We start from the raw sequence: 53,159 nt of genomic DNA on the forward strand, positions 1-53,159 counted from the left end.
CCGCCACCCAGGCGGCGGGCGAAGGGGTCACCCCCTCGCGCTCCCCCAGCCGGTCGCATCCGCGACCGGGGCCGCCGACAGAGGGCGGCCAATACGTCGGCCGCTGCGCGGCCGCCCTCATTCCAGCTATCGCATTTTCTTGCCGTGAAGCCTTCGGCAGCATACGTTCGCTCCACCTCCGCGCAAGTGCTTTCGCGGCATATCCTCGCTCGCTGCGCTCGCTCCGGTATTCCACGGTCACTTGCACTCCGGCTGCGCTCTCTGCGCGGCACATTCGTGCCTTCACGGCAAAAAAACGTGAGGGGTAGTTGGTAGTCCGAGACACCAGGAGGTTCATCATGGCACGCACGATCAAGACCCAGAAGACCGCAGAGCAGCGCCGCGCCGAGGCCGACGCCCTGCACGAGTCCATCGCTCAGCAGGTGGAGCAGCTGCGCGACTCCGACGCCTGGCAGCGATTCCTCGACTTCGCCCGAGCGTTTCACTCGTACAGCCTGAACAATGTGCTGTTGATCCTCTCGCAGATGCCGACCGCGACCCGCGTTGCCGGGTTCCGCAAGTGGCAGCAGCTCGGCCGCCAGGTGCGCAAGGGCGAGCGCAGCCTGAAAATCTTCGGGTTCCGCGAGCGTAAGGCCAAGGCCGACGAAGAGAACGAAGACGGCACGCTCGACCAGCTCGACACAGGCGAGCGCGTCGTGCGCTACTTCCCGATGCTCAGTGTGTTCGACATGAGCCAGACCGACCCGACCGAGGAATGGATCGACCCGAACCCCGCGCAGCGGCTCGACGGAAACGACGAGGCCGGAATCTATGCCGCCACCGCCGACTACCTCACCGCCCAGGGCTGGACAGTCACCCGCGAGACGATCCCAGGCGAAACCAACGGATACACCACGACAGACGGCACCAAGCGCGTTGTCGTAGACGCAGCGCTCAGCGATGCCCAGGCCGCTAAGACGATCCTGCACGAGGCCGCGCACGTCATCCTGCACAGCTCGGAGGATCACGCCGAGTACGTCGCGCACCGAGGCTTGAAAGAGTGCGAGGCCGAGAGCGTCGCCTACATCGTCGCCGGGATCATCGGCCTAGACACGAGCGCCTACAGTGTCGGCTACGTCGCAGGATGGATCGGAGACGACACCGACACCATCAAGCAGACCGCCGCGAACGTGCTGCGCGCCGCGCACACCATCGCAGACGCGATCACTGAGGCCGACGAAGAGCAGGAAGCCCAGGCCGCCTAAATAGGCCTATAAGACCTATAAGGGATGCCCGAGCAGCCCGCCGCCAGCCAGGCGGCGGGCGAGGGGATGCCCCCTCGCGCTCCCCCACCAGATCGACGGCCGCAAGCGGCCGCAGAACTTGAACGCTTCGCGTTTCTTGCCGTGAAGCCTGGCGGCACACTACATTCGCTCCACCTGCGCGCAAGTGCTTTCGCGGCATATCCTCGCTCGCTGCGCTCGCTCCGGTATTCCACGGTCACTTGCACTCCGGCATCGCTCATTACGAAGGCGTAAACGCCTTCACGGCAAAAAACGAGAGAGGGAGACACCATGCAGAGCATCACCACCATCACCACCATCGTTCCCATCGTGGACGACACCGAGATTCCGCGACAGCTTCGCAAGCTCGCAGAGCGCGACGAAGACCTGATGAGCTACGCCCGCAGCGGCTACCGGCTCGCAAGCACCGTGGCGATCACCGGCCCGGAGTTCGTCACGTTCGTGGACACGCTCACCCGCGACCCCGAGCACAACTAAATAGACCGATAAGACCTACAGGAGGTAGCACCATGTTCAAGTTCCGCTCGCAGCTCACAGTCGCCCAATGGGCGACGATCCGCGACCTATGCCTGCACGAGCAGCCGCGCCCAGCGGTGCAGCGGCAGGCGTTCGCCAGCATTGAAATCATCGTCATCGAGGACGACCTGACCGTGGAGAGCATCACCGTGCACCCGGACGGCCGCGCCGAGAAGTCGGTACTCAACGGCATCGGTGAGGGCTGGACAGAAAGGGAGCTCGATCAGTCCGAAATGGAGTGGATCGAAGCCTAGACACCATTAGACCTATTAGGTACAATAGACCTATAAACCCCATAACCCCGAAACCGAACCGAGAGGTTGCACTCATGACCATCACCGCCGAGCACCTGACCATCACTCTCGAAGACGGCCGCGAGCTGACCGGCCGAACCCCCGTCGAGCTGGCGCACAAGTGGGCCGAGGCCGAGCACGGCGAAGAGTGGCAGCAGCTCAGCGCCGCAAAGCAGAGCATCGAAATCACCGCTGCGTTCGATGCGCTCAACAGGGCAGCGCAGGAGTACAGCGAATGAGTGCCCGCCGCCCGCGGCCATGCGGCCGCGGGCACCAGGCGGCAGCGCCGGGGCGCTGCACCGGCCGCATCCGCGACCGGGGCCGCCGACAGAGGGCGGCCATGCGTCGGCCGCTGCGCGGCCGCCCATCTTTCAAATCGTATTTTGCCGTGAAGCCTGCGGCATTCTACGTTCGCTCCACCTACACGCAAGTGCTTTCGCGGCATATCCTCGCGTCTCTCGCTGGCGCTCGGCCGCTCCGGTATTCCACGATCACTTGCCCTCCGGCTGCGCTCGCTACGAAGGCACATGGTGCCTTCACGGCAAAAAACGTGGGGGGAGTGTCAGAGGGAACCGAGGCACTGGGCAGGAAAGGAACCGATCATGAGCTTTACAGTCACCGTCTACAGCAAGCCGAGCTGCGTGCAGTGCAACGCGACCTATCGGGCGCTCGATAACAAGGGCATCAACTACCAGGTGATCGACGTGACCGCCGACGATGCGGCCGCCGAGTACGTCAAGGGGCTGGGCTACATGCAGGCACCCGTCGTCGTCACCGATGACGAGCACTGGTCAGGCTTTCGACCCGACAAGATCGAAGCGCTCTCGCAGCGACTCACTGACACCGCGGAATAGACCCATAAGACCCATAAGGGGGAAATATCATGCTGACCAAAGAAGAGCGCGCCGCGTGGATCGCGAAGCGCGAGGCCGAGCACCAGAAGATCAAAGACCGCATCCGTGCAGCCGGGATCAAGTACCCGCTGGGCTGGGATGAAATGGGATCGAGTGAGAAAGATATGTGGGAAGACCGCATGATCCGCTCTATCGACCGGCTCGAAGGGAAGAGCAAGTGAGGGCGGGCGCGCTGCGCACGATCCTTGCAGGCGCGCTGCGCACGATCCTTGCAGGCGTGCTCGCAATCGGAAGCGCCACCGGCCTACAGAGCTGCACCGAGACGAGCGCAGCCGACGCCGAGCTGCTGCCCGCTGAGAGCGCACAAGTGATCGCCGTAGTGGACGGCGACACCATCGACGTGCAGACGGCCGGGGGAGAGGCGCGCGTGCGCCTCATCGGCCTCGATACACCCGAAATCAACCGTGACGGCGGGCAGGATGACTGCTACGCGCAAGAGGCGCGCGACGAGCTGAACACAATGGTCTACGGGCAGGCGGTCGAGCTGCGCGCCGATCCTACTCAGGATGACACCGACCGCTACGGGCGACTGCTGCGCCACGTCTACATCGACGGGCAGAGCGCAGCCGTCGTGCTGCTCGAAGCAGGAGCCGCGCACGAGTACACCTACGATGCGCCCTACGTCGGCCAGGCCGAGCACCGCGACGCAGAGCGCGCAGCGCAGGCCGACGCGCTGGGAATGTGGGGGAGCTGCACCGGATAATCTGCGAAACCATAGACACGACTAGACCTATTAGGTACAATAGACCTATAAACCCCATAACCCCGAAACCGAACCGAGAGGAAAGATCATGACCACCTTCATCAGCTTCACCGGGAACCTGGCAAAGGCACCCGAGCTGCGCACCGACAAGAACGGCCGCCCCTACACCTTCGCTCGCGTCATCCGCACGGATCGCGTGAACAAGGGCGGTGAGTTCGAGGACGGCGGCACCGAGGGCTACGACGTTGCAGTCTGGGGAGCCGACGCCGAAGCGCTGTGCGACCTCGCTGAGCGTTGCGGGAACGTGCGCGTGAACGTCGCGGGCGAAGAGCTGCTGGACACCTACACGAACGACGAGGGCAACACCCGCACCGTTCGCAAGGTGCTCGATGCGGAAGTGACCGTGAGCCTTCGCGGCCAGACCGTCACCGTCGAGCGCCGGAACTAGACCGCCGAGATAGTGGGCTGCCAAGGTGCAGCCCACTATCTGCCCCCAATAGGGGTATTAGTACCATTAGACCTGAAAGAAGGGCACCATGATTCTTGCGTATTGCAACCAGAAGGGCGGAGTGGGGAAGTCCACCACCGTCTACCACCACGCCCGCGCCGCGATCCTCGCAGGACAGAGCGTGCTGGTGATCGACGCCGACCCGCAGGGGAACATCACCAGCGTTCTCACCGAAGACATGCAAGAGGGCGACGTCGGAGTGGCAGACGCGCTCAGTAGCCGCAGCGAAGACACGCTGGCCGACGTGCTCGTGCCCGGTATCTGGGAAGGCCTTACAGTCGCGCCGACCGTGGGCGACAACCTGGCCGACGTGCGAAACGAACTCGTTATCTCATCGGAGCCGGGCCGCGAATCGCGGCTGCGCGCGCAGCTCGCCGCGATCCAGGCCGAATATGACCTGGTGCTCATCGACTGTGGCCCCGCTATCGACCCGCTGACGATCAGCGCACTCACGGCCGCCGAGGCAGTCGTGATCGTCTCACAGTCGAAGCTGTGGAGCGTCAACGGCCTCGCGAAGCTCATGACCACCGTGGGCCAGGTGCGCGAGCACTATAACCCGCAGCTCACGGTCGCCGGTCTGGTGCTCAACGCCCACGAGGCGCACACACTCGCAGGTGGCTACTGGGCCGACGAGCTGACGGCGGCCGCCGAGGCCGCACAGCTCCCGATTCTTACCCCACCCGTGCCGAAGCGGCAGGCAATCGCAGATGCCACCGAGACGGCCCGCGGCTTGGACGAAGGCGACGCGCAGTCGCGCGACCTCGCCGTGATCTACGCCGCACACATCGACCAGCTCATGAAGGGAACTGCTCATGTCTAAGAAACCCGAACGCCGACGCTCACAACTCGGCGGCCTGTCGCCCGTAGCGCCGATGAGCGGCCGCGTTGAGACGGCACAGCCGGCCCCTGAGAGAACAGCACCCGCAGCGGCCGCGCCCGCTGCGCCAGAGCGCACCGTGACGGCCGCCAGCTCGAAGCCTGGCACCCGCACGAAGATGGGCTATTACGCGGCCCCGGAGGATAGCGAACGCATCCGGGCAGCGTTCATTGCAGCGAGGAACGCAGGGCGGCCGTATCGGTCACTCTCTGACTTCCAGCTTGAGGCAATTCTCGACAAGGTAGTTCAGCTCGAAGCCGAGCTGAACGGCGGCCGACCGTTCGAGGGCGCACCCGCGCACAGCCTGTCACCCGGCCGCCCGATGGAGTAGGGGAGTAACCACAATGGCAATCAACGAGGAACAGCGGCAGCTCGAAATCGCCGCCGAGGTCGAAGAGCTGGCGCGTGCGCTCGCGCACTCAACCCGTGACGTACCGCACCCGCGCGACTCATACCGGCTGCTCGGTGAGCTGGGCGCGACTATCGACCACCTGGCGCAGGTGATCGACCAGCTCGGCAAGTGGCACAGCCGCACCGAGGACGGCACACACTACGACGGCGAAGACGGCGACGGCACCGGCAGCGCCCGTGCGGCCGCTGACGAGATGACCACCGCAGCAAACATGCTCAGACTGGCATCGAGTCACGTTCATCGGGCACACGGCCATAACGGCGTCGTGCGTTGGTATCAGGAGCCGCAGGAGAACTGATGAGCGCGCTACAGATCATCTACTATGTCGGGATCGTCGTAGGCATCGCCATGTTCGTTGCATCATGGCTGATCCGCCGTAAGCAGATCACCGAAGGCCCGCTGGCCCGAGCTGAGAAACCGTTGATGCTCGGGGGAGCGGCCGTTGGCCGCACCGTTCCTGAAGCGGTCATCCGGGCCATCAATATAGATTCTCTTGCCCAGATTCAGTTGCGGGTGATGGCCGCCGGGGCGGCCGCTCCGGATATTGACGAAGACGACTTGCGTGATCTTCCTGACCTAGGATCGGCCTTCAATGACGACAACGTATGGCGGTTTCACCTTGCCGCTCTTGAACATGACAATCGTTTGATCCGCTGATATCAGATCGCTCGATCCAGGTCAGGGCCGACGCCTCCTTATTGCCACGCGAAGCCGGTCCACGAGTGGTAGCGTCACCCAGATAACGGTCGCCACTGTGAGCGGTGTGGTGATGAGGAGTTGCACCGGTATCGCCAGGGCGTGGAGTTTCGGACTCAAAAGGTATGCCGAGAGAACGGCGGGTGGATAGAGGGCGATCCAGACCGCAAGAGCCGTATGCCATCGGGGAGCTTTTCTTTCGCCGGCACGCATCGTGTCGGCGAAACCTTCGAGTCCTTCTATCGTCAGCGGTATGGGGTTTCCCTGGGTGAGTTCGTCTGCCGTGTCGAGATGTCCGAGACGTTCTTCACTCTCCTCCCAAGCGATGAGCTGATAGGCCGAGCTGAAACCCAATTCAACGATTACCGTCGTTACGGACTTCTGTTGAGTGTCGCGCACACTCGATGTGATGTAGCCGGGAAATCGCGCGGCCCGTCGACAGAGCTCGTCAGCCCAGTCACGAAGTTCTGATTCGCGGCCGGGAGAGGCGCGTCGAGAGATGATGACGAGTACGGGAAGAGTTTTTGAGTCCATGATGCCGAATCAAGGATAGCATAACTCAGCTATTGGTCGAGACCCGAAACCAGGAGATCGGTCGACTGCGCTCAAACCGTGAGTCCTTCGGTGTGCCATAACGCATCGTCGACACTGGTGTCCGGGCTCAGGAGACAAGATGGAGCAGGACGCATGAGTTGCTAGATATGCCGTTGGGGGGAATCGTGCGACGGGCGCACTCGTATCCACCACGGACAGGGCTTAAGTGCTGTTTGTAACCGGCCAGTTGTGGGCGCGAGCTCGAGCCATGGGGCCGGGTCAGTGCAGATCTGCAATGGCGCGACACTCGCGTACTACAGGGAAGGTTAGACCTGGCAGCCTAACCGGGGCACAGGCGAAGATGCCGACTGGATATTCGGTGTATCACTCTGAGGACTAATCCCCCCCTACGTGTCAGGGTTGAGTGAGTCCACCGGTTTATAGCAAGTCCGCCTCGTGGGGCGAGTTGAAGGATCACCAATCTGATGAGTTTGAGTTCCCCGGTCGCGGTCGTCGCGGCCGATGATGGAGTCGTGAGCGCACCCTCGATCCCGGACGGGCCGACGCGTCGGCGTTCGTTCTCGCCGGGCCAGAAGTTGCAGTACCTGTCCGAGTACGAGGTCGCGTGCGAGACGGGTGAGGGCGCGGGATACCTGCGCCGACATGGCCTGTACTCGTCGCTGATCTCGGAGTGGCGCCTCACCAGGGGGCAGGAATCCTTCACATGGTTCTTGCCCCCTCATCTGTTTAATGCCGCTGATACACCCGGGCAGCTTTATGCGCGGCTAGCGGCAGCCAACGGTAAATGGGGCTACTGTTATGTAGCCGCATTTTGTGCTACCCTTTAGTTATGGGAGTTCAGTTCACGAGTAGCGCCGACAAGCACGGCATTCCGCGCGAAGATTCGCTCTACGCGATCATGCACGCGGAGGTATCGGCCGAAGTTGATGGGGAGCCGGGCGAAGTCACGATGGTCTATGTCGGGCACCCGCACGGTCAGACTGATCGCTACATCGAAGTTATCGCCGCGCACCGTCCACCGCGAACCATTGTGATCTTTCATGCGATGCCACTGAGTGATCTGTTCCGACACCTACTCAACGAAGGGAAGTAGCACCATGAGCACCAACTACGAAAAGCTGGCGGCGCGCGCCGAGCGCGGCGACTTCAAGGTAAAGCCTGGCACCGTGCGCCGAGGATCGGAGGCGACCGCCGAGGCGCAGCGTAGTCTCATTGAGGCCACGGGCGCGACGAGTGTGGACGAGCTGACCCGCATTGTGCTCGGGCGGCCGAGCGTCGGCGCGAAGGCCGGAGCATCGCCCGTGGTGCGTGCCCGCGTGCCGCAGGCGCTCAAGGATCGCGTGACCGCAATTGCCGAGCGCGAGCACCGCAAGGAATCTGACGTGGTGCGCGAAGCCCTCGCCGCCTACGTCGAGGTGCGGGCTGTGCGCTGATATGGACGAGGGTAAGCCGCTGCCGTGGGGCACACGTCGCGGTCCGTTCGGGCTGGTCGTAGACGGCCCGAGCTACCCGAAGTGACACTGCCCGTAAACGACCGTTTGTGACCTGACAGGTTTTGAGATCATGCTCTGTTCCGCAAGCGGTGACTCAAACCAAGTACGAAAACTGGCTCTTCATAATCCGGGGTGTAGGAGGGGTTGAATCCACCGGATTCCAGTAGGTACCGGGCGATGTAGTTGGTCAGGTTTCGGAAGCCCAGGGCGGAGCCGCCCAGGTGCTCGAGCCGGCCGTTGATGGCTTCGGTGGGGCCGTTGGAACTGCCGGGGCGGTCGAAAGTAGGCCAAGATATCCGCTGCCCGCTTCTTCAGCGTCCGGCCCAGGGCGGCGAGTTCGGTTTCCGGTAGGAGGCGACCATGGGGCTGAGAGAACGCCCAGGTAGCCTCGACCTCCACATGTTCACTCCCGTTAAAGACGTCCTGGATGAGAGAGTGCTCCCGATTGGTGAGCAGGTCAGCCCCGGTCAGCAGACTCCTTCTCGCCTTGTTGAGGGGCGTCCTTCTGGTCTCGGCAACGCTCGAAGGCGTCTCCGGCGAGGCGGACTACCTGGAACGGATCCATCACCGCGGTGGCCTCGGGCAGTTGAGTATTTGAGGTCCTGAGAGCCACACGTTATTGCCTTTCAGAGCCACCTGTATGCCACCGGAGTCGAAAGGCGAGATGATCAAAGGCAGTCCACGCTTCGACCACCGCCCCGACCTGACCAGCCTCGTCGTGGGAGATTGAAGTTCTTGAGCATCCACGCGGCACTGCCGGCAGCTAGGCTCGAGCTCGTGCATCCAAACGGTCTCCGAATACTTCGGTGACGGCTTGCACCACGGGGACGTCCACGGACCGATCCTGGGCTACCTGACGGGCTTGCGCCAAGTCCTTGTGCCAAGGCCGTAGCTGGGGCGCCACATCGGCCTTCTCGTAAGCGCGGGCCGTCTCGAGTAGGAAATCGGGATTCCGGACAGACCAGCAGTCTGCGGTGCCGCCTGAGAGGACCTCCATTAATGCCTCACGCTCGATACTTGCCGTACTGGCCAGGTCCAGTGCCTCCTGGAGCACTGCCTGGGTGCCGAAGAAGACGATCTGGTTGGCGAGTTTCACGAGTTGTCCTGCGCCCAGCGGCCCGACCGGAGTGACTGTTCCCAGGAGTGCCAGCCAGGGCAGGACACGTTCCATGGATGCTGTCGGCCCTCCGGCCATGAGGGCCAGTTGACCCTCCCGGGCGGCGTCGGCACCCCCGCTCACCGGAACGTCCAGCATCTCGATACCGCGATTCAGGAGCGGATCAGCCAATCGGGCTACCGCGTCGGGGCCGACTGTCGACATCAGCACGACTGTCCGGAGACGGGCGACACCAGCCTTTGGGCTACTGCCACTAGGTGGGGTGGCGACAATGTGGGCTATGACGTCGGCACACTGCCCCGCGCTCCCTACCAGAATCAGGACCGCGTCCGACGACTCCACCACCTCCTGGACCGACTCCACGACGTCAAGATCCAAGGCAGAGCCGCGGACACTCGACCGGGCGTCGTACCCGACCACCCGGAATCCACAGGTCTGCAGTCGGCGGGCGACCGGCAAACCCAGATTTCCTAAACCGATGACGCCAACGGAGGGAAGAACCTCGACGTTTTTAGACATTACTTCCTCACCTCTCCGTGGCTCGTTCGACTCGGCTTTTCTGGGCGTTCTCTGTCCCACCGTCCCTGCCATCGTCCTTCGAAAATTTGTTGGAATCGGTCATGGCGCCATCACCGGTGTCAGTCATATTGTCGGTGCCTTTCGGATCATCGGCGCCGCTGAGGCTGCTGCCAGTTCCGCCGTCATTGATCGAGTGGTCCGCCGGGGACTTACCCTTCCTGCCCTTCCAGGACCGTAGCAGCGGAACGCCCAAGGTGAGCAGGCTCATGATCAGCAATATCATCGGCACTGGGTGGAGGACCCAGTCGTAATTTCCTCCGTTGATGATCGTCGCGCGTCGGAATCCGGTCTCAGCAAGCGGGCCGACGATCAGGCCGATGACCAGCGGGGCTTGAGGGAAGCCGCCCTTGATCATGAAGTAGCCCAGAACGCCCGCTCCCACAGTTACCATGGCATCAACCAGGCTCGATATCATGCCCGTGCAGGTCACTACCGCGCTCGGCGCCGGGTACTCGACGTCTCCGGGCATGGCGCATTGGGACGAGAACAAGTACTCCCTGAGCCGGCGGGTCGCCCGCTTCCTCACGGAACACGCCTGGACAGAGGATCCGCCCTCCCGGCTCCGTCACTTCGTCACGAACGTGCGCACCTTCGAGAGCGACGTCCCGGGCGAGGTCGTCGTCGATTCTGCGGTGCTTCTTTTCCGCAGTCGCGGCGACGTGCACGAGCCCGCGGTGATCTCGGCCGGCCGCGAAGACGTTCTGCGACGTGTCGGCGGCGGGTTGCAGCTCGCACGCCGAACCATCACGGTCGACGAGTCGGTCTTGCGCACACAGAATCTGGCGATCTTCCTATGAAACTCGAATGGGAAGGCGAAGAGGACGACCGCATCGCGGCCATCGCAGCAGCAGACGAACGTCAGCGGCTCGAAGACCAGCGGGTAGGGGCTCCGATCTCGATCGCCAATGAGTTCTCGGAGATCCGGGTATCTCGCGTGGAGACACGCAACGGCTCCCGGCTCCTGATCGAGTCGCCGCGATCCGGGCAGTGGGTCGCTCTCGATCCGCTCGAGCTCGAGGCGCTGACCTGGCAGACTACGGCGACGTTCTCCGCCATGATCGCCCAACCGTTCGCACCGATGTTCCCTGAGATAACGCCTGAAGAAGCAGGAGAGGAGTGACACATGCCTGTCGTGAAAGCGGATCTCGGGCTCTGTCAGGGCTACGCCAACTGCATCATGGCCGCGGGAGACTATTTCGATCTCGATGACGACGGCGTCGTGATCCTGCTCAGAACAGAGGTCGACGAGGCCGACCGGAAACGGGTCACCGAGGCGGCGAACAGCTGCCCGGTTTCCGCGCTCCGGGTGGAAGACGAATGACGACAGCGATTGTCGGTGCGTCGATCGCGGGGGTACGGGCCGCGCAGGCGCTTCGGGCAGAGGGGTATCGCGGAGACGTTGTGCTCATCGGCTCCGAGCCCGTGCTGCCCTACGACAAGCCGCCGCTGTCGAAGGGATACCTCGTCGGTGCAGGTGCAGCCGAGGTCACGCTCCTCACGGCGGCGGAGGCGCTCGAGCTTAACATCGACCTTCGTCTCGGTGTGCCGGCGGTAGGTCTGGACCGTGCGTTGTCGGAGCTCCGGCTGGCGAATGGACGGCGGGTCGGCTTCGATGACCTCGTGGTGGCGACCGGCGTCCGCGCGCGGCCGTCGCCGTGGGGTGAAGGCGAGGGAATCCATGTGCTGCGGACACTCGACGACGCAGACCGGCTGCGCGCCGAGCTAGTTCCCGATCGCAGGATCATCGTCATCGGAGCGGGCTTCATCGGCGCCGAGGTCGCCGCGACCGCTCTTGGGCTCGGAGTCGATGTCACCCTGGTCTCGGCGACACGCGACCTGATGTCACGCCGGCTCGGTGACGAGATTGGCGCCCTCTTCTCGCAGAAGCACTCCCGGCATGGCGTACATGCGGTTCTCGGACGGACGGTCGCGCAGATCGACGGTGCGAAGGGAGACTTCCGCGTGCTCCTGGATGACGGTTCCGAGCTCCACGGTGATGTCGTCGTCATCGGCATCGGGGCAGTGCCGAACGTCGAATGGCTCGAGGACTCAGGGCTCGAGATCGACGACGGTCTCGTCTGCGACGAATTCCTCACGGCACTCGGCGCCCCGGAAATCCATGCGATCGGCGATGTTGCGCGGTGGCGGCATCCGGTTCGCGGCGATCTCACCCGTCTTGAGCACTGGACGAATGCGGTCGACCAGGCGCGCTGTGTCGCGCACAACATCGCTCATCCCGACGACCGACGCTCATATCTGCCTGTCGAGTATGTCTGGAGTGACCAGTTCAACTGGAAGCTGCACATCGTCGGTCGCACGACGGCAGTCAACCCCGAGATGGTGACGGACCCTCGAACACCCGACCGGATCGCGTCTCTGTACTCTCAGAATGGTCTGTCATTCGACGGGGCAGTGGTACTGAATTGGCCCCGCGCTCTCGTCGAAGTCCGCCGGTCCATCGCAGCGGGATCGTCGCTTTCCGACGTTCGTGTACGACTGGGCCGGCTGCTCGAATCGGCGTCCGGATAGACCTGGACGGGATCGCCTTGCCCTTGATGGCGGCCCTGAGGGCCGGCAGGAATGATACAGTTTCTGTTGTGCAGAGAAATAGAGCAGCCGACGGAGTCGATGCGGCTCCGCAATACCCGATCGAGTCGGTCGACAATGCCCTGAAACTCCTGCTCCTGCTCGGTGAGAAGAACGAACTTCGACTGACGGACGCCAGCAAGCACCTGGGTGTCGCGACCTCAACGGCGCATCGCATCCTCGCGATGCTTCAATGGCGAGGATTCGTGCGGCAAGACCCGCGAACGAAGACATACGGGCCAGGGCCGTCGTTGACCACGATCGCCTTCTCGGTGCTGAGAAAGATGGACATCCCGCAGATCGTGCAACCGATCCTCGAGGAACTCAGCCACCAAGCCGGCGAGACGGTTCACCTCGGCACGCTCGACGGCAACTCCACTCGCTTTCTCGCAGTCTCGGAACCGACGACGGCGGTGCGAGTCGCTTCACGGTTGGGCAAGGAGATGCCGGCCCATTGCACCTCCACGGGAAAGGTTCTCCTGGCGCAGCTCCCGCGAGAACAATTGGACCGTCTCTACCCCGACGAGCAACTCTCACAGGTGACTCCGCAGTCGATCCGTACCAAGACCGAGCTCCTCGCACAACTGGATCTTGTCGCGAAGCAGGGCTATGCAACGAACCGGGAGGAGAGCGAGGAGGGCGTGGCCTCGGTGGCCGTGGCCGTTCCCTCGGCGAGCGGGCTGCGGTTGGCGATCAACGCATCTGCCCCGGTGTTCCGCTTGCCTCCCCGCAAGGTGAAGACCCTCGTCGCACTCCTCGATGAGGCAGCCGTACGTCTGGCCGACCTGACCTCCTGAAGGCTCGTCGTCTCTTTCCCCTGCGACCTGGTGCAGGGGTCGTTCGGCGCGTTCTGAAGAGAGCTCGAGCCATGCTGGACTGTTGGCGCCGCGCATGCTATTGTGTCTTCTAGTTAGGAACAAGTTCTGCTCAGCAGATAAATATGCGAAGAGGATGATCAATGGAGATCGTACTGGTGCACGGCGGATGGGTAGGCGGCTGGGCGTGGGACGGCGTCATTGCCTAACAGGCCTGGGGAAGCTATGGATTCGATTTCACGCCCAGACGACGTCGCGCCGATCTCGTACACCGAACTGGCGCCGTCGGGTGCGCCTGCTCGGTGGATCGTCCTCGTGCACGGGGGTGGTGCCTCGAACGAGTACTATCTCGAGACGCCCGACGGCCGACAGGGCTGGGCGGCACGATTCGTATCGCTTGGCTACGGTGTGCTGGTGGTGGACTGGCTGGGGTTGTCCTATGAGGCGGCCCAACACGTCGATGATCGTGCGGCGTCTGCGCGGCTGGACTATGAGAGCGTGTGCCGAGGGATGGGCGTGTTCCTCTCTGGTCTCGGCCGGAACGTCGTGCTGGTCGTGCACTCGATGGCAGGTCCGATTGGCTTCCGCCTCCTAGAGACGCATGGCGATCTCATCGACGGGCTCGTAGCCGTCGCTCCGGGCCCGCCTGGAAATATACAGGCGGTGCCCGAGATCGTGAGGGAGTCCGACCAGGAGGTCTCCATCCGTGGAGCGGCCATCGACTGGACCATCCCGAAGATGGGTTTCTGGGAACCCACAAGCGCCTTCGTGAACGACAAGGCCATCGGACCCAGCCGGCGGTTCCCCCGCGAGTGCATCGAGGTGTTCCGCCGCACCCTTCGGCCGATCCCGGCCCGGATGCTTTATCAGCGTCAGAACATCGGTGGGAGCCAAATGAGGATCGGGCCGACCGACGCGTTCACGAACAAGCCGATTCTCGTCTTCACGGGTGGAGCCGATACCGACCACCCCTCGCAGCTGGATCAGGACATCGTGGCCTGGCTCACCGATCAGGGCGCCGCCGTCACCTTCTGGTCGTCCGAACTGCCTCTTCTCGCTGGGAACGGCCACACGCTGATGGTCGAAGACAATAGCGACGAGATCGCTGACGAGATCGCGCGGTGGATCACGGCGCTCTGACTCGCCACCGTATCGTCCCGGCCATTATTTCAGCCGACCCGACGTCCCCAACAGCGGAGGAGAACGCCAGTCGTTTCCTTCGTGTCACTCGAGGGAACGCTGTGCCAGCTCGTTGCCGACTACGACTTGGTCGATCGGGCCCTTGCTCGAACTCCTCATTTCATACGTCTGGCGATGGACTCAAGGGAGATGTTCGCCGACGGCCGCGTGCAACTCCAGGTCATCGGTGGACAGCTGAGGCGTCTGCCACGACGCATCGAGACGATCGGTTCGCAGCTCGAACGGAACGTTCGGGCTGAGCATAAGGATGTTCCGAGACCTCCAGGAACGCGGATGGATCGGTTCGTTGGTCGGGGAGCTGACGACCACCCTGGTTGGCGTGGCGCTTATCGTCGCTGCGGTGCTACTTTCGGTCTCGGGGGGTGGCCCCCAGCTCGCCCCGACGTCGCACTCCTACCGTTCCTAGGGGCGGGGTGGTCGGCCTCGCGGGCAGGCTCCTCGTGCTGAGGCCGCTGCGCACCTCCTTGATGCGCACCACGCTGATCGCCGGATCCTGGCAAACTATCCCGCGACGCGAATTCGCAGGGGGTGTCGGCGCGACTTTCGATCGACGTACAGTGCCGTCCGTTAACAAACGATCGGTTCGTGCGACCGAACTGTCGAACGCCTGTGCATCGCTGCGGCGAGTTCCTCATGGCGCAGTACCTGGGTTTCGCTTCCGGAAGAAGATTTCACGAACCCCAGCGACACGGTGTTGCGGTGACGTTCGACGAAAGAGAAGAAGGATGGCCCGGCGAATCCCAATCGCGCGAAGTCTCGCCTTCGAAATGACAGAAGCGCTCCTGTGCTCGCGCGTCGGTTACTTCGCACCTTCTAGGTGTGACGTTATCAATTAGGGTGATGACGACCGGTGACGGGTACCGGTACCTGCTGAACTCTGTCGTGTCCGGTGACGGCGACCGCGACGCCTCGTCTGTGTTGACGCGGTATTACGCGGAGGCCGGGACTCCTGGCTCGATGTAGCGCCGAGGGGGTCGCTACTGGTCGGTTCCGACGTTGTGTTCAACCCAGTCGCGCAGATGCTTCAACGGGGCGGCTGCGCTGTGTCCGAGGTCAGTAAGTTCGTACTCCACGCGAGCGGGAACCTCGGGGTAGACGGTGCGAGTGAGCAGGCCGTGGTCTTCGAGACGCTTGAGGGTCTGGGACAGCACCTTGGGGCTGACGCCTTCCAAGCGTCGTTTGAGTTGCCCGTTGCGTTGCGGCCCGTCTTCGAGCGCACCGATGGCCAGGGCGCTCCACTTGTTGGCGAGCAGGTCGAGCATGTCGCGGCACGGACACATGGCCGCGTACACGTCGTTCCGGTCGCACTCATCCACGGTCTGACTCATACGTTCATGGTATCCGATGGGTACTAGGTTGCCTTGACGGTAACCAGTAGGTCTGGGGAACCATAATTGGCATGACGGCTACGACTGCGATCGGATACGAGAAGAACCTCCCCGCCACCGACCCCGAGGCGCTGACCGCCCGCGAGGTCGAGGTGCCCGAACTTGGACCGCATGACTTGTTGGTCGAGGTCGAGGCGGTCTCGGTGAACCCGGTCGATGTGAAACTGCGGGAAGGCGCTCCTGCGAACGGGTTCAAGGTGCTCGGCTTCGACGCCGCCGGTACGGTGCGCGAGGTCGGCTCAGCGGTGACGCTGTTCGCTCCGGGTGACGAGGTGTACTACGCGGGCAGCATCGACCGGCCAGGTACGAACCAGCGCCTGCATGTTGTGGATGAGCGGATTACGGGGCGCAAGCCGCAGGTGCTGTCGTTTGCCGACGCTGCTGCGCTGCCGCTGACGGCGATCACCGCCTGGGAGACCCTGTTCGAGCGGCTCGCCCTTACCGAGGACTCGACCGGCACCCTGCTGGTGATCGGCGCGACCGGCGGAGTCGGATCGATCATGCTGGCACTGGCCGACGCGCTCCTGCCGAACGTCACCGTGATCGCCACCGCCTCCGACGATGAACGCTCCGCCTGGGTGCGCAACCTGGGCGCGGAGCATGTGGTGAACCACCGCGACGACCTGGCTGAGCAGGTGCTCGCCGTCGCGCAGGATGGCGTGGACTGGCTGTTCACCGCGCATTCCGCGGGGCAGATCGAAACCTATGCGCGGATCGTTCGAGCGTTCGGGCATATTGTCGCCATTGACGACGGTCCGCGCGACGTGTTCCCGCTCAAGGGCAAGAGCATCGCTTGGCACTGGGAACTGATGTTCACCCGCCCGCTCAGGCAGACCCCGGACATGATTGAACAGCACCAGCTCCTGAACACTGTCGCTGACCTTGTAGATCAGGGCCGCATCCGCACCACGGCCACAACGACACTCGCGCCGATCTCACCGACCACACTCCGCGAGGCGCACGAGTTGGTCGAGAACGGCCGCACAGTCGGCAAGGTCACCGTCCACAGATGGGAGTAGACTGAAACCGCGCGCACGCGCATGTTCACAGGCGAGTGCGTTTGCAGAACCTCGGCTGGCCCGAAGCTGAGAGCAAATCCTGCCAACACCGGGGCGAGTGCCAGCAGCAGGACTCCGCCGATGAGGCCGCCGAATCCGGAGGCCAGCAGGGATATCGTCAAGGCTTGACCGGCTTTTCCCTTAAGCGCCATTGGGTAGCCGTCCAGCAGGGTCGCTGCTGAGGATGGTGTACCGGGGATACGCAGCAGAATCGCCGGAATGGAGCCGGCATACACAGCACCTGAGTAGATCCCCAAGAGGAAGCACACCCCGGGAAGCGGATCCAGCGCAAAGGTGAAAGGCAGGAGGACTGCGATGGTCATCGTTGCCGTGAGACCAGGGATGGCTCCTACCGCAATGCCGCCGACCACCCCTACGAGCATGAACAGCAAGGGCTGCCATGATAGGACTGCTTCGAGTCCAATCAGCAGATCGTTCATGAGATCAGCCTTTCCAGGAATCCACGGGGGAGAGATACTCCGAAAACGTTGTAGAACATCAGGAACAGCACCGTGCTGAATCCCACGGGTATGACCACGAGTAGTGGGATTTTTCGGATACCCATGAGTAGGAGGGCCAGTGCCAGGAACAACACGGTGGATGTGATGTAGCCGAGACTGTCCATCACCGACACATAGACGAGGAGTAAGGCCACGGCTCCGATTGGTTGGGTCCCCGGAAAGTAGTCCAGTGACTATGCGAGTACTCGTGTCCGACAATGGACACAGGAGGAATCACAGAAACAATGGCACGCAGACACACACCAGACCAGGTCATCGCTAAAGTCCGTCAAGGACAAAAGATGCTCAACGACGGACACCCGATGATCGAGGTCATCAAGGAACTTCAGATCACCGAAGCTACTTGGTACCGCTGGATCAACCAGTACGGGTCCGAGAAAAACGCTGAAGCCAGCAAACGTACCAAGGAGCTAGAGAAGGAAAACGCGCGCCTCAAGAAGCTGCTCGCTGATCAGATGCTCGCCAACGACATCCTTACTGAGGTTGCCAAGGGAAAATTCTAAGCCCCGAACCACGCCGCCGTGCTGTACGGATGGCGATGGAAAAATTCGGGGCGTCCGAACGCTTCGCTTGCCACGTTCTGGGCCAGAACCGCTCGGCACTACGTAAGAAAAAAACACCGATGAGCTTTGACGAAGCGCAGCTACGAGCCGACTTGAGGGCTGTCGCGTCTAAGCATCCAACGTGGGGGTGGCGCAAAGCCCGCTGGCACTTGCTGGCCACCGAACGATGGAATGACACTGTCTTGAACAGCAAGCGCATCCGACGATTATGGCGAGAAGAAGGCTTGGTCTGTAAGCCCAAGCGTCGAAAGAAGCGGCGCACCGGCCCAGACGCTGGGGAACAGAAGCGGTTGACCGCCGAGTACCCGATGCATGTACTGAGCTTTGATTTCCAGTCGGATGTCACTTCTTGTGGCCGTCATATCCGGTTCTTCAATGTCATTGATGAGTACACGCGGACCGCTTTGGCGATCATTCCCCGCAGGTCTTTTAAAGCTGCTGATGTGGTGGCTGTTTTGGAGGACATCATTGCTGAAACTGGGATCCAGCCAACGTTTGTGCGGTGTGATAACGGGCCTGAGTTCACTGCTGACGCGCTGGTGGATTGGTGCAACACTGTGGGGGTGTCCACTGCGTTTATCGATCCGGGCTCACCTTGGCAGAACGGTTTTATCGAGTCGTTCAATGCGCAGTTCCGGCGTGAACAGCTTTCCGGGGAAATTATGGACACTATGGTGGAAGCGAAGTATTTGGCTGATGAATGGAAAGACATTTACAATCATGAGCGTCCCCATGGGTCTTTGGATGGGTTGACGCCGTCCCGGTTTTGGGATGAGTGGGTTAGAGAGAATCAGTTAGCTATCGCATAGCTGCTGGACTGCTTAAAGGGACCCAACCAAGATGTTCTGGAGAGTAGAATAAGCTTATGGAAAAAAGAGACCTAGGAGGCGCGCCAACCTTTGGATCACTCCCGCAGTATCCTTTGGAGTCCGTGGACAACGCTCTCAAAGTTGTGTACCTACTAGGCAACCACGATGAAGTGCGTCTATCTGAGGTAGCCGAATTGTTAGGTGTAGCGTCATCAACCGCGCATCGCCTCCTAGCTGCATTGCAGTACAGGGGTTTTTCTATACAGAACCCTCTGAATAAGACCTATAAGCCCGGTCCTGCTCTTTCTCAAATCTCGTATTCGATACTTCAACGTTTCGATGTTCGTACCGAGGTCCGTCCGCTATTGATACAGATTCAGCGGGAGTTCAGAGAGACCGTTCATCTCGCGGTACGCGAGGGAACAAACGTTCGCTATATTGATGGATTGGAAAGCCCTCAAACTGTTCGTGTTGTGAGTCGTGTTGGACAATTATTGCCAGCAAACTGCAGTTCATCAGGAAAAGCATTGCTTGCGGAGCTGGATATATCAGAGTTGCATGGGTTATTTCGAAGTGCATCCCTGGAGACTGTAAACGAGCGATCAATCAGTACTCTTAAAGAGTTGGAAACTGAACTTGAGGTGATCCGCAAATGTGGATATGGATTAAGTTTGGAAGAGAGCGAAGATGGTGTTACTTCGGTGGCAACTGTGCTGCCGCAAGCATCTAATCCAATGCACTTAGCGGTGAGCTTATCGTTCCCATCGGGGCGAATCAGCAAACAAGATATTGAGAAGATGGGGCGTAAACTTCATGCCATGGTTGCTAGCGCTCTAGTCAAATAACCATTCAGACGAAAGAGCACATTAGATCTAAAGGCGATAGTTCATAAAGATCAATATTTTAATCAATTCGGCTCACGGTGGAAGTCGTGACGAACTTGCAAATGAGTGAATTATCTGGGGATGAAAACGTTTTGTAGCTGATGCGGAAGACGGACTGCAGGAGCTGGGATAAAAGCTACTCTGTTGGATCCTCCGGAGCAAATTAAGAATCTACATATTCGACCCGCTTTTTTGCTATTTTAAATTCATCCCGCGGGGTTGCTCAAGGATTTTTATCGAGCTTTCCTCCGCCCTGTTTCGAAACGTTCTTTCGGCGGGTGAAAAATATTCCATAAATCTGGATTATTTTCGGCACGATAAAATAAACAGATAATGGAACAATTACGATTGTCAGCAAAAAAGCGCTGAGAATTGGGGGCCAGTTTTTGCTCCATGGAGCAACTGCATAGAGTCCCAGAGAGACCATGGGGAAGATCGCGAGCCATGTGGCCACGACGCGTACGTGCGCAGAGGGAGGGGGAACAGTCTGCCTATCTTCTCGTTTTGTAACCATGAACTCAGACTCACTCCTTGTAGCACTTAAAGCTATCGAGGCCTGAGAACGACATATAGCCGTATCTTGGGCCTCGATAACTATATATTTCAAGGGTAATCTAAGTTTCGTTTGGCACGAATTGGCTCACTCGCCGGTATCGCTATTGTGAAGCAAGCTTAATATCACTTGTGGAGCTTAATACACCGCCAAGTCGTGATACTTCATGGCGCCACGCTATGGAATTGTTAAACTCTGAACCCAAATCAGGTAATTCATTGAAATCTTCTTCGGAAAGATCAACTAACACGCCTCCAGCCGAAACTACTTGCAACGAAAGCTCTGCAATCGTATTCACACTGATAGCCTGTAGTACCGCTTGCTCGACTGAGGAAGCGGCGCTAGTAAGGCCATGGCCCCGTAGCAACACTACCGGTCGTTGCTGCATTGCTTGAACCATTTCTGCGGCTAGCTCTTGATTTCTTACTAGAACTGCGCGCGGATACACGGGAACACCTGCTGCAGCAAGTTTGCAGCCCGGCATGTCATAGGCTCCGATGATCGGGCGAATTGGAATTCCAGCTAAGTCACAAGCAACGACCTTCGGAGGATGCGCGTGGACTACTGCGTTTACTCCATGGTTTGTGCGCAGGACCTCGGTGTGCAAGGGAAGTTCGTTAGGTACACTCCATCCGTCAAGTTCACCCGGAGCACCGGGGCTGCCATCAAAGTGAACCAGACGAATATCGCTGGGCTCTGAGTAGCCTAAACCCCGCTCGTTGGATCCTCGGCAGCGTACTAAGATGTGTTCGTCCGATACGCGAAGGCTAATGTGCCCTAATAGCCCATCCGCTAACCCGCGGCTAGCCAACACTCGACAGGCATCCGAAATTAATTGTCTTTCTTCAGCATAAGGATAAGTAGTCATCCTTTAACCCCCATTCCCCCGTCTGAATGGATCACATCGCCCGAAATTCCGCGAGACCTATCGGAAGCGAGAAATACGTAACTCCAGGCATGGTCTTCTCCGGACAAGGCAACTTGAAGTGGGACCCGCGCTGCTATGTCGGCTTCACGATTTGGAGTATTACCCAAGCTGCGGTCTCTAAGCCCGAGCGAATCTGCTCCGCGGAGATCCGTGCCGATTGTTCCGCCAGGAGCCACACTATTCACTCGGATCTCTGGGGCGAGTTCGTGTGCGAGTGCGGTAACGAGCCCACGCACTGCAAATTTGCTGGAAACATACATGATGCCCCCACGGCCAGCATAATACGCTGAGGTGGATTCGGTTAGGATCACCGAACCGCCGGACATACGAAGGGCAGGCAACGCGGCCTTTACTGAATGTATGTGACTTTTCACATTGACACTATAAATTTCGTTAAAACTCGAATCAATCTGATCCGGATTGAGTTCGCCGATGCCCTGATAGAAATCAAATATTCCGACACAATTTACGAGCGTGTCTAATCCTCCGAAGGCTTTTAGGGTAGCATCAACTGCCTTTTGGTTCGATTCTCGGGTGGAAGCATCACCTAATATGACCGGGATATCAGGTAGCTGGTCTTTCAGTAACGCGACTTTGCTGGTATCGCGTTCCAGTGCGGCAACTTGAGCTCCTTCTGCTAGAAATGCATCGAGCACAGCTCGTCCTATACCCGAACCAGCACCGACGATCAGTGCTCGTTTTCCTTCTAACCATCTTTTCTTTAGCATCGTATTCCTTAACACTCCTAAGTGTTCAACATAGTATCAATTTCGATCGGGAGAACGGCGGTAATCTTGAAGTTTTTCTATGATTTGACGTATTTGAATGGGCCCCTAGAACAGACGGGCCCATCTCTTCCCACTCCCAATGAGCCGGAGAACGACTCATTGGGAGTGAGATACGCGACGGGTCAGCTGTTCAGTGATGTCTTCTTTGCTAGCGAAGTTGACGTACATAATGGGTCATGCAGGCGTGTCGTGGCCTTGCCGCCGAAGAAGATTTGTCTAAAAGGAGACTGTCTTTTTAAGCTAGAGAGAAGTTGGTAGAACGAACGCTAGCCAGGTAAAGGCCGGGGCTGTAATGACCATGGCCGTTCCCCAAACCAACATGAATTTGAGCATTTTGGGTCGTTCCGTCTCGGGGGTGTTGGAAAGAGTTAGGGCGCCTACAGAGGAAAAAGGCATGGCGTCAACTACTGTCGCAGAGACAGCAAGCGCAACGATGACCCATGTTGGATCGATGTCGCCTTGTACGATAAACGGAACCGCCAAAGGAACCAATACTCCGATCAAACCAGCGGAGGAACCGAAAGCACTTGTAACAGCACCAACTAGGCAAAGTAAGTAGGCCGTTAGAAGAGGGGCGTTGAGTCCTGCGATACCTGAACCCACCCAGTCGATGGTACCGAAACGCTGCATTGCAGCCACGAGTGTCATAATGCCAGTGATCAAAAGGACGACAGACCATACGATCTTCTTATCAGCGCCCTTGAATCGATTTACAAAGATGCTGTGCAATGTTGCTGCTGCGATCAACGAGGTAAAGCCTAGATCTTGCTTGAATCCGAGGGCAACGATGACCACGCCGGCAATGGCGAGGATGGTAAAAACTTGGTCCATCCGAATTCGTTTAGGAAGATTATCGGCTAATTCCCCTGTCCTGTCCGGCACGGAGATGGGAGTTCGCACTGCAGGAGCACTAGCGCCAGCGCCAACCATGACACTTGAGCGCGCTAAAGACCTGGTCCCAGCCGACATGCGAACCTCGGCACGCGTTTCGGCTCCTTCACGGAGCAGTGTTAGGCCACCGAAAATAATGTAAATCACGACGGCGAGGGCAAGATTGTAACCGTAGTTTCCCAGGAATAGTGCCATACCAGAAATGACGATGTCATTTTGCTCGGCTGCCGCTTGTGCCACGACGGCCAAGCCATTCAATGGGGAAAAATTACCCGCGCAAGAGCCATGCATCACTACTAGGGCAGCCAATTTGCGATTGATTCTGTATTTTTCCGCTAATTTAAGACACGGCGGTGCAAGCATAGCGATACCCGCTGGACCCAATGCCCCCGCGAGCGTGGGGATTGAGGAAAATACGAATAAGAGCCAGGGGATTAGCGCACGTCGATCACCGATGCGGTCGGCGGCACGATCGACGATCCATTCTAGTGTCCCGTTTGTAGCTGCGAGTCCAAATAAGTAGGTAACCCCTACAAGCAGTACGAAAACGTCCCCGGGGAATCCCGTTAAAAGTTCCTTGGAAGACTCCCCCATGAATCCAACGCCGAGGACGAACGCCCCAATGAGCGCGTAGATCCCAATGTTGACTGGACGCAGTGTTCCAAGAATGAATACCAGCGCTAAGACGATTACGCCCAGTACGTGGATTGACATTGAGTTTCCTCCTTTCCAACGGTGATCTGGGCATAACCCAACTACGAGTGGTGATTTTCTGTAATGCAGAAGATTATTCTGCATCACAGATTGTGATGTCAACCATATTTCTTGCGGTGCATCGCCGCTTGTCGCCTGACACGCCGTCTGGGAAGATTTCTGCCTCGAAGGGAAGGGGACGTTCCTTTTGGTGCTTCAAATCACTAACCGGGTAGCGCCGAGACTGAAATTGGGTTAGCATTCTGTACATCAGAATCAGTTTCTTTCTAGAAGAAGGCTTGCGTGATGGTTGATCCAACAGTGTTCAGTGATGTTCGTAGCGGTATGCTCCCGGCGCACATCTATAACGATGCCGATGTATTCGAGGCGGAGAAAAAGAACCTCTTTAGCCGCGCTTGGATATTTGTTGGCCATGAATCAGAGATTCCTCAGCCAGGTGATTACGTTCTGCGCAAGGTCATTGATGATTCATTCATCCTTGTACGCGATGAAAAGGGTGAAATCCACGCCCACTTCAACATGTGTCTCCATCGTGGTATGCAAGTGTGCCGCGCCGAGATGGGCAACGCATCGCATTTCCGATGCCCCTACCATGGCTGGTCCTACCGAAATGACGGCCGTATTGTTGGCCTCCCTTTCCATAAAGAGGCATACGGAGGAGAAGAAGGATTCAGCAAAAAGGGCGCCCGATTGCTCCCAGCACCAAACTTGGATACCTACAACGGTCTGATCTTCATCTCAATGGATCCGGACGCGCCGACCCTCGACGAGTTTCTTGGAGATTTCAAATTCTTCCTTGATTTCTACACCAAGCAGTCAAGTGAGGGTCTAGAAGTTCGCGGTCCGCAGCGGTGGCGTGTCAATGCCAACTGGAAGATTGGGGCAGAAAACTTTGCTGGGGACATGTACCACACTCCCCAGACCCACACTTCCGTCGTCGAGATCGGGTTATTCCGTGAACCTAAGGCTGAAAAACGTAAGGATGGGAACACTTACTGGGCTGGAAACGGGGGTGGAACCACTTATAAATTGCCCGAAGGCAGCCTAGAAGAACGCCTTCGCTATGTGGGCTACCCTGACGTGATGATTGACCGTATGAAAGAAACTTGGTCCCAGGCACAGCTTGATGTCGTTGGAAAGAATGGCTTTATGATTTCCGCGGCCTCTGTCTTCCCAAATATGTCACTGGTTCATAACTGGCCCAAGGTTGAAGACGGCGAGGAAGTTCTCCCGTTTATCTCATTGCGAACCTGGGTACCAATTTCAGAAAACGAGACCGAAGTCTACTCGTGGTTTGCTGTTGATGCCGCTGCTCCGGACGAGTTCAAAGAGCTTTCCTATAAAGCCTACCTAATGTGCTTTGGTTCGACCGGTATGTTCGAGCAAGATGATGTCGAGAACTGGGTTTCGCTGACCAATACAGCTAAGGGATCGATGGCACGGCGTCTGCTACTGAATGGTCGGATGGGCTTGTTGAAAAACGGCCAGAATGTCGTGCCTGCTCTAACCAACGAGCAGTGGTCTGCCCCGGGGGAAGCTTTCGTGGGTTATGGCGAGTATAACCAGCGACATCTGCTTGAACGTTGGGCTGACATGGTTGAAAATGACGAACCGGTCGCAACACGCCCAATATCACTAGGAGGTGTTGAAGGTATGGACTGCAGCACGAACGGAACATGCACTTCTTCAGAAACTGCAGCAAAGGCGGATGCATAAATATGAGTGTCGAACAAGGTGCACTTATTTCTCAGCAGTCTCCACTAGTACGTGATTCAACTAAGGCTCGCAAAATCGGCCCGTCATTAAAATTCGACGATCCACGGCACATGGACCTTTGGCATTGGTTGGTAGAAGAGGCTTACACCCTTGATGACCAGCGCTACGAAGACTGGCTGGAAACTATTGCCGATGATGTTCACTACATCATGCCCGTGCGTGTTACTACGGCTCTTGGGGCAGGCTACACAACCAGTCCGGGCATGGCCCATTGGGACGAAAATAAATATTCGCTTTCTCGGCGTGTGGCGCGCTTCCTGACAGAGCACGCTTGGACGGAAGACCCACCATCACGCCTGCGGCACTACATCACCAACGTTCGTACTTTCGAGACGGATGTCGAGGATGAATTGATCGTCGAATCTGCGGTGTTGCTTTTCCGCAGCAGAGGGGACACGAATCCTGCGGCATACATCTCTGCAATGCGTGAGGATGTACTGCGCAAGACCGACGAAGGGTACAAGCTTGCCCGTCGGGTGATCATGGTCGATGAATCAGTACTTCGCACGCAGAACTTGGCGATCTTCCTATGACTAGTCTTGAGTGGGAAGGCGAAGATATCGACCGAGCCGCGGCCCGCCGCGCACTTGAAGAGTTGATCACTCTCCGAGAACGCAAAATCGGTGAGTCACTAACGATCGCCAATGAATTTAGCGAAATCCGAGTTTCCCACGTCGAGACTCGTAACGGTGCTCGTCTGCTAATCGAATCCCCCAAGTCTGGACAGTGGATTGCCCTCGATCCAATGGAACTGGAAGCACTAACTTGGCAGACCACGCAGACTTTCAGCGAAATGATCGCTCGGCCCTACGAACCGATGTATCCCGACACTCCAGAGTCAACAGAATGGAGAATCTAAAATGGCAATTGTAAAAGCGGACCTAAAAGCATGCCAAGGCTATGCCAACTGTATGGTCGGTACTGAAGACTACTTCGACCTGGATGATGACGGACTTGTTGTGATCCTTAAGGAAACCGTCGATGCGGCGGACCGCAAACGGATCGTTGATGCCGCGCGAAGCTGTCCAGTATCTGCACTGACCGTTGTGGACGAGTGATCATGAGCAAAGTAGTCATAGTCGGTGCTTCTGTCGGTGGCGTCAAGGCGGGCCAAGCACTACGGAATGAGGGCTTTGATGGTCAACTTATATATGTTGAAGCGGAGAAGTTAGAACGTCCCTACGATAAACCACCACTCTCAAAGGCGCATTTATCCACAGACCAGGGCGTCGAAGCGATTCCGCTGCTGGATGAGGATTCGTTTCGGGACTTACGAGCTGAATGGCGTTTTGGCGTTGCTGCATCAGGTGTCGAGATTGATACAAAGAAACTTCTTTTAGAAGACGGTTCAGCCGTCTCATACGATACCTTGGTCATCGCCACCGGGGCCCGTGCTCGCAGATCTCCATGGGGTGAAGACGCTAACATACACGTACTACGTACTGCGGATGATGCCACGCGATTGCGGAAGGACTTAATTCCCGGGAGTCATTTGGTGGTAATTGGAGGCGGCTTCATAGGCGCAGAGACTGCTTCTACAGCCAAAAAAGCCGGTTTGCGTGTAAGCATTGTCGATCCACTACCAGCACCGATGTCACGTGTACTTAATGAGGAGGTCGGCAAGATTTTCTTTGACAAGCACGCGTCGGAGGGGATCGAAATGTTCTTTGAGTGCGGTGTAGACAGCATTGAAGGCATCGGCCGGGATGATATGAAGAAATCCGTCGTATTATCCGATGGAACGGTATTGGAAGCGGACGCAATTCTGGTAGGTATTGGCGCCCAAGTTAACACTGAGTGGCTTGAAGGATCGGCCTTACACCTCGACAACGGAATCGTGTGTGATAAATCGTTGCGCGCACTTTCCGCGGAAGACATCTATGTTTTAGGCGATGTTTGCCGATACCAATCTGCAGAAAACGAAACCACACGGCTGGAGCACTGGACCAGTGCCGCAGAACAAGCCCTCGTAGTTGCTCACAATATCGTAAACCCGCGGGAACCTAAGGAATACATTCCTAAGGAATATGTATGGAGTGATCAATTCGACTGGAAGATCCAAGTTGTCGGTAATACCGGTGCTGAGAAGTTTCAACTCGTCGGAGAAATCACCGCAGATAAGTTTGCGGTCATCTATTCTGCGGATGGAAGTTCGGTCAGTGGAGCTGTAATCGTTAACTGGCCGCGCGCTTTGGTACGTGCTCGGCAAGCAGTCTATAGTGCAACCTCAATGGCCGAATTGGTTGATTCATTAGGAGTTATCTCCTCTGCTAAGTAATCGGTGTCATTGCTGATGCAAGCCGTTGCCGTTCCTCTCTTTATGGGACGGCAACGTCGTTTTTAAAAGGAGCCCATCTTCAAGTGAGCCAGGGAAGATTGCCGAAAATCGTCTCATCGTGAGTCAGCCTCTTAGGAACCGAAAAATGTCAAGCTGTGTGGAGTCACTAAGCTGCCTGCAACGCAACACCCGCCTCTTCTGACGGCAGATTACTCCCCACGACCCCTGCAGGCGCAGGCGTCACCGGACGGTAATGAAAACGTGCCGGATGCAACCGATAATAATCCTCCAATGCCTGCTGCCGCACCTGCCAAACATGCTCCCAAGGGTCAGTGGTGGGTCGTGGTTGACTCACTTACAGCCTGACCGAGAGGGGCTGAGAAGAAATAAGCAGAATCTTTAAAAATTAAGGCGTGTCGTAAACCTCTTAATAACAGCGCTATCCAATATTGTGGTCATATGAGTTCACCACGGCGCCCCAAGGGGTCAATGAAAGATCCCATCCCATTGGGATGGCGTGTCGAGCGCGAAAACAGGGATAAGTTCACCGAACTAGCTGCAAAAGCTGGTATCTCGGGCGCAGCCCTATTCGACATGATGGTCGAAACTCTTGAACTTGACGAACGAGGTCTCCCTAACTGGGTGCTTCGTGAAGATGCGGAAGGCCACCTGCCTATCGACAAGCCTTAAACAGAAAAGCCCGCGCAAAGCGCGGGACTGAAATTCTGAATCCGATCTGAACACTTTGCCGAGTACAGCAGATCGGGATTTACCACGAAGCTTCCGGTTACCAAGCCGGACGCTCCCCTTCCTTTACCCTCCAAAGAGAAAAGGACTTATGTGTCTATAGTAGCGTCTTCGCGCGCCCAATCAAGCACCAGCACCAAAGAAACGCCGCAAAACACCGCGATCCACACCACAAAACCACGCTGGTGCACCCGCCCCACCGACGGTCGCATAGCCGCAATCCTCGCCCATACAGCCCAGGGGCACCGCCCTTTCACTAAGGCACAAACCCCCCAAAACTTCAGCGTCAAGGGCAAAACACAGTTCAACGCGGCCAAAGAAGCCCTCGCCACCAAACACGCCCACACCCCCGCCCCGGTACATATCCGGCGTGTCTCACGTGCCCAGGAAACCTCCGACCGAGCCATATCCTGGGCAATCCCGACCGGCAGCAAGAAAATCGACCACACCGCCCAAGCCTGGCGTGCCGCCCGATCCCTGGACGAACTGCTATGCCGCCGCGCGGACTGCAAACGAAACATCCTGGCCGTGCTCTGGGTCCTCCTCCGCTACACCGACCACACCACCATGACGGTGCGCATCACCTGGGACACCATCGCCTCTAAAGCCCGCGTCAGCCGTGCCACCGTCGGCAACGCCCTGCGCTTCCTGCGCACCCACGGCATCCTCGGCATCGTCGCCTCAGGCCGCAGCGCACAATACGCCGCCAAAGCAGGACAACCAGCCACCAACGAAGCCCCCGTCTACGTCATCTGCCGCCCCATCGGACTTGGCCTGCGCCCCCAAGACACACCAGACACCACCACAACCAGCCCAACCCCCAACAACACGGCCTGTGGAAATAACTTAGAACCCCTCCCCGTAGGGGGGTTAACCACTTACGAAGTAAGTTCCTACACGCGCACGCGCGAGAAAAACACTCACAATGAGCCGCTACGCGGCACAATCAACCCAAGGCACGGCTACGCCGTGCGAACTCACCAAGCCGATCATCGACCAGTCGAGCTGTGGCCAGCTCACAGAACGATCAGCTCTAGAGGACAGGGGCTATCGGCTGCCGCTGAAATCTTGCGTCGGATGCCAGATTTTGCCCGCTTTTCCAAGAAAAATATCCTGAACATCGCTAAGCCATTCTTCGATGCCGGATGGACAATCTCAGATTTCCAGCACGCCTTGGAATGGCGCACCACACCAGGACTGCACGGCAAGGAAGCTTGGGGAGCACTCCCCCAGCACGACCGTGAAACTCAGTCCTATATCGACTACTGCCGGATCTTGCGCGCAGCGATCCTGCACCGGCTCAACCAGTGGCGTACCGCCACCGGAGAAATCATGCTCAGCCGCTCCCAGCGAGCGGCAGCAGCCAGCAACCAGGCACGCGCAGCAGCGCGCGCGGCAGCCGAACGCCGCGCCCAGCAAGCCGCCCAGCGCCCACAACTGCGCACCACGGCCGCCCGAGGTGCTGCCGCAGCACGAGCCGCCCTAGCCGCAGCACGCCGAACCGGGGCATGTTCCTAGCCTCCTGCCCACATGGGCACGACAAAAGCTCAACCGCAAGCGGCTTTTCTCGCACGCATGATGGACAGCAGGAACCAAACTGTCGGACGAGACACCTAGACTTGCCATATACCCGAAGGAGAAGCAATGACCCCCTACGCAGCAGACGAAGCAGCGCTAAACATGCGCGAACAGCGCAGCCTCTTTTTCGCAGCGCCGCTGATCCCCGTCTTGATGATCCTCGGCGTGATCGTCTCAGGATCGCTCACGGTACTATTCGGAATCGCACTGGCAGCATTGACCGTGGCTGTAGCCTGCCTGATGCGTCTCATCTGGCAGACAGCACACTTCCGGAACTACACGTACACCAGAGAGAACCGAGTCCTCACCATCCTGGCGTACAGCGCAGTTCCTATCGTGCTCATTTCTGTCATGCTCAATATCTTCATCTAATCAGCACACCAAAAAAGGCCGGCTAATGTAGCCGGCCTTTTTTCGCGCATCTACTCCACGTCTCGCACAGTCCAGGAACCATCCCGAGGATGCTCCACCAAATCCCATGTCAGCAGATCCGAACGGGGATTAGAGCCTAACCGCACCTGCACCCGCCACACCGCAAAATCAATAGGATCAGCAGCCCCCTTCTTGATCTTGAACGAGTGATCTTCCCACCAATTCACCCGCTCAAAATGACGGCTCGGCTCAACTGCGACTTGCCAGACACGGCCGCCGCGCCTAATCTTCCACGGCACATCGGCCGCCGTAAAACGCACTTCTACAAATTCGTCAGACATAACGTGCCAAGGCTACGCCCTGACACTGACAAAAAGACCCGCTGTACATACGTTCTGCCCTTCGCCTCACTGTGGAGTCTCGCCCCTGATGCTCCATCATCGCCGGAACGGCATTCCGCGCAAGGGCTACGCCCCGGCTCCCCCGAAAATTTTTTGTCTTCGTCGCGAGCTCCTTGCAAAAATTTTTCTCCTCCACCGCCCTACGGGTTGACGCTGCATACCTTCACCGGCACTGCTCCGCTTATCAGGAACGAGCCACCAACCTGCGCCAGCTTTCGCAATCGGCACGATATAAAGGACTAACTAGACATACTAGAACTTCCGAGATTACAGCTAAAAGACTCTAGTCACCTTGCATTTAATGACTAACTAGACTAGAATTAAAGTATCAACACGGAAACCATGCTGGACTAACCACCAGCCAACCGCAAGGAGCGCATCGTGAGCTGCAAGTACGACTCGATCACCCTGGAAGATCTAGGCATCCATGTAGACCAAATCTGCGAAGAGCGAGTCACTGAAATCATCTACGAACTGGCAGAAGCATTTCGACTGCCGGTGCAAATCCTAACCAGCGACGAGGTAAAAGAAGCTGCGGAAGAAACCTATCTCGGCATCCACCCCGAGCACCGCGAAACGCTATTGCACTTCACCATGGAAGATCTGGCAAAATCCGGCACCGTGGACACAAGCAGCATTGCCGAAATAATGCAGAACGTAGCCGCGCGTCACCAGCTCGCCACCGTCGAAGACTAGTTTGAAATTCCCTCCCACCCCAGAAGGTGGGAGGGAATTTCTCTACCAGAAACAATCTCTGAAAATTGCATTTAATGACCAACTAGACTAGAATTAAAGTATCAACACGGAAACCATACTGGACTAACCACCAGTCAACCGCAAGGAGCATTAAATGACCGTTGCAGGCACTATTCGCCAGCAGGTAGAAATCGGCATCTTCATGAGCCTGGGAGCGCACGAGTTCGCAGCGTTGACCAGCGAAGGCCGCGAGATCGGTTTGACCTTCAAGGCTCGAATCCTTCCATTCACCAAAGCAGGCAAGCGCTCACCACGGCCGCGAATCATGCGAGTGACCGTAGAACTCAATCACCTGGATTACTACGATGTGCGAGTGCTCTACGCGGCGCGCGGCCGAGTCGTGGCACACTACGAGTCAAGCAACATTGATGCAGAGCAGCTATCAAGAATCTTGCTAGCGCTGGACTATGACGGCCAGGAAGTTCTGAACAACCGAGTTATCTAGAAGGAAAGTGCCCCGCCAGTGGCGGGGCACTTCTTTATTTAAGCGAAAAACAACCATGACGGATTGCATTTAATGACCAACTAGACTAGAATTAAAGTATCAACACGGAAACCACGCCGGACTAACCACCGGCCAACCGCAAGGAGTACAACATGGAGAACCCAATGAAGCCAGGAGTTCATGCCATCAACCAATTCGACCGCACGAAGCAAACGCTATTCTTTGCCGTTTACGACGATGGAACCAGTGGCCCAGAGCGCAAAGACCGAGACAAGGCAGAGAAGGACTTCAGGGATGCAAACACAGCTTCAGGAGCGGTGCGGGCAGACATTGAAAGATACGGCCGAGACTCGAGTGTCTTCAGGGCATGGGGGAAGATCCATAAAGACTTCAAGGATCGCATCGACGGCCGGAGAGTGTGCCTTGTGTTCGACACGCTCCACGCGGGAACCACGAGCACGACATGGCGCGGCCCTAAAGCGCTGGAAAGCTAAATAAGAACAGCCCCGCAAGCGCAAGGCGCTGCGGGGCTGTTTCAACACGGCAACCGGGAACCACCCCGGAGCACAAAAGCATCTTATCAAGGCTCACGAGCATTGCATAGAATGACCAACTAGACTAGAATTAAAGTATCAACACGGAAACCATGCAGGACTAATTACCGACTTGGTTACAAAGGAGCATTTCATGACCGTTTATGCCGTAGCGCTGTCTAAAGGCGGATCAACGAAGACCACCACGGCAGCAGAACTAGCCGCCACTCTAGCCGCCGCTGGCCGCCGCGTCCTAGCGATTGACCTTGACGAGCAGGGTAATCTAACCACGCGCCTAGGTGTCACCGAGGATGCAGAAGTTTCCGGCGTGGCTGCCGATGTGCTCATAGGTGATGCAAGCGCCGAAGAAGCCGCGTTCCCTAGCCCAACCGTTCCCGGTGTGGACATACTTTGCGGCACTTTTGATTTGGAAGAAATCAGCACCAAACCTGAAATTATGACCGCTCTACGCGACTACCTGCCAAGTCTTGCGACTGTATGGGATGACGTGGTGATAGACACCCCGCCAGCTCTAGGCACGCTAACGCTAGGTGCTTTAGCGGCCGCTGATGTGATCGTATCCTCAGTCTCATGCGAAACGGAATCATATGAGCAGCTGCCAAGGCTAGAAGAAGTGATCCAGAATCGCATAGCCAAGCGACTGCGCCCCGGACAGGCGCTGCACTGGATCATACCGACCAAGCATGACGGGCGCCGGTTATTGGATCGGGAGGTTGTGCAGACGCTTCAAGAGCTATACCCGGGGCGCGTGACTAGCACTGTGCGCGAAGCTGTAGCGGTCAAAGACTCGTACACGGCAGGAATGCCGGTTGGTGTCTACTATCCAGGCTCGCCTATCGCAGAAGACTACAAGGCTGCATTAGCTTCAGTTGTCGCTGGACGCGTGAATAACTGGACTAACTAGACTAGCTGACCTATGAAGACAGATCAGACTAAGAGGAAATGATGGAACAGAAAAAGACTCCAAGCAAGCCAGCCCGTAGAAGTCTTCGGGATCGCAACAAGACGGCAATTGAGCAAGCGCCAGCGACCGCAGCTGCCGCTACGCCAGCCGTCGCTCCGGTACCTGCGAGCGAGGAAGCGAAAACGCCAGCAGCAGCGGTGCAGCAGCCTAAGAAGCAAGCTAAGAGCGGTAGGCCAGCGCGCACCGTGGCAGTTACTCGTCAAGGTATCTACCTAACTCCTGAGCAGTTCAACAATGCTAAAGCCGCATATCTGGCCGACTGGAAGAACGGGGGAGAAGCTAACACTTTCACGCTATGGATTGGTGAAGCTATCACGCGTCACGCTGCACGTTCGCTTAAAGCTCGTTTGCGGTTTGCTGCGAATAAGCCAGCAAGAGCAGAAGTCCGTACTGGCAGCTCACGATCTTTTAATGTTCCTACATCAGCGATTGAGCTTATGCGAGCCGCCATTAGCCAGGAACAGGCCGAGGAGCGATGGCTAAGTGACAGCTCATGGTGTGCGGAAGCTGTTGATGCCGCGATTAGTACGGCGCGTGAGCGCAACGGGGGAGAGCTGCCTACGCCGCCAGCTAGACTGCCTAACCGCCTAGTGCGATAGCAGGAATAGTCATGCGCCTAAGCGATTTGCCGTTATTGCCGATTTTATTCTTCGTTGTCGGTGCCGCCGTCGTGGCCTTAGCAAACAAGCAACTAAAGCCAGAGACCCACGACAGGCGGTGGGTGTATGTGATGCTTGCCGGGGCAATCACTTGTCTCGTATCAGCTGTTTATGCCTGGTTGTAGCTCGCGAGCATGGCCTCAGAGATCCGTGCACAACCCAAGATCGCATCACGTAAGAGAACTCAGGAACCGCAACTCTTGGGCTGTGTGCGGTCGGTCGAATGGTTCCTGCTGTCCACCATGTGTGCGAAAAAAGCAGCGGAGCGGGAGGGCTTTTTTCGTGCCCATGTGGGCAGGAGGCCAGGTAAGAAACCAGAATGAAATTGCCCAATGTTGCAGTTAGAATCAGCAACGAAACGAAAATCCATAGGAGAACTATTCTAATGAACTCAGATACTTTTCCATCGGCAGTGCTCGATGGATCCAATTGGTGGGCAATGATTGAACAGGATCACGACGCAGCGTTGAAGCTCGGGGTGTCGATAAAGGAAGAGGCTCGATACGCTAAGGTCATTGCCTGGGAACGGGTTAACGATTTGTGCGGCGAAGAAGGCAAGGTTGGGTTGGTTGCCTGGCTGAATGGAAATCACCCGTTCCGGTCGGATCAAGTTCCTGAAGTGACCCGAGAGTATTTCCTCAACCACTTCACTCAGTCGCCGCCAGAGGGTTTTAAAGAGTTCATCTGGGCTTAGCGGAGACTCAGCCAGTAACGATCGTTTTTGACTGGACGATAAGGCAATTCGAAAACCCGGCGTGTGACTGTTAGTTAGATTTGGCGGCTATTTGCAGCAAAGATGGCGGTCTATGCGTGGCCAATGACAAGGGTTGAACGCGCAGCCTCTACGACTTCATCAGTGATCGTCGTGAGCTCATTGATCTTCATAACCCGTTCAATTTGAGCGAAGAGTCGGATGATCAACCGGAAATTCCCGCGAGTCAGTCGGAGAATAGCCCCTACGGCTTGCGCATCAGTGAAATCATCCATGTTGAGCGTCAGCCCAAGTTTGGTCCACCACCGTTGCAAGACAAAAACTATTTCTTCTTGCCCAAGCGCCTTGTACTCATGGGCGAATCCGATGCGACTGTATAGTTGCGGATACCGGCTGAACTGCTTTTCCATCCCAGGCATACCAATAAGAATCAGCGCGATTTGGGTACGGTCATGAAAGTCCCTCAGATACTCCACAGCAACAGCGTTCAAACGTTCGCACTCGTCAACGATAACCAGCTGAACGTTCCCCGGTCGGTCATGGGGCGGTGAACTACGGTTATTCTGGCTGATCAAATGCTCATCAACGCAAATGCTAAATCTCGTGGACACGAGCCGTAACTCGGATTTGAGCAGTTTTGCTGAGGTCATGACTTGAGGGTTATAGAACACAGTACGTTTCCGATTACACGCCGCATACATACGCTCATCATTGTCGCTACGCGGCCCCCAGGCTTGAAGAAATGGCTCCAGCTTGTCCCAGCTCGCATAAGTCCGAGCTGAGTTCGTTTTTCCTACACCGGCCTGGCCGAAGCATATACCGATGGTTTTCTGTCTCCTGACCGAATCCGCAAACTCTATGAAGCGACGGTGTTCTTTGGTGACGATGAGTTTCGAGCTCACTATTAGCTTCCCTCCTGATACGTGCGCAGCTTCTTTCTGGCTGATGGTGCAGCACTCGTCAGTGGCGCTTGTTCCGAATCTGTGTTCGCCTGGGTTAGGGATCCGAGTGACAGTTTGAGATTGATTTGATTCCGCAGTTCGCGCTTGCGCGCATTGCGTGCGGCTTGAATATCTTTGAGCGTCACCGTACTTGATTCATGTTCAGGATCGACCGCTTTGCAAATAAAAGAGTCTCGGTGGAACACTCGGATTTCCGAAATATCTCTGGGGTCATACCGAATAGTGACTTGTTCCCGCACGTATGCTGCTAGCAAGGGCGAAATGTAGCGAAGCCCTTGAAAGTGCACTCCATCTCGGTGCACCATTCGAGATTTGGCGACGGTGAGCAACAGCAGATTAAGATCATCAATGGACTCGGGGATGCGCGGGAGCCAGCCTTGACTGAGCCATGCTGCTGTGGGCGCCACTTTAGTCTCCGGGTGTGTTCGCTGGTGATAGTTCTCAGTAATGAAAGACTCGATTTTGCTGTCGAGCTCTTTAAGGGTGAGCTTCGGTGAAGAGGATGACTTACCACGAATGAGGTGGCCAGGTAGTGTCGGTAGCAGCTCAGTATTGATCGTTCCGAAGATCCGTTCAATCTTTCCTCGTCCTTGTGGACGTGCAACCGCTGAATAGACGATCTCGAAGTTCAGATCTTTAGCAACCTGAGTTAAATGCAGGCTGGTGAAGTCTGTGCCGTGGTCAACGTATAGACGATCAGGTATCCCGCACATCGGCCATGCTGGGTCGTCCGAGGGCCAAATGGCATCTCGAAGGGCTAGCGCTGTAAAGATGGCAGAAGGCGCACCGAGGAAAACCATGTATCCACAGACCGCGCGCGAGTAGTCATCTAGAATCACTGTCAGCCATGGCCGAGCTGGTTTCTGATTCGCATCAAGTATGAGAATGTCCAGTTCGGTGTGATCAGCTTGCCAGACTGCATTTGGTGCTTCTGCACGGTGCCGCCACACCAACTCATATTTATCTCGATAAGCGACTGGACCTTGAAGTGCTAGCGTTCGCATTGCTGGATCTAGGTTTTTCACGATTGAACGGACGCTGCCATAGGAAACTGTTGGCCACCCATTCTTTTCAGCTGCACTGAGGGAATCTCGATAAATTTGAGCGATTCTCAGTACCGGTGTCTGCAGCGCGCATCTCTCAATGAAAGCTACCAACTGCGGGTGAATTTTCGAACCTCGTCGGGCCGGCCTGGCAGGCAGTAATCCAGCGATCCCATCGTGGGCGTAGGCATTTTTCCATCGCTGCAATGTGCGCAGCCCTACGCCGCTTTCATTGGCTAGCTCAACGAGAGTTTGTCCACCGTTGATATGCCGGGCAAGGATGTCCCATCGGTTGGCGGCTGTTTTTTCGCGTGCCTGATGACTTGCTGGGTCAGGCCGTGCACCGTTCGAAGGCATGGCTACATTCTGAACCTTGGCATGGCCTGAGGTCGAGGGTTTTAGTCTTGCGCTTTTTTCGACAATGCACGATAGACGGTGCTTCGACTCACTCCGAGTACTTCACCAATTTGAGTGAGGGTCATTTCCTGCTGCTCATAGAGTTGACGGGCGGTGCGCAGCTTATCGGCCGTGAGCAAGGCGGGACGGCCGCCGACTTTTCCACGAGCACGGGCAGCCTGTAGACCGGCTTTTGTTCGCTCTCTGATCAGGTCCCGTTCGAACTCGGCCAAGGAGGCAAAAATATTGAAGACTAGCCGTCCTCCCGAGGAGCTGGTATCAATATTTTCCTGCAACGAACGAAACTCAATACCCCGTTGCTGCAAAGTATCAAGGTAGTCAATCAAGTGCCGGATGGACCGACCTAAACGATCGAGCCTCCACACCACCAAAGTATCGCCTGGACGCAGCTGGTCTAATACTGCGTCTAGTTCGGGGCGAGACTCTAGAGCACCTGACGCGGTATCGGTGAAGATTCGATAGCACCCGGCAGCAGCGAGCGCGTCGTGCTGCAACCGCGCGTCTTGATCACCAGTAGACACTCGCGCATATCCAAGAAGATGTCCCATGTCATGAAATGTATCAAAACTCGTCAAACATCAATAGAACTGACCCATAGATTATGGAACTGGGTTTTGAACCTCTGCGCGAAAATCTGACCCTTGAATTTTCAACTGAAATGTCGTGATGCGAACCCTTCAGTTTCATGGTGTCAAAAACGAATGTTTATGACACGAGATCGTCTATACATTATCTACTGTATAGTACAGTTTATGATGAATATTGAATCGCGGATCGAAGCGATGAACCGGCTCGGCCGCGCCATGGCCGACCCCACACGTTCGCGTATCCTCCTGTCTTTGCTGCATGAACCGGGATACCCTGCGCAGTTAGCCGAGAACTTAGGGCTGAGCCGAACGAACGTCTCGAATCACCTGACCTGCTTGCGAGGGTGCGGGATTGTCGTGGCGAAACTCGAAGGACGTAAAACCCGCTACGAAATCACCGACCCGCATCTGACCACGGCACTCAGCGCACTCGTCGATGTGACATTAGCCGTCGATGACCAAGTGCCGTGTGTAGATTCTTCCTGCCCGGACTGCACTACCGATAGTTCACGAACAGTCGAGGACAAAGCATGAGTTCCGCGTGCGGTTGCGAATCACCAGAAACCACCGACGAAATCAAGGAAGAACTGCCCTGGTACCGGGATTGGCATGTGCTCATTCCTATCACCTCTGGTATTTTCTTCGGCTCTGTTGCAAAGATTGGCGGCAGTCAGAGGTAGGCTGTCGCTCTGCGCCGATCAGGCGGCTGCTGCGAAATGGTGGTTGAGCATGCCCATGGCCTCCGTCAGCGCCGAGGGCCCAATGCCAAAAGCTCTCTCCACAAGGCGCACCTCGCCCCTGATGCCGGGCTGCAGGCACCAGGGGCGAGCCTGTCCTTTGCGCAGGGCTCGCATGACTTCGAATCCCTTGATCGTGGCATAGGCCGTGGGGATCGATTTGAAACCGCGCACCGGCTTGATCAGTATCTTGAGCTTTCCGTGATCGGCCTCGATCACGTTATTGAGATACTTCACCTGCCGGTGGGCCGTCTCCCGGTCCAGCTTTCCTTCGCGCTTCAATTCGGTGATCGCTGCACCATAGCTCGGCGCTTTGTCGGTATTGAGCGTGGCAGGCTTTTCCCAGTGCTTCAGGCCTCGCAGGGCCTTGCCCAGGAACCGCTTCGCTGCCTTGGCGCTGCGGGTCGGCGACAGGTAGAAATCGATCGTGTCGCCCCGCTTGTCGACTGCCCGGTACAGGTAGGTCCACTTGCCCCGCACCTTGACGTAGGTTTCATCCAGGCGCCAGCTCGGATCAAAGCCACGCCGCCAGAACCAGCGCAGCCGCTTCTCCATCTCCGGGGCGTAGCACTGGACCCAGCGATAGATCGTCGTATGGTCGACCGAAATGCCGCGTTCCGCCAGCATTTCCTCAAGGTCGCGATAGCTGATCGGATAGCGACAATACCAGCGCACCGCCCACAGGATCACATCACCCTGGAAATGGCGCCACTTGAAATCCGTCATCGTTCCGTCCGTCCAATCTCCGCCAAGCATGCTCAAGCTTCACGATTTTTGCAACAGAGCCCACACGAGTATTGAGCATAGTCGAGATTGGTGCAGATCACTTCTGATATTGAACTGTCAGGAGCTGGCTGCACAACAGCCATTACGCCCAATCAACTGGTGCAGTCGTCTTCTGAAAATGACATTTGGTATCTCTCATAAACGGATGTTTTTGAGAGAACTATCTTCGGCCTTCACACGCACGAAAGGCGGCGAAGCTCCGCCGTTAATCGGCTCTTCGGAATCAAGGGTGTAGCGAGGGTCTGAAACCTCCGGCCTCGAGCAGGCTCCTGGCTGTGTAGTTCGCGAGGTTGCGGAAGCCGAGCGCGGAGCCGCGGAGATGCTCGAGTCGGCCGTTGATCGCCTCTGTCGGACCGTTGCTCGTGCCGGGCAGGTCGAAGAACGCGAGGATGTCCGCGGCGCGCGGCTTCAACGTCCGACCGAGCCGGCGAATCTCGGCCAGCATCGCGGGGACGCCACTGCTGACGGAATCGATCACCGACCGCATCATCTCCTTCGCCTTCTTCTTGTCGGGTTCGCGGTAGGCGGCGACGATGCGCTGGTAGATGCCCCAGGTCGCTTCGACCTCGACGTGCTCCTCGACCGCGAACACCGCGTCCAGCCGTGCAGTCTGCTTCTCGGTGAGGAAGCTCACGCCGGTGTGGAGGGTGCGGCGGACGCCGTAGAGCGGGTCCCCGGCGTGACCGCGGTGCCCGAGAGTGTCCTGCTGAACCCTCTGCCGGGTCCGGTCCAGGGCGTCACCGGCGAGCCGGACGACGTGGAACGGATCCATCACCGGGACCGCGTCGGGGAGTTCCTCGGACGCGGCGGTCTTGAACCCACTGAACCCGTCCATCGCGACCACTTCGATCTGCTTCGACCACTCCTTGGGCCGGGCGGCGAGCCACTGCTTGAACACCGCCTTCGACCGACCCTCGACCATGTCCAGCAGCCGTGCGGGACCTGTCTTGTTGCGGGCGGGCGTGAGGTCGATGATCACGGTCACGTACTTGTCACCGAACCGGGTGTGACGCCAGACGTGCTCGTCGACGCCGATCGTGGTGACGCCGTCGAACCTGGCCGGATCGTCGATCAGCCGCCGCTTACCCTCGGCGAGGATCGCGGTGTTCGCGGTGTGCCACGACACCCCCAGGCCTGCCGCGGCGCGGGAGACGGTGAGGTGGTCGACCACGATCGCCTTCAGCGCCCACCCGACCCCGCCGCGGGAGATCTTCGCCCGCGGCGCCGCCGCGTTCGTCGTGTCCTGCCGCCAGGTGCGGCGGCAGTGGCCGCACCGGTAGCGGCGCACCCGCACCAGCAGCGTCGTGGGCCGGTGACTGAACGGCTCGTGCGCGAGCGGACGCGTCACGGTGTCGCGCGGCACGCCCTCGGCGCCACACTTCCGACACCACGGGTCATCGTCAACGACGCGGCACTCGAGTACCGCCCGGTCGGGCTCGATCAACTGGCCGATGGCTTCGAGGCCGAGCTCATCGAGACGGCAGAACGTGGTCAGGTCAGGGGTCGCGAACGTAGGGTGGTGCAAGTCGAGGTCTTCCGGCAGATGGGCAGTGTGAGAACTTCCATCCTGGAAGACCTCGACGTCTATCCGCGAACCAGCCGCCAACCCTCGACTACACCCTCAACTGCGAAGAGCCGACAAAGAGGACTACAAGGGCCGAAATGTCGTCGAACGAAACTTCAACATCTTCAAGCAATGGCGGGCCCTGGCGACCCGCTATGACAAGCTCGCCCTGACTTACCGCGGCGGAGCAGTTCTCCGGGCAATCATCATCTGGCTGACAGCTTTAGGAGACACGCCCTAGCGAACGAGGAAGAATTCCTGCGCAGCGTTCGATCGTGTGAATCACGGGGCCGGGTAAGGATGAAAGCGGTGGCGGCGTCCTGGTTGGGCGTTCACCGGCCCAGCTCTTGATGTTGCAATAGCTCGAGGGCGCCGCAACTATCCGTCAGGGACAGTTCAAGCCGTTCCGATTCGGGGTAGCGCACCACAGGGTTCTCGCCGCCCCATATCTGTACCGACTGGTCTGGGCCCCACTGCGGCCATCCCGGGTTTCCGGTTGCGGCGAAGCGGGTCCATGCGCTGCGCATCCGGATGCCGGATTCGATCACTGAGTCAGTTGGCTCCGGGATCAGCGCTCCCATTACGGTGTCCAGGGTGTTGAAGGTCAAGGGCAAGTCAATGGCGTGCGGGGAGCCCATGCCCCCTACCGGGTCGATGCACAGCTCGTAGACGAACACGTGTCCCCCGGCGTCGGCGCCGGCCATGGCAGCCTGCAGTGTAGGGGCGAGGAACAGGTAGTCGGTATTGACCTTTTCGTAGAGCTCCCCGGGTTCTGCTTGCGGCATAATGGCGCGGTAGCCGTCGGCGTCTCCGTTGGGTGCGAAGATGTGCAGGGCGGTGTCCGCTTCTTCCGTGGTGATGCTAAACCGCTTTTGTAGGGCGGTGAAAAGACGGTATTCGTCGCGGGTATGGCCGGTGATTATGGGTATTTCGCGGGCGGCGCCATTTCGAAGCGCCGTCCATGGGTCCTCCGGCATCGTGTCTCCGTCCACGATCGGCCCAAAGATCGGCCCAGACGACGAGGAAGTGTAGGCGAGGGTACCCCATTCGTCGGCGCGGTTTCCCATGGTGCTGATGACCAGCCGCGTTGCGTCGGCCAGCGTCTGAGGAGTCAACGTCGCAAGGGTGCGTGCATCTGCTGTTCCTTCGATGCCGGCTGCGGCGGCGACGGCCTGGGTGACCGAGTGCGCGAGTGGTGGGGAGAAAAACATCCGAGGAATACTCTGGGCGATGGCCCGATGGAACAGATTGCGGGCGCGTGGCATGGTTAGCAGGGCCAGGACACATCCGGCGCCTGCGGATTCTCCGAAGATTGTGACCTTTTGCGGGTCACCTCCGAAGCCGGCAATGTTGTCCCGCACCCATTCCAGTGCCGCGATCTGGTCGAGGATCCCGCGGTTGGAAACGGCGCCGTCGATCTGTCCGAAGCCGTCCACACCCATCCGGTAGTTCACGGTGACAACCAGGACGCCCTCGCGGACCAGTGCGGTCCCGTTGTACGCCCGTTCTGAACCTGCCCCGGCGAGGTAGGCTCCGCCGTGGAACCACACCATGACCGGCAATGCCTCTGGAGCTGCACTCGGGGCCCAGATGTTGAGGGTCAGACAGTCAGGTGCCGGATCGGTTGACGGCGGGATCTCCGAGCCAGGCAGTTGCAGGCCCTGGGGCGCCGGGGGCCCGTACGAGGAGGCATCGCGAACAGAGCTCCATGGAGTAGGGGCCTGGGGCGGTGCGAATCGGTGCCGGCCCCAGGGCGGCGCGGCGTAGGGGATCCCGAGCCAACTGCGCACCCCGTCATCTTCACGGCCTTGGACTGGACCTGTTTGAGTTAGCACCGGGTTGAGCATGGAACCGATCTTTCATAATTTGCAGAGAATATTTCTGTATTCAAGAGAATGACTGAAAATGTGACGTTCGTCAACCCCTCTGACATGAAAATTAGGTGAGTGCGGTGGGGTGCGTGGGGTGAGCGGTGTTATCCGGTCTGTTGCAGGGGTTCGAGAATGACTTGATAGCCGAGGGATTCTAGTTGTCTGACGGCCCGGGCCATGGTTTTAACGGGTGTCTGCCGGGTGAAGTAGTCGGCGCCGGGGTCGTTGTAGAGTTCGCCGGTGGTGAGCATGTGCCACGCTGCGGTGAGGATGGAGTGTTCGACGGCGACGAGGGCTTTGGCGGGTCCGCGCCGGGAGGCAATGCGCCGGTATCTGGCACCGAGGTAGGTGTTCTTCGATTTCGCGCAGGACAGAGCAGCGATGCCCAGGGCACCTTTGAGGTACCGGTTGCCGGGCCGTGTTTTGGTGGATTTGACCCGTCCGGCGGATTCGTTGGATCCCGGGGAAGTACCGGCCCAGGATGCCAGCTGCCCTGCGGTGGCGAATGCGCTCATGTCGGCGCCGGTTTCGGCGATGAAGATTTCCGCGATGGTGGTGCTGAACCCCGGGATGCTCACGAGGAGCTCCCGGGCGAAACGAAAGGGCTCCATCGCCGCCTCGATCCTGGCGCTGAGGTCGTTGATATCGGCGGTGTGGGCATCAATCCGGTGCAGATAGAGTCCGGTCATGTAGCGGTGGTGTTCGGTGAACCGGCCGTTGAGGGCTTGGGTGAGTTCAGGGATTTTGGACCGCAGCCGGCGTTGGGCCATCTCTGCCAGGGCCGCGGGGTCGGTCTGCCCGTCGATGAGTGCTTGGAGGATCAGTCGTCCGGAGACCCCGGTGATGTTCGAAGCTACCGAGGATAGTTTGATGCAGGCGTCCTCGAGGAGTTTCTCCAGGCGCTGGATTTCCCGGGTCCGTTCCTGAGTGATGATGGTCCGGGCCCGGGTCAGGTCCCGCAGTTCACGGATCGGAGGCGGGGGCACGAAGGAGGCCCGGACCAGCCCGTGGGCGCCCAGGTCGGCAAGCCAGGCAGCGTCGGAAACGTCGGTTTTGCGGCCCGGGACGTTCCTGGCGTCATGGGCATTGACCAGGATGATGTTCAGTCCGTCGTCTTCAAGCAGGTAGTAGAAGGGGCGCCAGTAATCACCGGTGGCCTCCATGACCACCAGATCCACGTGCTCGTCCAGGAGGTGTTCCTTTAGCCCCAGGATCTGCCCCGTCATCGAACCCCAGGTCGTGATGGTGGATGTGGTGGACCGGCCGCCGCGGCCCTGGATGCGGACACAGACCTTCGCGTCCTTCTTTGAAATATCGACACCCGCGCAGCGCGGGTGAATGACCTCCATGAGAGCTCACCCTTCCTCGAACAGTCCAACAGATGGCGTCTGTGTCCCGGGGAAGGCGGATAAACAACAAATCTGACATTCGTGCTCAACGGCAACATTCCACGGTCCCGCGGACAAAAGCTGCGCCCTCCACCACCAAACTCACTTACAGGCTCACCGGCACTAAAGAGAGACCGGGGTCGACCGGAACACACTCTTCAGTCTGCTCCGGCAGCCCCGACACCGCAAAGGTTCCCCACAGCAGTACATTTTCGGCCCCCACGGCGGAGCGAAAGCGCCCCTGAGAAACTCACTTCAGAGAGAGGAGCATAGGCCGAGTCAATGGCCATTTTCGGGTGAGTCAGAATCACGGGCGGCCTCTTCGCCCCTGTCCAACTTCCGAATCGAGGCCATCTCTCCCGCGGTGAGCGAGAAGTCGAAAACGGATAAGTTTTCTTTGAGCCACAGAGGGTCGGATGCTTGCGGGATGGGGACGATGTCCTGTTGGACATGCCACCGCAGCAGGACTTGGGCTGGAGATTTGTCCAGGCGCTGAGCGATCTCGATGATCAGCGGATTCGCCCGCAGACCGGAGGACCGACCGATAGGACTCCAGGCTTCGGTGACTATTCCCAATAACCTGTGGACAGCGCGCGGCTCAGTCCGGGCAAGGTCGGGGCTCAGTTGGATCTGGTTTACGTCCGGAACTACTCCCGTTGCATCGATAATGTCCTTCAGGTGGGCTGGTTTGAAATTTGAAACTCCAATGGCTTTTACACGGCCCTCCTCCAGCAACTTCACAAGGCCCTTCCAGGCGTCCACGTACTTGCCCAAGGCCGGAACCGGCCAGTGACACATGAACATGTCCAGATGGTCAAGGCCGAGTTTGCGCAGGCTCTCGTCGTAGGCGCGCTGCACTCCATCGATGCTGTGGGACTCTTTGTTGAACTTGCTGGAAATAAATAATTCGGATCGGGGGACGCCGGCGGTGCGGATGCCCCGGCCGACTGCTTCTTCGTTTCTGTACTGGAACGCGGTGTCGACCAGGCGGTAACCGCTCTGCAGTGCGAAACGCACCGCAGTTTCGCACTCGTCTTCCAGCATCGGCCAGGTTCCGAGGCCAAGCCGGGGAATGGTGTGTCCGTGCGGCAATTTCAGCCGGGGAATGTCCGAAGCAGTGGTGTCAGTCGTTTCAGTTGTCATCGGGCACCTTTTTCTCGGGAGCTTCAAGCTGAGTTTGTTGGAGCGGCCTGCCTGGACCTGATTCTGTTGGCGCGATCTGCGCTGGAAGGTCTTTTCTGCGGATACTTCCAGCTGCTGGAAGGGTCATGAGGACGCCGGCCGTGACCAGCGCTGCGGCAACAGGGACCACGCTGACCAGCAGTGCCATCACAAACGGTGTTAGGAAGAGCGCTGAAGCCCGTACCGTGCCAGTCAGGGAGAGAGCATCCCCGCGTTCTTCCGGGTGCACTTCATCTGCAGCTATGGCCGGTCCGACAGTCTGGAGGATCCCGGCACCAACGCCGGAAACAGCGAGGGCGGCGGCGGCGGCAACTGCGGCGCCGGCCAGTGGCCCCGCCGCGGCCAAGCCCGTCCCCGTGGCCAGGAGGCCCGTGAGAAGGGACGTCCTGTTTCCCCGCCTGCGCAGCCAGCTCGCAGATGCACTTCCGGCCAGGACGGCAGCGTTGGGTATGGCTACCAGGATTCCGATGACGGCGACGGGTTGGCCGGCAAGGGAGAGCACGATGGGAACGTAGGAGTCCAAGAGGCTCTTCCAGGCGCCCGCTCCAGCGTTCATCCAGCAGGCGGCATCGACGCCAGGGCGCCGCCAGAGGCCTCGCGCCATTATTCCGCCTGTGGCATGCTCCGGAGCGAACACAGGAAGCCTAGTCAGAAGGGCAGCAGGGATGACGGCCGCCGATCCTGCCGCTGCCGCCACGATCAGCGGCAGCGGTGTCGAAAGTTCCCAGAGATAACCGGCAAGTGCAGGTCCCAGCAGTGCTCCGACCCCTGCGGCGAGATTCACGTCAGTCAGTCCCTTGACAGACGAGGTCGACATGCGGACGGCGTGCGTCTGGCTGCTGGTCCAGAACAAGGCTCGAGCCGAGCCCTGGACCAGCTGGGATACTACGAAAATTGCCAATGCATCTGAGACTGCGATCAGAGCGCACGAGACGGCAATCATGAGCGCTGCTCCCACGAGGAGGGCTTTGTCTGGGACCCTGCGCATCAGTGCTCCCAGGAAGATCCGGGTCACTAACTGCGAGACTGCTGCAAGTGCAACCATCATTCCGACTTCGACCGTGCTGTACCCCACGGCAATGGCCAATATCGGCACCACCACTGCCAGGGTTCCAAGGGCGAACGAGAACAATACCGTCGCGGCAATGCTCAGGATTCTGTCAGCGCCGGACAGGCCCACGGTCTGGCCTTTGCAGGATGATGGCACGCCGCCCTTGGGTCGGAGTCCGGTTAGAGAGCCGGCACGGCGATTTCTGCGCCGTGCCTTTAGGGCAGCGCACAAGGCCCCAGTTCTGCTTATCGAGCTTGCCGCTGTAGGCGGCCTTCATATGCGGGACGCCAAAGAGGTCCCCAGGGACGTTAACCAGGCTGCCGTCCATCGAATACGACCAGACGGCAGGTGGACATCCGGACACTGGCCCGGCCGGTCCTCGAGCGGATCTTCGAGCCTTCCTGCAGCAGCGGAAACTGACCGGACGGCATCGCCCCCTCACAGCAAGAGCTCGGACCGCAACATCCAGTCCCATGGCCACCACTCGTGAACGGCTCGATGCGATTCGCGTGGTCATCGAGTCGGAGAATGTCATACCTGGCACCCGAGTGGCCGCCGTCATCTTCCTGCTATACGGCACGCCCATTGGCCGAATCGTCGCCCTGCGGGCGGACTCGATCTCGTCGACCCTCGACGGAATGACCATCAGCCTCGGAAGTCAGCCAGCTCCCGTTCCCGACATGCTCATCCCCCTCATGAATGAGTACCTTCACAACGGCGCCCGCAGCCGCTCCATGAACAAGGACTCGCCCTGGCTGTTCCCCTCGACGAAGCCAGGCCAGCACATCAGCGCGAACACGCTTTGGAACCGACTCAAGATCTTCGGCATCCAACCTTTGGCGACTCGCAACACGACGCTTTTCGACCTCACGAAGGAGCTCCCCGAAGGTATCGACCTCAATTTCGTCCCGCTGCCCGTGGAGGAGATCTTCTATAGGCAGGTCACGTATCGGGAGTTCGACGTTTCTGAAATGAGCCTGTCGTCCTATGTGCTCACACTCAACGATGAGAGCCCGCCGTTTATCGCGTTGCCTGCGTTCCCGTCTCGCTACGCCATCCTTCTTCTCTTTCGTCGAACGTCACCGCAACACCGTGTCGCTGGGGTTCGTGAAATCTTCTTCCGGAAGCGAAACCCAGGTACTGCGCCATGAGGAACTCGCCGCAGCGATGCACAGGCGTTCGACAGTTCGGTCGCACGAACCGATCGTTTGTTAACGGACGGCACTGTACGTCGATCGAAAGTCGCGCCGACACCCCCTGCGAATTCGCGTCGCGGGATAGTTTGCCAGGATCCGGCGATCAGCGTGGTGCGCATCAAGGAGGTGCGCAGCGGCCTCAGCACGAGGAGCCTGCCCGCGAGGCCGACCACCCCGCCCCTAGGAACGGTAGGAGTGCGACGTCGGGGCGAGCTGGGGGCCACCCCCCGAGACCGAAAGTAGCACCGCAGCGACGATAAGCGCCACGCCAACCAGGGTGGTCGTCAGCTCCCCGACCAACGAACCGATCCATCCGCGTTCCTGGAGGTCTCGGAACATCCTTATGCTCAGCCCGAACGTTCCGTTCGAGCTGCGAACCGATCGTCTCGATGCGTCGTGGCAGACGCCTCAGCTGTCCACCGATGACCTGGAGTTGCACGCGGCCGTCGGCGAACATCTCCCTTGAGTCCATCGCCAGACGTATGAAATGAGGAGTTCGAGCAAGGGCCCGATCGACCAAGTCGTAGTCGGCAACGAGCTGGCACAGCGTTCCCTCGAGTGACACGAAGGAAACGACTGGCGTTCTCCTCCGCTGTTGGGGACGTCGGGTCGGCTGAAATAATGGCCGGGACGATACGGTGGCGAGTCAGAGCGCCGTGATCCACCGCGCGATCTCGTCAGCGATCTCGTCGCTATTGTCTTCGACCATCAGCGTGTGGCCGTTCCCAGCGAGAAGAGGCAGTTCGGACGACCAGAAGGTGACGGCGGCGCCCTGATCGGTGAGCCAGGCCACGATGTCCTGATCCAGCTGCGAGGGGTGGTCGGTATCGGCTCCACCCGTGAAGACGAGAATCGGCTTGTTCGTGAACGCGTCGGTCGGCCCGATCCTCATTTGGCTCCCACCGATGTTCTGACGCTGATAAAGCATCCGGGCCGGGATCGGCCGAAGGGTGCGGCGGAACACCTCGATGCACTCGCGGGGGAACCGCCGGCTGGGTCCGATGGCCTTGTCGTTCACGAAGGCGCTTGTGGGTTCCCAGAAACCCATCTTCGGGATGGTCCAGTCGATGGCCGCTCCACGGATGGAGACCTCCTGGTCGGACTCCCTCACGATCTCGGGCACCGCCTGTATATTTCCAGGCGGGCCCGGAGCGACGGCTACGAGCCCGTCGATGAGATCGCCATGCGTCTCTAGGAGGCGGAAGCCAATCGGACCTGCCATCGAGTGCACGACCAGCACGACGTTCCGGCCGAGACCAGAGAGGAACACGCCCATCCCTCGGCACACGCTCTCATAGTCCAGCCGCGCAGACGCCGCACGATCATCGACGTGTTGGGCCGCCTCATAGGACAACCCCAGCCAGTCCACCACCAGCACACCGTAGCCAAGCGATACGAATCGTGCCGCCCAGCCCTGTCGGCCGTCGGGCGTCTCGAGATAGTACTCGTTCGAGGCACCACCCCCGTGCACGAGGACGATCCACCGAGCAGGCGCACCCGACGGCGCCAGTTCGGTGTACGAGATCGGCGCGACGTCGTCTGGGCGTGAAATCGAATCCATAGCTTCCCCAGGCCTGTTAGGCAATGACGCCGTCCCACGCCCAGCCGCCTACCCATCCGCCGTGCACCAGTACGATCTGCATTGATCATCCTCTTCGCATATTTATCTGCTGAGCAGAACTTGTTCCTAACTAGAAGACACAATAGCTTGCGCGGCGGAATTTGTCAAGGCGAGTGAGGCCGGTGGGTGTTAGGCGGCGAGTTGGATCTCGTCGGTTGGTGGCTGGTTGATCCACGCGGCCGGGTCTCGGTCGAGGATCTTCGGTCGCGTCTGTCGCGTCGTGAACCGTTCGGGGTGGGCGCGGCGGGCGGCCTCGAGTGTGGCGTCTCGGTCGCGGTCGATGGCGTCGGCGTGCCCGTAGTGCACGTCGGCGGGCGTGTGCATGCCGATGCCGGTGTGCCGGTGGTGGTGGTTGTAGGCGTGCACGAATTCGTCCAGGAACTGCCGTGCGTGGGCGAGGGAGACGAACCGGTCGGGGAAGACGGGCAGGTACTTCATCGTCTTGAACAGCGCTTCGGAGTAGGGGTTGTCATTGGACACGTGCGGTAGGGAGCGGGACGCGGTCACGCCGAGATCGGCGAGCAGTGTGCGGACGGTCTTCGACGTCATCGAGGGGCCGCCGTCGGAGTGCACGACCTCGGGGGTGCCGTGGATCCCGAACGCGTCGGTCATCATCTCCTTGGCGAGTAGGCCGTCCTCGCAGGCGTGCACGATGGCGCCGACGATGTAGCGGGAGAAGATGTCGATCATCACGTACGCGTCGTAGTACGTGCCTTTGACAGGGCCGGCGAGTTTCGTGATGTCCCAGGTATAGACCTGCCCGACGGCGGTCGCGATCAGCTCCGGCACCTTCCGCGGCGGATGGGTCGCGAGCCGGCGCCGCTCCCGTACCTGCGTGTGCTCGCGCAGCACCCGATACATGGTCGAGACCGAGCCCACGTATTCGCCGCGCTCGAGCAGGATGGGATAGATCTGCAACGGCGGCTTGTCGACGAACTCGTCACTGTTGAGCGTGGACAGCACCAGCGACCGCTCGACGCTCGAGAGCTTGTTCGCTGGGGCAGGACGAGCCGACGGCGGCTCGGGGTCCGGTCGGCGTGCGCGGGAGGCGGCGCGGGTCGCGGTCGCACGCGCCACGCCGGTCAGGGCTGCCGCCTGCCGGGTCGGCACGTCCGCGGCGGCCAGTTCGACGTAGGTGTTCATGAGCGCTTCCCGCGCCGCGGGTCGGTGTCCGCGCTCTCGGAGATCTGCCCCAAGAGCGCGTGCGCTTTTCCCATGATCTCCAACGCCGTCCGCGTCATCGACAACTCCACCTCGGCCTTCCGCAGTTGCGCCTTCAACCGGGCGTTCTCGGCCTGCGCGGCGCTGGGACGACCGACCGCTTCGCCGGGGTTCTTGCCCTCCAGCAGACCCGCGTCGCGCTGCTTGCGCCACTCCGAGATCAGCGACGAGTACAGGCCATGTCGGCGCAGGTATCCCGCGCCCTCACCCGTCTCGCACGCGACCTCGTACTCGGACAGGTACTGCAACTTCTGGCCCGGCGAGAACGAACGCCGACGCGTCGGCCCGTCCGGGATCGAGGGTGCGCTCACGACTCCATCATCGGCCGCGACGACCGCGACCGGGGAACTCAAACTCATCAGATTGGTGATCCTTCAACTCGCCCCACGAGGCGGACTTGCTATAAACCGGTGGACTCACTCAACCCTGACACGTAGGGCCCCTGACGGAGCAGGCGGCAGCATGTGGACACCGACGCAGAGACTTACCTGCCCACAATGTGCACAGCCCAGCTATTGCGGGGCTGGCCTGCACACAGTGAGGACAGCTAAGCAGTAACACGAGGGTCACACCGCGACCCCGAAAGCAGTGCAGCTCGAAGAGCTGCACCAGGTGACGGCCGCAGCGCGGCCGCAGTGTTTGAACGCTTCGCATTTTCTTGCCGTGAAGCCTTCGGCAGCATACGTTCGCTCCACCTCCGCGCAAGTGCTTTCGCGGCATATCCTCGCTCGCTGCGCTCGCTCCGGTATTCCACGGTCACTTGCACTCCGGCTGCGCTCTCTGCGCGGCACATTCGTGCCTTCACGGCAAAAAAACGTGAGGGATAAGGGGAACTACCCCGACCCGCTCGGAAGGAGCACACCATGTCTGATCTGGCAACGCTTACCGCCCACTCGCACCCGGCATTCTTCGGCCGACTGAGCGCTATCGGCACCACCGCCCCAACGCGCATTTGGGCACGCGGCGACCTGTCGCTGCTCGACCAGCTCGACCAGACCGTGAACATCGACGGATCGCGCGCCAGCACCGCCTACGGCACGCAGATCACGGCCGAGTTCGTCGCTGACCTCGCACGCGATTACGTCACCATGACGGGCACCGCCTACGGCATCAACGCGGCCGCCGCCCGCGCAGCGCTCGCCCAGGGCGACCGACTCATAATCTGGCAGGCATCCGGCCACGGCCGACCCTACCCCGAGGCTCACCGGCAGCTCATCGACACCATCGAGGCCGCACCGAACACGCTGCTGCTCACCGCAGTTGAACCGGGCGCAGCACCCACCCGATTCCGGTTCATCGAGCGCTCGCGCCTGGCAGCCCTCGCCGCAGGAACAACGCTCATCACCGAGGCAGGCGCGCGCAGTGGCGCACTGCTCGGTGCACGCATCGCACACGCCGCAGGCCGCAACGTCGCAGCGATCCCCGGCCCGATCACCAGCGCCGCCAGCGCAGGATCACACCAGCTCATCAGCGACGGCGTAGCTCGACTCGCAGCCACCCCCAAGCAGGTGCGCCAGCTCATCCCGTGACCAGGCAAGCCCTAATAGGCCGATAAGACCTATTAGGGCCGCAGCCCGCCGCCACCCAGGCGGCGGGCGAAGGGGTCACCCCCTCGCGCTCCCCCAGCCGGTCGCATCCGCGCCCGTGGCCGCCGCCAGAGGGCGGCCAGTATGTCGGCCGCTGCGCGGCCGCACCCCTAGAACGCTTCGCGTTTTTACCTTGAAGCCTGGCGGCATTCTACGTTCGCTCAACCTGCGCGCAAGTGCTTTCGCGGCATATCCTCGCTCGCTGCGCTCGCTCCGGTATTCCACGGTCACTTGCACTTCGGCGTCGCTCTCTGCGAAAGGCGTAAACGCCTTCAAGGCAAAAAACGTGAGGGAGAGAGAACATGGCAACCACCTACATCTGCAAGAGCTGCGCCGGACTGGCACCCGTTGGAATCGGCTACGCGGCCGAGGGCACCGCCGCCGAGGCGCAGCAGTGCGCCGAGCGGATCGCGTGCGAGTGCGGCCAGAGCCGCACCGCGAACGCTTGGGCCGTGCTCAACTGCCCATGCACCCGCATTCTTGGCCTGTACTCGACCGAGGAAGCAGCGACGGCCGCCGCCGAATGGTTCGGCTCGTGCAGCTTCGCCTACCGGCTGGACGATGCCGAGCGTGACCGGCTCATCGCCGCCTAATAGACCTATAAGCCCCATAAGACCTAACGAAAGGTAACCCCATGAACACCACCCGAGCTATCCCGTTCGACACCGCGCACATCGTAGGAGCTGACGAACACCACCGCGCGGCCGCCGAGCAGTTCCGCCAGGCAATCGGCCCCTACGTGTTCATGTCGCTCGGAGCTAGTCAGCTCGCAGCAGTGCCCGGCCGCTACGACCGCGGCGGCCTACTGTTCACCGCCCGCATCCTTCCATTCACCCGCACCGGCGACCGCTACGCGGCCGCCCGCAACATGGCCGTGCTCGTGAGCACCAGCCCACTCGATGAAATCGAAATCGAGGTACGCGAGTACGCCCGAGGCGTGCAGCACGCGAAGATCGAAGGCGTCTACATCGACCAGCTCAGCCGCGCCGTGCTCGCACTGGACTACGACGGCACCGAAGCGCTGAACCCCCGCTACTGGCAGCAGTAGCAGCCGCAGCCCG

The 53,159-nt window shown here is 59.1% G+C and carries 62 protein-coding genes and 4 pseudogenes; 43 read left to right on the plus strand and 23 right to left on the minus strand.

All coding sequences use genetic code 11. The features are described 5' to 3' along the window. Positions 1 to 338: 338 nt before the first annotated feature. From ACR9WD_RS16750 to ACR9WD_RS16805, 12 genes are all read left to right on the plus strand, one after another. On the plus strand, positions 339 to 1,244 hold the full coding sequence (locus tag ACR9WD_RS16750; RefSeq protein ID WP_190265291.1) for an ArdC-like ssDNA-binding domain-containing protein: 906 nt from the start codon (positions 339 to 341) through the stop codon (positions 1,242 to 1,244). Positions 1,245 to 1,553: 309 nt separating this feature from the next. Further along, positions 1,554 to 1,760, plus strand: a complete 207-nt coding sequence (locus ACR9WD_RS16755; protein WP_190265265.1) for a hypothetical protein — start codon at positions 1,554 to 1,556, stop codon at positions 1,758 to 1,760. A gap of 32 nt (positions 1,761 to 1,792) precedes the next feature. Then, complete coding sequence (locus ACR9WD_RS16760; protein ID WP_190265266.1) at positions 1,793 to 2,053, plus strand: hypothetical protein; 261 nt, start codon at positions 1,793 to 1,795, stop codon at positions 2,051 to 2,053. A 74-nt stretch (positions 2,054 to 2,127) separates the two neighbouring features. After that, complete coding sequence (locus ACR9WD_RS16765) at positions 2,128 to 2,331, plus strand: hypothetical protein (RefSeq protein WP_190265267.1); 204 nt, start codon at positions 2,128 to 2,130, stop codon at positions 2,329 to 2,331. Positions 2,332 to 2,694: 363 nt separating this feature from the next. Further along, a complete protein-coding gene (gene nrdH, locus ACR9WD_RS16770) occupies positions 2,695 to 2,946 on the plus strand; it encodes a glutaredoxin-like protein NrdH (protein ID WP_047523863.1) in 252 nt (83 codons plus the stop codon). Positions 2,947 to 2,975: 29 nt separating this feature from the next. Further along, a complete protein-coding gene (locus ACR9WD_RS16775) occupies positions 2,976 to 3,167 on the plus strand; it encodes a hypothetical protein (RefSeq protein WP_047523862.1) in 192 nt (63 codons plus the stop codon). Continuing rightward, the gene (locus tag ACR9WD_RS16780; RefSeq protein ID WP_190265268.1) at positions 3,164 to 3,709 is read left to right on the plus strand and encodes a thermonuclease family protein; all 546 of its coding nucleotides are present in this window, start codon (positions 3,164 to 3,166) and stop codon (positions 3,707 to 3,709) included. Before ACR9WD_RS16775 ends, ACR9WD_RS16780 begins: the two co-directional genes overlap by 4 nt. Positions 3,710 to 3,797: 88 nt before the next feature. After that, positions 3,798 to 4,157 (plus strand): single-stranded DNA-binding protein, encoded by a 360-nt coding sequence (locus ACR9WD_RS16785; RefSeq protein WP_086991045.1) that lies wholly within the window; start codon positions 3,798 to 3,800, stop codon positions 4,155 to 4,157. Between the two features lie 88 nt (positions 4,158 to 4,245). Next, positions 4,246 to 5,037: a ParA family protein gene (locus ACR9WD_RS16790; protein WP_190265269.1), complete on the plus strand. Its 792-nt coding sequence runs from the start codon at positions 4,246 to 4,248 to the stop codon at positions 5,035 to 5,037. Next, complete coding sequence (locus ACR9WD_RS16795; protein ID WP_190265270.1) at positions 5,030 to 5,425, plus strand: hypothetical protein; 396 nt, start codon at positions 5,030 to 5,032, stop codon at positions 5,423 to 5,425. Before ACR9WD_RS16790 ends, ACR9WD_RS16795 begins: the two co-directional genes overlap by 8 nt. Before the next feature lie 13 nt (positions 5,426 to 5,438). Next, positions 5,439 to 5,804: a hypothetical protein gene (locus ACR9WD_RS16800; protein WP_190265271.1), complete on the plus strand. Its 366-nt coding sequence runs from the start codon at positions 5,439 to 5,441 to the stop codon at positions 5,802 to 5,804. Further along, complete coding sequence (locus tag ACR9WD_RS16805) at positions 5,804 to 6,163, plus strand: hypothetical protein (protein ID WP_190265272.1); 360 nt, start codon at positions 5,804 to 5,806, stop codon at positions 6,161 to 6,163. Before ACR9WD_RS16800 ends, ACR9WD_RS16805 begins: the two co-directional genes overlap by 1 nt. Before the next feature lie 21 nt (positions 6,164 to 6,184). On the opposite strand, the gene ACR9WD_RS16810 is transcribed toward ACR9WD_RS16805, so the two are convergent. Continuing rightward, the gene (locus ACR9WD_RS16810; RefSeq protein ID WP_190265273.1) at positions 6,185 to 6,736 is read right to left on the minus strand and encodes a hypothetical protein; all 552 of its coding nucleotides are present in this window, start codon (positions 6,734 to 6,736) and stop codon (positions 6,185 to 6,187) included. 485 nt (positions 6,737 to 7,221) lie between these two features. Between ACR9WD_RS16810 and ACR9WD_RS16815 the strand changes: the two genes are divergently transcribed. The 3 genes from ACR9WD_RS16815 to ACR9WD_RS16825 are packed head-to-tail and all read left to right on the plus strand — an operon-like array spanning position 7,222 to position 8,190. Next, a complete protein-coding gene (locus ACR9WD_RS16815) occupies positions 7,222 to 7,584 on the plus strand; it encodes a hypothetical protein (RefSeq protein WP_190265274.1) in 363 nt (120 codons plus the stop codon). A gap of 2 nt (positions 7,585 to 7,586) precedes the next feature. Next, positions 7,587 to 7,850: a hypothetical protein gene (locus ACR9WD_RS16820; RefSeq protein WP_047523849.1), complete on the plus strand. Its 264-nt coding sequence runs from the start codon at positions 7,587 to 7,589 to the stop codon at positions 7,848 to 7,850. 4 nt (positions 7,851 to 7,854) lie between these two features. Further along, a complete protein-coding gene (locus ACR9WD_RS16825) occupies positions 7,855 to 8,190 on the plus strand; it encodes a hypothetical protein (protein ID WP_047523845.1) in 336 nt (111 codons plus the stop codon). A gap of 128 nt (positions 8,191 to 8,318) precedes the next feature. Here the strand turns inward: ACR9WD_RS16825 and ACR9WD_RS16830 are convergent. The 3 genes and pseudogenes from ACR9WD_RS16830 to ACR9WD_RS16840 all read right to left on the minus strand — a co-directional run. Then, positions 8,319 to 8,839, minus strand: a pseudogene (locus ACR9WD_RS16830) (transposase); the annotation flags it as partial. Between the two features lie 174 nt (positions 8,840 to 9,013). Continuing rightward, the gene (locus ACR9WD_RS16835) at positions 9,014 to 9,958 is read right to left on the minus strand and encodes an NAD(P)-dependent oxidoreductase (protein ID WP_149597810.1); all 945 of its coding nucleotides are present in this window, start codon (positions 9,956 to 9,958) and stop codon (positions 9,014 to 9,016) included. After that, positions 9,894 to 10,337: a hypothetical protein gene (locus ACR9WD_RS16840; RefSeq protein ID WP_434923274.1), complete on the minus strand. Its 444-nt coding sequence runs from the start codon at positions 10,335 to 10,337 to the stop codon at positions 9,894 to 9,896. The genes ACR9WD_RS16835 and ACR9WD_RS16840 overlap by 65 nt, the downstream gene beginning before the upstream one ends. Before the next feature lie 19 nt (positions 10,338 to 10,356). Here ACR9WD_RS16840 and ACR9WD_RS16845 point away from each other — a divergent pair. The 6 genes and pseudogenes from ACR9WD_RS16845 to ACR9WD_RS16870 all read left to right on the plus strand — a co-directional run. Beyond that, positions 10,357 to 10,743 (plus strand): annotated as a pseudogene (locus tag ACR9WD_RS16845) (3-phenylpropionate/cinnamic acid dioxygenase subunit beta); the annotation flags it as partial. Then, positions 10,740 to 11,066 (plus strand): hypothetical protein, encoded by a 327-nt coding sequence (locus ACR9WD_RS16850; RefSeq protein WP_005054953.1) that lies wholly within the window; start codon positions 10,740 to 10,742, stop codon positions 11,064 to 11,066. The pseudogene ACR9WD_RS16845 and the gene ACR9WD_RS16850, both read left to right, overlap by 4 nt. Positions 11,067 to 11,069: 3 nt before the next feature. Continuing rightward, positions 11,070 to 11,267: a ferredoxin gene (locus tag ACR9WD_RS16855; RefSeq protein ID WP_005054951.1), complete on the plus strand. Its 198-nt coding sequence runs from the start codon at positions 11,070 to 11,072 to the stop codon at positions 11,265 to 11,267. Continuing rightward, entirely contained in the window at positions 11,264 to 12,475 is a 1,212-nt protein-coding gene (locus ACR9WD_RS16860) for an NAD(P)/FAD-dependent oxidoreductase (protein WP_005054949.1), read from the plus strand. The genes ACR9WD_RS16855 and ACR9WD_RS16860 overlap by 4 nt, the downstream gene beginning before the upstream one ends. 26 nt (positions 12,476 to 12,501) lie before the next feature. Continuing rightward, entirely contained in the window at positions 12,502 to 13,329 is an 828-nt protein-coding gene (locus ACR9WD_RS16865; protein WP_060958823.1) for an IclR family transcriptional regulator, read from the plus strand. Positions 13,330 to 13,572: 243 nt separating this feature from the next. Further along, positions 13,573 to 14,487, plus strand: a complete 915-nt coding sequence (locus tag ACR9WD_RS16870; RefSeq protein ID WP_434923272.1) for an alpha/beta fold hydrolase — start codon at positions 13,573 to 13,575, stop codon at positions 14,485 to 14,487. Positions 14,488 to 15,524: 1,037 nt separating this feature from the next. Here the strand turns inward: ACR9WD_RS16870 and ACR9WD_RS16875 are convergent. Beyond that, on the minus strand, positions 15,525 to 15,875 hold the full coding sequence (locus tag ACR9WD_RS16875; RefSeq protein WP_024476679.1) for a winged helix-turn-helix transcriptional regulator: 351 nt from the start codon (positions 15,873 to 15,875) through the stop codon (positions 15,525 to 15,527). Positions 15,876 to 15,946: 71 nt separating this feature from the next. On the opposite strand from ACR9WD_RS16875, the gene ACR9WD_RS16880 reads away from it, so the two are divergent. Next, positions 15,947 to 16,954, plus strand: a complete 1,008-nt coding sequence (locus ACR9WD_RS16880; RefSeq protein WP_024476678.1) for a zinc-binding alcohol dehydrogenase family protein — start codon at positions 15,947 to 15,949, stop codon at positions 16,952 to 16,954. Between the two features lie 56 nt (positions 16,955 to 17,010). Here the strand turns inward: ACR9WD_RS16880 and ACR9WD_RS16885 are convergent. Both ACR9WD_RS16885 and ACR9WD_RS16890 read right to left on the minus strand, forming a co-directional pair. Continuing rightward, positions 17,011 to 17,433: pseudogene (locus ACR9WD_RS16885) on the minus strand (tripartite tricarboxylate transporter permease); the annotation flags it as partial. Beyond that, positions 17,430 to 17,648 carry a tripartite tricarboxylate transporter TctB family protein gene (locus tag ACR9WD_RS16890; RefSeq protein ID WP_149597805.1) on the minus strand — a complete coding sequence of 73 codons (219 nt, stop codon included), beginning with the start codon at positions 17,646 to 17,648 and terminating at the stop codon, positions 17,430 to 17,432. The pseudogene ACR9WD_RS16885 and the gene ACR9WD_RS16890, both read right to left, overlap by 4 nt. Before the next feature lie 90 nt (positions 17,649 to 17,738). On the opposite strand from ACR9WD_RS16890, the gene ACR9WD_RS16895 reads away from it, so the two are divergent. Continuing rightward, positions 17,739 to 18,886, plus strand: a protein-coding gene (locus ACR9WD_RS16895; protein ID WP_149597804.1) for an IS3-like element ISAar3 family transposase whose coding sequence is annotated in 2 segments (ribosomal slippage) — positions 17,739 to 18,012 and positions 18,012 to 18,886 — 1,149 coding nt in all. Because the reading frame shifts where the segments join, the coding sequence is not laid out codon by codon here. Positions 18,887 to 19,008: 122 nt separating this feature from the next. Then, positions 19,009 to 19,731: an IclR family transcriptional regulator gene (locus tag ACR9WD_RS16900; RefSeq protein ID WP_223309015.1), complete on the plus strand. Its 723-nt coding sequence runs from the start codon at positions 19,009 to 19,011 to the stop codon at positions 19,729 to 19,731. Positions 19,732 to 20,426: 695 nt separating this feature from the next. Here the strand turns inward: ACR9WD_RS16900 and ACR9WD_RS16905 are convergent. The 3 genes from ACR9WD_RS16905 to ACR9WD_RS16915 all read right to left on the minus strand — a co-directional run bounded on the left by ACR9WD_RS16905 (position 20,427) and on the right by ACR9WD_RS16915 (position 23,644). Further along, positions 20,427 to 21,191 carry a class II aldolase/adducin family protein gene (locus tag ACR9WD_RS16905; protein ID WP_149597802.1) on the minus strand — a complete coding sequence of 255 codons (765 nt, stop codon included), beginning with the start codon at positions 21,189 to 21,191 and terminating at the stop codon, positions 20,427 to 20,429. Beyond that, positions 21,188 to 21,979 (minus strand): 3-(cis-5,6-dihydroxycyclohexa-1,3-dien-1-yl)propanoate dehydrogenase, encoded by a 792-nt coding sequence (hcaB, locus tag ACR9WD_RS16910; RefSeq protein ID WP_149597801.1) that lies wholly within the window; start codon positions 21,977 to 21,979, stop codon positions 21,188 to 21,190. Before hcaB ends, ACR9WD_RS16905 begins: the two co-directional genes overlap by 4 nt. A gap of 300 nt (positions 21,980 to 22,279) precedes the next feature. After that, the gene (locus tag ACR9WD_RS16915) at positions 22,280 to 23,644 is read right to left on the minus strand and encodes an SLC13 family permease (RefSeq protein ID WP_149597800.1); all 1,365 of its coding nucleotides are present in this window, start codon (positions 23,642 to 23,644) and stop codon (positions 22,280 to 22,282) included. Positions 23,645 to 23,929: 285 nt separating this feature from the next. Here ACR9WD_RS16915 and ACR9WD_RS16920 point away from each other — a divergent pair, with 285 nt between their 5' ends. The 8 genes from ACR9WD_RS16920 (at position 23,930) to ACR9WD_RS16955 (ending at position 30,395) form a co-directional block, all read left to right on the plus strand. Further along, positions 23,930 to 25,360: a Rieske 2Fe-2S domain-containing protein gene (locus ACR9WD_RS16920; RefSeq protein WP_149597831.1), complete on the plus strand. Its 1,431-nt coding sequence runs from the start codon at positions 23,930 to 23,932 to the stop codon at positions 25,358 to 25,360. A gap of 2 nt (positions 25,361 to 25,362) precedes the next feature. After that, positions 25,363 to 25,953 carry a 3-phenylpropionate/cinnamic acid dioxygenase subunit beta gene (locus tag ACR9WD_RS16925; RefSeq protein ID WP_149597799.1) on the plus strand — a complete coding sequence of 197 codons (591 nt, stop codon included), beginning with the start codon at positions 25,363 to 25,365 and terminating at the stop codon, positions 25,951 to 25,953. Then, complete coding sequence (locus tag ACR9WD_RS16930; protein WP_149597798.1) at positions 25,950 to 26,279, plus strand: hypothetical protein; 330 nt, start codon at positions 25,950 to 25,952, stop codon at positions 26,277 to 26,279. The genes ACR9WD_RS16925 and ACR9WD_RS16930 overlap by 4 nt, the downstream gene beginning before the upstream one ends. Position 26,280: 1 nt before the next feature. After that, a complete protein-coding gene (locus tag ACR9WD_RS16935) occupies positions 26,281 to 26,478 on the plus strand; it encodes a ferredoxin (RefSeq protein WP_149597797.1) in 198 nt (65 codons plus the stop codon). A 2-nt stretch (positions 26,479 to 26,480) separates the two neighbouring features. Continuing rightward, positions 26,481 to 27,698: an NAD(P)/FAD-dependent oxidoreductase gene (locus ACR9WD_RS16940; RefSeq protein ID WP_149597796.1), complete on the plus strand. Its 1,218-nt coding sequence runs from the start codon at positions 26,481 to 26,483 to the stop codon at positions 27,696 to 27,698. 489 nt (positions 27,699 to 28,187) lie between these two features. Then, positions 28,188 to 28,388 (plus strand): hypothetical protein, encoded by a 201-nt coding sequence (locus ACR9WD_RS16945; RefSeq protein ID WP_149597795.1) that lies wholly within the window; start codon positions 28,188 to 28,190, stop codon positions 28,386 to 28,388. A gap of 150 nt (positions 28,389 to 28,538) precedes the next feature. Then, entirely contained in the window at positions 28,539 to 29,963 is a 1,425-nt protein-coding gene (locus ACR9WD_RS16950; RefSeq protein WP_434923263.1) for a hypothetical protein, read from the plus strand. 126 nt (positions 29,964 to 30,089) lie between these two features. Next, positions 30,090 to 30,395 carry a hypothetical protein gene (locus ACR9WD_RS16955; RefSeq protein ID WP_434923264.1) on the plus strand — a complete coding sequence of 102 codons (306 nt, stop codon included), beginning with the start codon at positions 30,090 to 30,092 and terminating at the stop codon, positions 30,393 to 30,395. A 50-nt stretch (positions 30,396 to 30,445) separates the two neighbouring features. Here ACR9WD_RS16955 and ACR9WD_RS16960 read toward each other — a convergent pair whose 3' ends face one another. Continuing rightward, positions 30,446 to 30,736, minus strand: coding sequence for a hypothetical protein (locus tag ACR9WD_RS16960; protein WP_434923265.1), 291 nt, complete (start codon positions 30,734 to 30,736; stop codon positions 30,446 to 30,448). Between the two features lie 441 nt (positions 30,737 to 31,177). Between ACR9WD_RS16960 and ACR9WD_RS16965 the strand changes: the two genes are divergently transcribed. From ACR9WD_RS16965 to ACR9WD_RS16985, 5 genes are all read left to right on the plus strand, one after another. Beyond that, a complete protein-coding gene (locus ACR9WD_RS16965) occupies positions 31,178 to 31,492 on the plus strand; it encodes a hypothetical protein (protein WP_434923266.1) in 315 nt (104 codons plus the stop codon). 154 nt (positions 31,493 to 31,646) lie between these two features. Continuing rightward, the gene (locus ACR9WD_RS16970; protein ID WP_434923267.1) at positions 31,647 to 31,997 is read left to right on the plus strand and encodes a hypothetical protein; all 351 of its coding nucleotides are present in this window, start codon (positions 31,647 to 31,649) and stop codon (positions 31,995 to 31,997) included. Between the two features lie 152 nt (positions 31,998 to 32,149). Then, the gene (locus ACR9WD_RS16975; RefSeq protein ID WP_190265283.1) at positions 32,150 to 32,491 is read left to right on the plus strand and encodes a hypothetical protein; all 342 of its coding nucleotides are present in this window, start codon (positions 32,150 to 32,152) and stop codon (positions 32,489 to 32,491) included. Between the two features lie 193 nt (positions 32,492 to 32,684). Beyond that, positions 32,685 to 33,455: a ParA family protein gene (locus ACR9WD_RS16980; RefSeq protein WP_434923268.1), complete on the plus strand. Its 771-nt coding sequence runs from the start codon at positions 32,685 to 32,687 to the stop codon at positions 33,453 to 33,455. A 1,104-nt stretch (positions 33,456 to 34,559) separates the two neighbouring features. Next, on the plus strand, positions 34,560 to 34,868 hold the full coding sequence (locus ACR9WD_RS16985) for a hypothetical protein (RefSeq protein WP_434923269.1): 309 nt from the start codon (positions 34,560 to 34,562) through the stop codon (positions 34,866 to 34,868). Positions 34,869 to 34,978: 110 nt separating this feature from the next. On the opposite strand, the gene ACR9WD_RS16990 is transcribed toward ACR9WD_RS16985, so the two are convergent. From ACR9WD_RS16990 to ACR9WD_RS17000, 3 genes are read right to left on the minus strand one after another with little or no spacing between them, the layout of a single operon-like run. After that, positions 34,979 to 35,788, minus strand: a complete 810-nt coding sequence (locus ACR9WD_RS16990) for an AAA family ATPase (protein WP_190265275.1) — start codon at positions 35,786 to 35,788, stop codon at positions 34,979 to 34,981. Between the two features lie 2 nt (positions 35,789 to 35,790). Further along, a complete protein-coding gene (locus tag ACR9WD_RS16995) occupies positions 35,791 to 37,248 on the minus strand; it encodes a Mu transposase C-terminal domain-containing protein (protein WP_434923270.1) in 1,458 nt (485 codons plus the stop codon). Between the two features lie 41 nt (positions 37,249 to 37,289). Beyond that, positions 37,290 to 37,856, minus strand: a complete 567-nt coding sequence (locus ACR9WD_RS17000; RefSeq protein WP_190265277.1) for a recombinase family protein — start codon at positions 37,854 to 37,856, stop codon at positions 37,290 to 37,292. Between the two features lie 204 nt (positions 37,857 to 38,060). Here ACR9WD_RS17000 and cmtR point away from each other — a divergent pair, with 204 nt between their 5' ends. Further along, a complete protein-coding gene (gene cmtR, locus ACR9WD_RS17005) occupies positions 38,061 to 38,429 on the plus strand; it encodes a Cd(II)/Pb(II)-sensing metalloregulatory transcriptional regulator CmtR (RefSeq protein ID WP_038992389.1) in 369 nt (122 codons plus the stop codon). Positions 38,430 to 38,593: 164 nt separating this feature from the next. Here the strand turns inward: cmtR and ACR9WD_RS17010 are convergent, their stop codons facing one another. The 3 genes and pseudogenes from ACR9WD_RS17010 to ACR9WD_RS17020 all read right to left on the minus strand — a co-directional run bounded on the left by ACR9WD_RS17010 (position 38,594) and on the right by ACR9WD_RS17020 (position 40,943). After that, entirely contained in the window at positions 38,594 to 39,358 is a 765-nt protein-coding gene (locus tag ACR9WD_RS17010) for an IS6-like element IS6100 family transposase (protein ID WP_001389365.1), read from the minus strand. Positions 39,359 to 39,475: 117 nt separating this feature from the next. Beyond that, positions 39,476 to 39,544: pseudogene (locus ACR9WD_RS17015) on the minus strand (hypothetical protein); the annotation flags it as partial. 97 nt (positions 39,545 to 39,641) lie between these two features. Next, complete coding sequence (locus tag ACR9WD_RS17020) at positions 39,642 to 40,943, minus strand: ISL3 family transposase (RefSeq protein ID WP_434923271.1); 1,302 nt, start codon at positions 40,941 to 40,943, stop codon at positions 39,642 to 39,644. A 61-nt stretch (positions 40,944 to 41,004) separates the two neighbouring features. Here ACR9WD_RS17020 and ACR9WD_RS17025 point away from each other — a divergent pair, with 61 nt between their 5' ends. After that, entirely contained in the window at positions 41,005 to 41,223 is a 219-nt protein-coding gene (locus ACR9WD_RS17025) for a transposase (protein ID WP_190265290.1), read from the plus strand. A 91-nt stretch (positions 41,224 to 41,314) separates the two neighbouring features. Here the strand turns inward: ACR9WD_RS17025 and ACR9WD_RS17030 are convergent, their stop codons facing one another. The 4 genes from ACR9WD_RS17030 to ACR9WD_RS17045 all read right to left on the minus strand — a co-directional run bounded on the left by ACR9WD_RS17030 (position 41,315) and on the right by ACR9WD_RS17045 (position 46,630). Further along, positions 41,315 to 42,829: a carboxylesterase/lipase family protein gene (locus ACR9WD_RS17030; protein ID WP_082157604.1), complete on the minus strand. Its 1,515-nt coding sequence runs from the start codon at positions 42,827 to 42,829 to the stop codon at positions 41,315 to 41,317. A 128-nt stretch (positions 42,830 to 42,957) separates the two neighbouring features. Continuing rightward, positions 42,958 to 44,202: an IS110-like element ISArsp3 family transposase gene (locus ACR9WD_RS17035; RefSeq protein WP_011689782.1), complete on the minus strand. Its 1,245-nt coding sequence runs from the start codon at positions 44,200 to 44,202 to the stop codon at positions 42,958 to 42,960. Between the two features lie 318 nt (positions 44,203 to 44,520). Next, positions 44,521 to 45,384: an aldo/keto reductase gene (locus ACR9WD_RS17040; protein WP_011689781.1), complete on the minus strand. Its 864-nt coding sequence runs from the start codon at positions 45,382 to 45,384 to the stop codon at positions 44,521 to 44,523. Then, the gene (locus tag ACR9WD_RS17045; protein ID WP_011689780.1) at positions 45,374 to 46,630 is read right to left on the minus strand and encodes an MFS transporter; all 1,257 of its coding nucleotides are present in this window, start codon (positions 46,628 to 46,630) and stop codon (positions 45,374 to 45,376) included. Before ACR9WD_RS17045 ends, ACR9WD_RS17040 begins: the two co-directional genes overlap by 11 nt. A 317-nt stretch (positions 46,631 to 46,947) precedes the next feature. On the opposite strand from ACR9WD_RS17045, the gene ACR9WD_RS17050 reads away from it, so the two are divergent. Beyond that, a complete protein-coding gene (locus ACR9WD_RS17050; RefSeq protein ID WP_190265260.1) occupies positions 46,948 to 47,625 on the plus strand; it encodes a hypothetical protein in 678 nt (225 codons plus the stop codon). Between the two features lie 691 nt (positions 47,626 to 48,316). Here ACR9WD_RS17050 and ACR9WD_RS17055 read toward each other — a convergent pair. Both ACR9WD_RS17055 and ACR9WD_RS17060 read right to left on the minus strand, forming a co-directional pair. After that, positions 48,317 to 49,231, minus strand: coding sequence for an alpha/beta fold hydrolase (locus tag ACR9WD_RS17055; RefSeq protein ID WP_434923272.1), 915 nt, complete (start codon positions 49,229 to 49,231; stop codon positions 48,317 to 48,319). A 189-nt stretch (positions 49,232 to 49,420) separates the two neighbouring features. Continuing rightward, positions 49,421 to 50,871 (minus strand): IS3 family transposase gene (locus tag ACR9WD_RS17060; protein WP_434923273.1). Its coding sequence is split into 2 segments (ribosomal slippage): positions 49,421 to 50,496 and positions 50,496 to 50,871, totalling 1,452 coding nucleotides; the frame shifts between segments, so codons are not numbered across the junction. 504 nt (positions 50,872 to 51,375) lie between these two features. Between ACR9WD_RS17060 and ACR9WD_RS17065 the strand changes: the two genes are divergently transcribed. The 3 genes from ACR9WD_RS17065 (at position 51,376) to ACR9WD_RS17075 (ending at position 53,146) form a co-directional block, all read left to right on the plus strand. Continuing rightward, positions 51,376 to 52,041 carry a DNA-processing protein DprA gene (locus tag ACR9WD_RS17065; protein WP_190265262.1) on the plus strand — a complete coding sequence of 222 codons (666 nt, stop codon included), beginning with the start codon at positions 51,376 to 51,378 and terminating at the stop codon, positions 52,039 to 52,041. Positions 52,042 to 52,400: 359 nt separating this feature from the next. Further along, a complete protein-coding gene (locus tag ACR9WD_RS17070) occupies positions 52,401 to 52,691 on the plus strand; it encodes a hypothetical protein (protein ID WP_190265263.1) in 291 nt (96 codons plus the stop codon). 41 nt (positions 52,692 to 52,732) lie between these two features. After that, a complete protein-coding gene (locus ACR9WD_RS17075) occupies positions 52,733 to 53,146 on the plus strand; it encodes a hypothetical protein (protein WP_190265264.1) in 414 nt (137 codons plus the stop codon). The last annotated feature ends 13 nt before the right edge of the window (positions 53,147 to 53,159 follow it).

Origin of the sequence: Glutamicibacter sp. PAEs-4 (genome assembly GCF_051161755.1) — a bacterium.
GTDB classification, from domain to species: Bacteria; Actinomycetota; Actinomycetes; order Actinomycetales; family Micrococcaceae; genus Glutamicibacter; species Glutamicibacter nicotianae.

Bases quoted from the DNA above. Each gene is read 5' to 3' on its own strand.
- ACR9WD_RS16750 (WP_190265291.1), top strand. From the start codon at position 339: ATGGCACGCACGATCAAGACCCAGAAGACCGCAGAGCAGCGCCGCGCC.
- ACR9WD_RS16755 (WP_190265265.1), top strand. From the start codon at position 1,554: ATGCAGAGCATCACCACCATCACCACCATCGTTCCCATCGTGGACGAC.
- ACR9WD_RS16760 (WP_190265266.1), top strand. From the start codon at position 1,793: ATGTTCAAGTTCCGCTCGCAGCTCACAGTCGCCCAATGGGCGACGATC.
- ACR9WD_RS16765 (WP_190265267.1), top strand. From the start codon at position 2,128: ATGACCATCACCGCCGAGCACCTGACCATCACTCTCGAAGACGGCCGC.
- nrdH (WP_047523863.1), top strand. From the start codon at position 2,695: ATGAGCTTTACAGTCACCGTCTACAGCAAGCCGAGCTGCGTGCAGTGC.
- ACR9WD_RS16775 (WP_047523862.1), top strand. From the start codon at position 2,976: ATGCTGACCAAAGAAGAGCGCGCCGCGTGGATCGCGAAGCGCGAGGCC.
- ACR9WD_RS16785 (WP_086991045.1), top strand. From the start codon at position 3,798: ATGACCACCTTCATCAGCTTCACCGGGAACCTGGCAAAGGCACCCGAG.
- ACR9WD_RS16790 (WP_190265269.1), top strand. From the start codon at position 4,246: ATGATTCTTGCGTATTGCAACCAGAAGGGCGGAGTGGGGAAGTCCACC.
- ACR9WD_RS16795 (WP_190265270.1), top strand. From the start codon at position 5,030: ATGTCTAAGAAACCCGAACGCCGACGCTCACAACTCGGCGGCCTGTCG.
- ACR9WD_RS16800 (WP_190265271.1), top strand. From the start codon at position 5,439: ATGGCAATCAACGAGGAACAGCGGCAGCTCGAAATCGCCGCCGAGGTC.
- ACR9WD_RS16805 (WP_190265272.1), top strand. From the start codon at position 5,804: ATGAGCGCGCTACAGATCATCTACTATGTCGGGATCGTCGTAGGCATC.
- ACR9WD_RS16810 (WP_190265273.1), bottom strand. From the start codon at position 6,736: ATGGACTCAAAAACTCTTCCCGTACTCGTCATCATCTCTCGACGCGCC.
- ACR9WD_RS16815 (WP_190265274.1), top strand. From the start codon at position 7,222: ATGAGTTTGAGTTCCCCGGTCGCGGTCGTCGCGGCCGATGATGGAGTC.
- ACR9WD_RS16820 (WP_047523849.1), top strand. From the start codon at position 7,587: ATGGGAGTTCAGTTCACGAGTAGCGCCGACAAGCACGGCATTCCGCGC.
- ACR9WD_RS16825 (WP_047523845.1), top strand. From the start codon at position 7,855: ATGAGCACCAACTACGAAAAGCTGGCGGCGCGCGCCGAGCGCGGCGAC.
- ACR9WD_RS16835 (WP_149597810.1), bottom strand. From the start codon at position 9,958: ATGGCAGGGACGGTGGGACAGAGAACGCCCAGAAAAGCCGAGTCGAAC.
- ACR9WD_RS16840 (WP_434923274.1), bottom strand. From the start codon at position 10,337: ATGGTAACTGTGGGAGCGGGCGTTCTGGGCTACTTCATGATCAAGGGC.
- ACR9WD_RS16850 (WP_005054953.1), top strand. From the start codon at position 10,740: ATGAAACTCGAATGGGAAGGCGAAGAGGACGACCGCATCGCGGCCATC.
- ACR9WD_RS16855 (WP_005054951.1), top strand. From the start codon at position 11,070: ATGCCTGTCGTGAAAGCGGATCTCGGGCTCTGTCAGGGCTACGCCAAC.
- ACR9WD_RS16860 (WP_005054949.1), top strand. From the start codon at position 11,264: ATGACGACAGCGATTGTCGGTGCGTCGATCGCGGGGGTACGGGCCGCG.
- ACR9WD_RS16865 (WP_060958823.1), top strand. From the start codon at position 12,502: ATGGCGGCCCTGAGGGCCGGCAGGAATGATACAGTTTCTGTTGTGCAG.
- ACR9WD_RS16870 (WP_434923272.1), top strand. From the start codon at position 13,573: ATGGATTCGATTTCACGCCCAGACGACGTCGCGCCGATCTCGTACACC.
- ACR9WD_RS16875 (WP_024476679.1), bottom strand. From the start codon at position 15,875: ATGAGTCAGACCGTGGATGAGTGCGACCGGAACGACGTGTACGCGGCC.
- ACR9WD_RS16880 (WP_024476678.1), top strand. From the start codon at position 15,947: ATGACGGCTACGACTGCGATCGGATACGAGAAGAACCTCCCCGCCACC.
- ACR9WD_RS16905 (WP_149597802.1), bottom strand. From the start codon at position 21,191: ATGACTACTTATCCTTATGCTGAAGAAAGACAATTAATTTCGGATGCC.
- hcaB (WP_149597801.1), bottom strand. From the start codon at position 21,979: ATGCTAAAGAAAAGATGGTTAGAAGGAAAACGAGCACTGATCGTCGGT.
- ACR9WD_RS16915 (WP_149597800.1), bottom strand. From the start codon at position 23,644: ATGTCAATCCACGTACTGGGCGTAATCGTCTTAGCGCTGGTATTCATT.
- ACR9WD_RS16920 (WP_149597831.1), top strand. From the start codon at position 23,930: ATGGTTGATCCAACAGTGTTCAGTGATGTTCGTAGCGGTATGCTCCCG.
- ACR9WD_RS16925 (WP_149597799.1), top strand. From the start codon at position 25,363: ATGAGTGTCGAACAAGGTGCACTTATTTCTCAGCAGTCTCCACTAGTA.
- ACR9WD_RS16930 (WP_149597798.1), top strand. From the start codon at position 25,950: ATGACTAGTCTTGAGTGGGAAGGCGAAGATATCGACCGAGCCGCGGCC.
- ACR9WD_RS16935 (WP_149597797.1), top strand. From the start codon at position 26,281: ATGGCAATTGTAAAAGCGGACCTAAAAGCATGCCAAGGCTATGCCAAC.
- ACR9WD_RS16940 (WP_149597796.1), top strand. From the start codon at position 26,481: ATGAGCAAAGTAGTCATAGTCGGTGCTTCTGTCGGTGGCGTCAAGGCG.
- ACR9WD_RS16945 (WP_149597795.1), top strand. From the start codon at position 28,188: ATGAAAGATCCCATCCCATTGGGATGGCGTGTCGAGCGCGAAAACAGG.
- ACR9WD_RS16955 (WP_434923264.1), top strand. From the start codon at position 30,090: ATGACCCCCTACGCAGCAGACGAAGCAGCGCTAAACATGCGCGAACAG.
- ACR9WD_RS16960 (WP_434923265.1), bottom strand. From the start codon at position 30,736: ATGTCTGACGAATTTGTAGAAGTGCGTTTTACGGCGGCCGATGTGCCG.
- ACR9WD_RS16970 (WP_434923267.1), top strand. From the start codon at position 31,647: ATGACCGTTGCAGGCACTATTCGCCAGCAGGTAGAAATCGGCATCTTC.
- ACR9WD_RS16975 (WP_190265283.1), top strand. From the start codon at position 32,150: ATGGAGAACCCAATGAAGCCAGGAGTTCATGCCATCAACCAATTCGAC.
- ACR9WD_RS16980 (WP_434923268.1), top strand. From the start codon at position 32,685: ATGACCGTTTATGCCGTAGCGCTGTCTAAAGGCGGATCAACGAAGACC.
- ACR9WD_RS16985 (WP_434923269.1), top strand. From the start codon at position 34,560: ATGAACTCAGATACTTTTCCATCGGCAGTGCTCGATGGATCCAATTGG.
- ACR9WD_RS16995 (WP_434923270.1), bottom strand. From the start codon at position 37,248: ATGCCTTCGAACGGTGCACGGCCTGACCCAGCAAGTCATCAGGCACGC.
- ACR9WD_RS17000 (WP_190265277.1), bottom strand. From the start codon at position 37,856: ATGGGACATCTTCTTGGATATGCGCGAGTGTCTACTGGTGATCAAGAC.
- cmtR (WP_038992389.1), top strand. From the start codon at position 38,061: ATGATGAATATTGAATCGCGGATCGAAGCGATGAACCGGCTCGGCCGC.
- ACR9WD_RS17010 (WP_001389365.1), bottom strand. From the start codon at position 39,358: ATGACGGATTTCAAGTGGCGCCATTTCCAGGGTGATGTGATCCTGTGG.
- ACR9WD_RS17030 (WP_082157604.1), bottom strand. From the start codon at position 42,829: ATGCTCAACCCGGTGCTAACTCAAACAGGTCCAGTCCAAGGCCGTGAA.
- ACR9WD_RS17035 (WP_011689782.1), bottom strand. From the start codon at position 44,202: ATGGAGGTCATTCACCCGCGCTGCGCGGGTGTCGATATTTCAAAGAAG.
- ACR9WD_RS17040 (WP_011689781.1), bottom strand. From the start codon at position 45,384: ATGACAACTGAAACGACTGACACCACTGCTTCGGACATTCCCCGGCTG.
- ACR9WD_RS17050 (WP_190265260.1), top strand. From the start codon at position 46,948: ATGGCCACCACTCGTGAACGGCTCGATGCGATTCGCGTGGTCATCGAG.
- ACR9WD_RS17055 (WP_434923272.1), bottom strand. From the start codon at position 49,231: ATGGATTCGATTTCACGCCCAGACGACGTCGCGCCGATCTCGTACACC.
- ACR9WD_RS17065 (WP_190265262.1), top strand. From the start codon at position 51,376: ATGTCTGATCTGGCAACGCTTACCGCCCACTCGCACCCGGCATTCTTC.
- ACR9WD_RS17070 (WP_190265263.1), top strand. From the start codon at position 52,401: ATGGCAACCACCTACATCTGCAAGAGCTGCGCCGGACTGGCACCCGTT.
- ACR9WD_RS17075 (WP_190265264.1), top strand. From the start codon at position 52,733: ATGAACACCACCCGAGCTATCCCGTTCGACACCGCGCACATCGTAGGA.